The 45268-nt window shown below is 43.3% G+C and carries 46 protein-coding genes and 1 pseudogene (1 of these 47 running past the window's edge); 6 read left to right on the top strand and 41 right to left on the bottom strand.

Features of this window, described 5'->3' with window-relative positions:
- The 5 genes from DW720_RS11675 to DW720_RS11695 all read right to left on the bottom strand — a co-directional run.
- Window positions 1-661: the 5' portion of an electron transfer flavoprotein subunit beta/FixA family protein gene (locus DW720_RS11675; protein WP_118629344.1), read on the bottom strand. Its footprint begins 131 nt before the window's first position; the window shows 661 of its 792 coding nt (coding positions 1-661); its start codon is at window positions 659-661; its stop codon lies off the left edge, out of view.
- Between the two features lie 71 nt (window positions 662-732).
- A complete protein-coding gene (locus DW720_RS11680; protein WP_107001362.1) occupies window positions 733-1884 on the bottom strand; it encodes an acyl-CoA dehydrogenase in 1152 nt (383 codons plus the stop codon).
- 130 nt (window positions 1885-2014) lie between these two features.
- Window positions 2015-2851 carry a 3-hydroxyacyl-CoA dehydrogenase NAD-binding domain-containing protein gene (locus DW720_RS11685; protein WP_118638306.1) on the bottom strand — a complete coding sequence of 279 codons (837 nt, stop codon included), beginning with the start codon at window positions 2849-2851 and terminating at the stop codon, window positions 2015-2017.
- A gap of 40 nt (window positions 2852-2891) precedes the next feature.
- Window positions 2892-3668: an enoyl-CoA hydratase-related protein gene (locus DW720_RS11690; RefSeq protein WP_022358585.1), complete on the bottom strand. Its 777-nt coding sequence runs from the start codon at window positions 3666-3668 to the stop codon at window positions 2892-2894.
- A gap of 101 nt (window positions 3669-3769) precedes the next feature.
- The gene (locus tag DW720_RS11695; RefSeq protein WP_107001360.1) at window positions 3770-4951 is read right to left on the bottom strand and encodes an acetyl-CoA C-acetyltransferase; all 1182 of its coding nucleotides are present in this window, start codon (window positions 4949-4951) and stop codon (window positions 3770-3772) included.
- Between the two features lie 505 nt (window positions 4952-5456).
- Here DW720_RS11695 and DW720_RS11700 point away from each other — a divergent pair.
- Window positions 5457-6800: a butyryl-CoA:acetate CoA-transferase gene (locus tag DW720_RS11700; protein ID WP_118472575.1), complete on the top strand. Its 1344-nt coding sequence runs from the start codon at window positions 5457-5459 to the stop codon at window positions 6798-6800.
- A 219-nt stretch (window positions 6801-7019) separates the two neighbouring features.
- On the opposite strand, the gene DW720_RS11705 is transcribed toward DW720_RS11700, so the two are convergent.
- The 6 genes from DW720_RS11705 to DW720_RS11730 form a co-directional block, all read right to left on the bottom strand.
- Complete coding sequence (locus DW720_RS11705; RefSeq protein WP_118652093.1) at window positions 7020-8699, bottom strand: DUF5722 domain-containing protein; 1680 nt, start codon at window positions 8697-8699, stop codon at window positions 7020-7022.
- A gap of 288 nt (window positions 8700-8987) precedes the next feature.
- Window positions 8988-10991, bottom strand: a complete 2004-nt coding sequence (locus DW720_RS11710; protein WP_118743049.1) for a heavy metal translocating P-type ATPase — start codon at window positions 10989-10991, stop codon at window positions 8988-8990.
- A gap of 168 nt (window positions 10992-11159) precedes the next feature.
- Window positions 11160-11378, bottom strand: a complete 219-nt coding sequence (locus tag DW720_RS11715) for a cation transporter (protein WP_022358590.1) — start codon at window positions 11376-11378, stop codon at window positions 11160-11162.
- A 128-nt stretch (window positions 11379-11506) separates the two neighbouring features.
- Entirely contained in the window at window positions 11507-11866 is a 360-nt protein-coding gene (locus DW720_RS11720) for a metalloregulator ArsR/SmtB family transcription factor (RefSeq protein WP_022358591.1), read from the bottom strand.
- Window positions 11867-12353: 487 nt separating this feature from the next.
- Window positions 12354-12551, bottom strand: coding sequence for a tautomerase family protein (locus tag DW720_RS11725; RefSeq protein ID WP_118629350.1), 198 nt, complete (start codon window positions 12549-12551; stop codon window positions 12354-12356).
- 17 nt (window positions 12552-12568) lie between these two features.
- On the bottom strand, window positions 12569-13738 hold the full coding sequence (locus DW720_RS11730; protein ID WP_118743093.1) for an iron-containing alcohol dehydrogenase: 1170 nt from the start codon (window positions 13736-13738) through the stop codon (window positions 12569-12571).
- A gap of 716 nt (window positions 13739-14454) precedes the next feature.
- On the opposite strand from DW720_RS11730, the gene DW720_RS11735 reads away from it, so the two are divergent.
- Complete coding sequence (locus DW720_RS11735) at window positions 14455-14721, top strand: phosphopantetheine-binding protein (protein WP_107001355.1); 267 nt, start codon at window positions 14455-14457, stop codon at window positions 14719-14721.
- Here the strand turns inward: DW720_RS11735 and DW720_RS11740 are convergent.
- From DW720_RS11740 to DW720_RS11795, 11 genes and pseudogenes are all read right to left on the bottom strand, one after another.
- Window positions 14718-14942, bottom strand: a pseudogene (locus DW720_RS11740) (SAM-dependent methyltransferase); the annotation flags it as partial. The gene DW720_RS11735 and the pseudogene DW720_RS11740 overlap by 4 nt on opposite strands.
- 45 nt (window positions 14943-14987) lie before the next feature.
- Window positions 14988-15452, bottom strand: a complete 465-nt coding sequence (locus tag DW720_RS11745; RefSeq protein ID WP_118743048.1) for a low molecular weight protein-tyrosine-phosphatase — start codon at window positions 15450-15452, stop codon at window positions 14988-14990.
- 162 nt (window positions 15453-15614) lie between these two features.
- Window positions 15615-16814 carry a tyrosine-type recombinase/integrase gene (locus DW720_RS11750; protein WP_118749681.1) on the bottom strand — a complete coding sequence of 400 codons (1200 nt, stop codon included), beginning with the start codon at window positions 16812-16814 and terminating at the stop codon, window positions 15615-15617.
- Between the two features lie 86 nt (window positions 16815-16900).
- Entirely contained in the window at window positions 16901-17095 is a 195-nt protein-coding gene (locus tag DW720_RS11755) for an excisionase (protein ID WP_007870311.1), read from the bottom strand.
- 254 nt (window positions 17096-17349) lie between these two features.
- Window positions 17350-18702: a virulence-associated E family protein gene (locus DW720_RS11760; protein WP_182436549.1), complete on the bottom strand. Its 1353-nt coding sequence runs from the start codon at window positions 18700-18702 to the stop codon at window positions 17350-17352.
- Entirely contained in the window at window positions 18659-19303 is a 645-nt protein-coding gene (locus DW720_RS11765; RefSeq protein WP_118749683.1) for a CHC2 zinc finger domain-containing protein, read from the bottom strand. Before DW720_RS11765 ends, DW720_RS11760 begins: the two co-directional genes overlap by 44 nt.
- A gap of 76 nt (window positions 19304-19379) precedes the next feature.
- A complete protein-coding gene (gene mobQ, locus DW720_RS11770) occupies window positions 19380-20978 on the bottom strand; it encodes a MobQ family relaxase (protein WP_118749684.1) in 1599 nt (532 codons plus the stop codon).
- A gap of 138 nt (window positions 20979-21116) precedes the next feature.
- Entirely contained in the window at window positions 21117-22076 is a 960-nt protein-coding gene (locus tag DW720_RS11775; protein ID WP_118749685.1) for a hypothetical protein, read from the bottom strand.
- Window positions 22077-22498: 422 nt separating this feature from the next.
- Window positions 22499-22786 carry a DUF3847 domain-containing protein gene (locus tag DW720_RS11785; protein WP_118749687.1) on the bottom strand — a complete coding sequence of 96 codons (288 nt, stop codon included), beginning with the start codon at window positions 22784-22786 and terminating at the stop codon, window positions 22499-22501.
- Window positions 22779-23117: a DeoR family transcriptional regulator gene (locus DW720_RS11790; protein ID WP_118749688.1), complete on the bottom strand. Its 339-nt coding sequence runs from the start codon at window positions 23115-23117 to the stop codon at window positions 22779-22781. Before DW720_RS11790 ends, DW720_RS11785 begins: the two co-directional genes overlap by 8 nt.
- On the bottom strand, window positions 23118-23303 hold the full coding sequence (locus tag DW720_RS11795; protein WP_118749689.1) for a hypothetical protein: 186 nt from the start codon (window positions 23301-23303) through the stop codon (window positions 23118-23120).
- A gap of 528 nt (window positions 23304-23831) precedes the next feature.
- Between DW720_RS11795 and DW720_RS11805 the strand changes: the two genes are divergently transcribed.
- Window positions 23832-24641: a helix-turn-helix transcriptional regulator gene (locus DW720_RS11805; protein WP_118749691.1), complete on the top strand. Its 810-nt coding sequence runs from the start codon at window positions 23832-23834 to the stop codon at window positions 24639-24641.
- A gap of 42 nt (window positions 24642-24683) precedes the next feature.
- On the opposite strand, the gene DW720_RS11810 is transcribed toward DW720_RS11805, so the two are convergent.
- Window positions 24684-25505 (bottom strand): hypothetical protein, encoded by an 822-nt coding sequence (locus DW720_RS11810; protein ID WP_118749692.1) that lies wholly within the window; start codon window positions 25503-25505, stop codon window positions 24684-24686.
- A gap of 168 nt (window positions 25506-25673) precedes the next feature.
- Between DW720_RS11810 and DW720_RS11815 the strand changes: the two genes are divergently transcribed.
- Both DW720_RS11815 and DW720_RS11820 read left to right on the top strand, forming a co-directional pair.
- Window positions 25674-25862 (top strand): hypothetical protein, encoded by a 189-nt coding sequence (locus DW720_RS11815; protein ID WP_007870285.1) that lies wholly within the window; start codon window positions 25674-25676, stop codon window positions 25860-25862.
- Window positions 25863-25980: 118 nt separating this feature from the next.
- Window positions 25981-26166 (top strand): hypothetical protein, encoded by a 186-nt coding sequence (locus tag DW720_RS11820; protein WP_007870284.1) that lies wholly within the window; start codon window positions 25981-25983, stop codon window positions 26164-26166.
- A 373-nt stretch (window positions 26167-26539) separates the two neighbouring features.
- Here the strand turns inward: DW720_RS11820 and DW720_RS11825 are convergent, their stop codons facing one another.
- The 9 genes from DW720_RS11825 to DW720_RS11865 all read right to left on the bottom strand — a co-directional run bounded on the left by DW720_RS11825 (window position 26540) and on the right by DW720_RS11865 (window position 34350).
- Window positions 26540-28036 (bottom strand): hypothetical protein, encoded by a 1497-nt coding sequence (locus DW720_RS11825; RefSeq protein WP_118743047.1) that lies wholly within the window; start codon window positions 28034-28036, stop codon window positions 26540-26542.
- Between the two features lie 24 nt (window positions 28037-28060).
- Window positions 28061-28630 carry a hypothetical protein gene (locus DW720_RS11830; RefSeq protein ID WP_118743046.1) on the bottom strand — a complete coding sequence of 190 codons (570 nt, stop codon included), beginning with the start codon at window positions 28628-28630 and terminating at the stop codon, window positions 28061-28063.
- 119 nt (window positions 28631-28749) lie between these two features.
- Window positions 28750-30030: a site-specific integrase gene (locus DW720_RS11835; protein ID WP_118743045.1), complete on the bottom strand. Its 1281-nt coding sequence runs from the start codon at window positions 30028-30030 to the stop codon at window positions 28750-28752.
- Window positions 30030-30239 carry an excisionase gene (locus DW720_RS11840; RefSeq protein ID WP_118281025.1) on the bottom strand — a complete coding sequence of 70 codons (210 nt, stop codon included), beginning with the start codon at window positions 30237-30239 and terminating at the stop codon, window positions 30030-30032. The genes DW720_RS11835 and DW720_RS11840 overlap by 1 nt, the downstream gene beginning before the upstream one ends.
- 109 nt (window positions 30240-30348) lie before the next feature.
- Entirely contained in the window at window positions 30349-30549 is a 201-nt protein-coding gene (locus tag DW720_RS11845; RefSeq protein WP_347560721.1) for an excisionase, read from the bottom strand.
- Window positions 30550-30632: 83 nt separating this feature from the next.
- Window positions 30633-31553: a phage major capsid protein gene (locus DW720_RS11850; protein WP_118743043.1), complete on the bottom strand. Its 921-nt coding sequence runs from the start codon at window positions 31551-31553 to the stop codon at window positions 30633-30635.
- Between the two features lie 18 nt (window positions 31554-31571).
- Window positions 31572-31811 (bottom strand): hypothetical protein, encoded by a 240-nt coding sequence (locus DW720_RS11855; RefSeq protein WP_005612402.1) that lies wholly within the window; start codon window positions 31809-31811, stop codon window positions 31572-31574.
- Between the two features lie 16 nt (window positions 31812-31827).
- Entirely contained in the window at window positions 31828-34137 is a 2310-nt protein-coding gene (locus DW720_RS11860; protein ID WP_118743042.1) for a phage/plasmid primase, P4 family, read from the bottom strand.
- A 36-nt stretch (window positions 34138-34173) separates the two neighbouring features.
- Window positions 34174-34350 (bottom strand): excisionase family DNA-binding protein, encoded by a 177-nt coding sequence (locus DW720_RS11865; protein ID WP_015560864.1) that lies wholly within the window; start codon window positions 34348-34350, stop codon window positions 34174-34176.
- Window positions 34351-34492: 142 nt separating this feature from the next.
- Here DW720_RS11865 and DW720_RS11870 point away from each other — a divergent pair, with 142 nt between their 5' ends.
- Window positions 34493-35371 (top strand): hypothetical protein, encoded by an 879-nt coding sequence (locus tag DW720_RS11870; protein ID WP_118743041.1) that lies wholly within the window; start codon window positions 34493-34495, stop codon window positions 35369-35371.
- Between the two features lie 164 nt (window positions 35372-35535).
- Here DW720_RS11870 and DW720_RS11875 read toward each other — a convergent pair whose 3' ends face one another.
- The 9 genes from DW720_RS11875 to DW720_RS11920 form a co-directional block, all read right to left on the bottom strand.
- Complete coding sequence (locus tag DW720_RS11875) at window positions 35536-36201, bottom strand: hypothetical protein (protein WP_118743040.1); 666 nt, start codon at window positions 36199-36201, stop codon at window positions 35536-35538.
- A 318-nt stretch (window positions 36202-36519) separates the two neighbouring features.
- A complete protein-coding gene (locus DW720_RS11880; RefSeq protein WP_118743039.1) occupies window positions 36520-37740 on the bottom strand; it encodes a restriction endonuclease in 1221 nt (406 codons plus the stop codon).
- The gene (locus tag DW720_RS11885; RefSeq protein WP_118743038.1) at window positions 37730-40249 is read right to left on the bottom strand and encodes a DNA cytosine methyltransferase; all 2520 of its coding nucleotides are present in this window, start codon (window positions 40247-40249) and stop codon (window positions 37730-37732) included. The genes DW720_RS11880 and DW720_RS11885 overlap by 11 nt, the downstream gene beginning before the upstream one ends.
- 82 nt (window positions 40250-40331) lie before the next feature.
- Window positions 40332-40532 carry a helix-turn-helix transcriptional regulator gene (locus DW720_RS11890; protein WP_118743037.1) on the bottom strand — a complete coding sequence of 67 codons (201 nt, stop codon included), beginning with the start codon at window positions 40530-40532 and terminating at the stop codon, window positions 40332-40334.
- A gap of 583 nt (window positions 40533-41115) precedes the next feature.
- Complete coding sequence (locus DW720_RS11895) at window positions 41116-41625, bottom strand: hypothetical protein (protein ID WP_118743036.1); 510 nt, start codon at window positions 41623-41625, stop codon at window positions 41116-41118.
- Window positions 41626-41650: 25 nt separating this feature from the next.
- On the bottom strand, window positions 41651-42562 hold the full coding sequence (locus DW720_RS11900) for a hypothetical protein (protein ID WP_118743035.1): 912 nt from the start codon (window positions 42560-42562) through the stop codon (window positions 41651-41653).
- A 196-nt stretch (window positions 42563-42758) separates the two neighbouring features.
- Window positions 42759-43484, bottom strand: a complete 726-nt coding sequence (locus DW720_RS11905; protein WP_347560719.1) for a site-specific integrase — start codon at window positions 43482-43484, stop codon at window positions 42759-42761.
- A 141-nt stretch (window positions 43485-43625) separates the two neighbouring features.
- Entirely contained in the window at window positions 43626-43952 is a 327-nt protein-coding gene (locus DW720_RS11910; protein ID WP_118743034.1) for a hypothetical protein, read from the bottom strand.
- A 313-nt stretch (window positions 43953-44265) separates the two neighbouring features.
- Window positions 44266-44526: a hypothetical protein gene (locus DW720_RS11920; RefSeq protein ID WP_118743032.1), complete on the bottom strand. Its 261-nt coding sequence runs from the start codon at window positions 44524-44526 to the stop codon at window positions 44266-44268.
- Between the last annotated feature and the right edge of the window lie 742 nt (window positions 44527-45268).

Raw genomic sequence — 45268 nt, forward strand, 5'->3', positions numbered from 1 at the left:
TCAGACCGAGGTTGGAATCCTCAACCTCTTTCAGATCTTTTCTGCCCCAAACGGTGATCTCTTTTGCGTATGCATCGAAGATTCCGCCCGGAGTCATGTAACGCGGCTCGTTTAACTCTGCAAGAGCGGTTAAAAGACACGGAAGCTGTGCTTTTACTACGTGATATCTATCATCATACTGACGCTCAACTACGATGTATTTCTCAGCTTCGTTTACTTCACGGATGTTCTGAGCGTAGCTGATTACCGGAAGTCCAAGATGCTCGGAGATCTGCGGACCTACCTGAGCGGTATCGCCATCGATAGCCTGACGGCCAGTGATGATTAAGTCATAATCAAGGTTGCGAAGTGCACCTGCGATTGTCTGGGAAGTAGCCCAGGTATCTGCACCACCGAGTACACGGTCAGTTACAAGAACACCATTGTCTGCGCCCATAGCCATAGCCTCGCGAAGAACCTCTTCAGCCTTCGGAAGACCCATAGTAACTACGGTAACTTCTGCACCATACTGATCTTTTAAGCGAAGCGCTGCCTCCAGACCTGCTTTATCATCTGGGTTCATGATTGCCAGCATTGCGCTTCTGTCAAGAGTACCATCCGGGTTAAATTTAACTCCGCCTTTGGTATCCGGAACCTGTTTTACACAAACTACAATTTTCACGGTATTTTCACTCCTTATTTTTTTCTTTTTTCTCTAGGACTGAGATTGTTCTGATTTCTCTGCAGACTGAATTATTTTAACAGATCAGCGGAGATAACCATTCTCTGAACCTCAGATGTACCCTCGTAGATCTCAGTGATCTTAGCATCACGCATCATACGCTCTACATCGTACTCTCTCGTGTAGCCGTAACCACCGTGAAGCTGTACAGCCTTGGTTGTAACTTCCATAGCAACCTCTGCTGCATACAGTTTAGCCATAGCTGCTTCTACAGAATAGGTTTTCTGTGTCTTCTTAGCAACGGCTGCTCTGTAAACAAGGAGCTGAGCTGCTTTAACTTTGGTAGCCATATCTGCCAGCTGGAACTGAGTGTTCTGGAACTGACCGATAGCACGACCAAACTGTTTTCTCTCTTTTACGTAATCAACAGTTCTCTCAAGAGCGCCCTCTGCAAGACCAAGTGCCTGGGAAGCGATACCGATACGTCCGCCATCCAGGGTATGCATAGCGATGTGGAAACCTTTGCCCTTCTGGCCAAGCAGGTTCTCTTTCGGGATACGGCAATCTGTGAAGATCAGCTCGTATGTAGCAGATCCACGGATACCCATCTTCTTCTCTTTGGTACCGAAGGTAAAGCCCGGAGTTCCTTTCTCTACGATAAATGCAGAGATCTCTTTTTTCTTTCTGCCCTTTACTTCAACAACGCCTGTTACAGCGATGATAACGTAAATGTCAGCCTCTTTACCATTGGTAATGAAAACTTTGGAGCCGTTTAATACCCACTCGTCGCCGTCTAATACAGCCTTGGTCTGCTGACCCTGAGCATCTGTACCAGCACCCGGCTCAGTAAGACCGAAAGCACCAAGCTTCTCGCCCTTAGCAAGCGGAACCAGGTATTTCTGTTTCTGCTCTTCAGTACCGAAAGTCTGGATCGGATCGCAGCACAGAGATGTGTGTGCAGATACGATAACGCCGGTAGTACCACAAACTTTGGAAAGCTCCTCAACGCACATAGCGTATGTTAACGGATCACAGCCCTGTCCGCCATACTCCTTCGGAACCGGGATGCCCATGAAGCCAAGCTTCTGCATCTTTTTAACGGTTTCCTCCGGGAAGTGCTCTGTCTCGTCAACTTCCTGTGCCAAAGGTTTTACTTCGTTCTCGGCGAAGTCATGGAATAACTTTCTCGCCATTTCATGCTCTTTACTTAATGTAAAATCCATGTGTCTATTCCTCCATCATTTTCTTATATACGCTTAAGAGGCGGCTTTAAGCGCCGCCCCGTTGCGGTTCTTAAAAATCTGGTACTCTATTATGTTTTCATCTGGTCAAGAAGCCAGACTTATGTACATATTAGTTGTACTTGTAGAAGCCTTCGCCAGACTTACGGCCAAGCTTGCCGCCGCGAACCATCTTTCTAAGAAGCGGCTGCGGACGGTACTTCGGGTCACCAGTCTCAGACTGAAGTACTTCCATGATAGCCAGAACAACGTCCAGACCTACCAGGTCGCCCAGTTCAAGCGGTCCCATCGGATGGTTAGCACCCAGCTTCATAGCGGTATCGATACCCTCTACAGAAGCCTCGCCCTCAGCGTAGATACCGATAGCTTCGTTGATCATCGGGATGAGGATACGGTTTACTACGAAACCAGCGCCCTCTTCTACCTGTACCGGGATCTTGCCGATCTCTTCAGAGATCTTCTTAACTTTGTCAACAATCTCTGCCGGAGTGTTTAAGCCTGCGATAACCTCAACCAGCTTCATAACCGGAGCCGGGTTGAAGAAGTGCATACCGATAACCGGGCGGTCAAGACCTGCACCGATCTCTGTAATGGACAGAGAAGATGTATTGGTAGCAAATACGCAGTCTGCCTTGCAGATAGCGCCCAGCTCTTTGAAGGTCTGTTTTTTGATCTCCATGTTCTCGATTGCTGCCTCAACTACGAGATCGCAGTCGCTGCAGATAGTCTTAACGCCGGTATGGATTCTGGCAAGGATCTTGTCTGCATCCTCTTTTGCCATCTTTCCTTTTGCTACTCTCTTCTCAAAGTTCTTGGTAATTTTCAGTTTGCCGTTGGAAGCAAACTCTTCGTTAATATCACACAGGCATACTTCATATCCATCTACCTGGGCAAATGCCTGAGCGATTCCGGAACCCATGGTTCCTGCACCAATAATACCAACTTTCATGACAAATCCTCCTGAAATTATACAACTATAATTTAACTAACTATCTATTGTTAAACTGCTCCACTTTCCGTTTCTCAAGGAATGCCTGCATACCGTTCTTCTGATCTTCTGTCTCGAAGCATCCGCCAAACAGTTTTTCCTCGATCACGATAGCCTGATCCATATCAGTCTGAAGTCCGTCGTTCATCGCCTTCTTGCTGTTTCTGACAGCGATCGGAGCCATCTTTGCGATAGCGCCTGCCAGCTTCTTCGCAGCCGGCATCAGCTCTTCCTGTGTATAAACAGCATTTACAAGTCCAACACGGTATGCCTCGTCCGCTTTGATGTTGCGGGACGCAAATACCATCTCTTTTGCCTTGCCCGGTCCGATGAGACGTGCGAGTCTCTGTGTACCGCCGAAGCCTGGTGTAATACCAAGACCTACTTCAGGCTGTCCGAATAATGCATTGTCCGAGCAGATACGGATATCACAGCTCATGGCAAGCTCGTTGCCGCCGCCGAGTGCGAAACCGTTTACTGCCGCGATAACCGGAACCGGGAAGGTTTCGATCTTGCGGAAAATATCGTTGCCGAATTTACCGAAGTGCTCGCCCTGCTCCTTGGTCATCACGCTCATAGCAGCGATGTCAGCACCGGCTACGAAAGATTTCTCTCCTGCGCCGGTCAGGATAATTGCACGAATTTCGGAAAGGTCTACTGCATCAAATGCAGCTTCAATATCCTTCAGCACATCCTCGTTTAACGCGTTCAGTGCCTTCGGACGATTAATAGTTATGACTGCGACGTGTCCGTCTACCTCATAGTCTACAAATCCCACTTCCAGTTCCTCCTAAAAAGCTCTTGAATTGAAATACGTAAAACCAGAAACAGCCGGAGCGCCGGGGATAAGCCCCGACGACTCCGGTTCTGCGTCAGAAATTAGTCTCTCTCAACGATCGTTGCGCAGCCCATGCCGCCACCGATACACAGAGTAGCCAGACCCTTCTTAGCGTCACGTTTCTGCATCTCGTATAACAGAGTTGTCAGGATACGGCAGCCAGATGCTCCTACCGGATGTCCGATAGCGATTGCACCGCCGTTTACGTTCAGGATGTCTTTGTTGAAGCCAAGGTCACGAGCTACAGCGATAGACTGAGCTGCGAATGCCTCGTTTGCCTCGATCAGGTCGAAGTCTTCTACCTTCCAGCCTGTCTTCTTCAGAACTTTCTTGGTAGCTGCAACCGGTCCAATACCCATGATGCTCGGATCTACACCGCCCAGAGCGCCTGCTACCCATGTAGCCATCGGTTTGATACCCAGTTCTTTTGCTTTCTCTTCGCTCATAACAACTACAGCTGCTGCACCATCGTTGATGGAGGAAGCGTTACCAGCTGTTACACGTCCGTCTTTCTTGAATGCCGGACGAAGCTTGCCAAGAACCTCTACAGTGGAACCCGGACGCGGACCCTCATCGGTATCTACGATAACAGTCTCTTTTTTCTTCTTAACTTCGATCGGAACGATCTCGTCTTTGAAACGTCCAGCCTCGATAGCTGCGCAAGCCTTCTGCTGGCTAGCTGCTGCAAACTCATCGAGTTCTTCTCTTGTGATACCCCACTGATCGCAGATGTTCTCAGCGGTGATACCCATGTGGTAATCGTTGAATGCATCCCACAGAGCGTCATTTACCATGGTGTCGATCATGGTCGCATTGTTCATACGGTATCCGTAACGAGCCTTCATCAGAGCATACGGAGCTGCGGACATATTCTCTGCACCACCAGCTACTACGATGTCAGCATCGCCTGCAAGGATCATATCTGCTGCTGCGTTTACAGCATTCAGACCAGAACCGCAAACCACGTTCAGGGTAACTGCCGGAACTTCTACCGGAAGACCAGCTTTCAGAGACATCTGACGTGCTACGTTCTGACCAAGGCCAGCCTGGATAACACATCCCATGTATACGTGATCAACCTGCTCCGGAGCAACGCCTGCTCTCTTCAGAGCCTCCTTGATAACTACGGCACCCATCTCAGCTGCTGGAACAGTACTGAGCTGGCCACCCATAGAACCTACTGCGGTACGGCATGCACTTGCAATTACGACTTTCTTAGACATTGAAAAAATCCTCCTTGAAAATGATCCACCACGTAAATAACACAACTGCAGTAAATAGTAAAATAGTGATAAATATGATAGTGTATTTGTATCTTAACACCCCACGCGGCTCCTGTCAAATAATTATCAATGGATTTATAAAGATTTAAGATTCTCATTTTTCCGCGTACAATCCACTTATTTCTACATCGTTTTGATCGCCTTTAGGCGGAATGCACAATTTTTTTCTTCCGTTTTCTCAATAAAAGTGATCTTCTCTGGCATTATAACCAACATGGTATTTTGTTTGTGAATTAATAGACAAACTCATTTCTCTTCCATTTACATACACTTATATCTGTAATTCATAAATATGAATATGTCGTCATTTTCCCCTATTTTGTCCTCCGCCTCTTTCGTTGACAAGGGGTAGTGGAGATGATACACTGATAAACAACGGGGGATGTCCGAATCACGCATTTGTACGGACTTCTTCATATTATTAAAAAGGACAAGGTGAATAAGTATGGATTACAAGAAACTGTATGCAGAAAAGCTGGTTTCCGCTGAAAAAGCTGCTTCCGTCGTTAAATCTGGCGACTGGGTTGACTATGGCTGGACCACCGGCACTCCGGTAGCAGTCGATGCTGCTATCGCAAAACGTCTTCCGGAACTGGAGAATGTAAACTTCCGCGGCGGTATCCTGATGTGGGTACCGGAGATCTTCAAGATCGAAAACCCGGCAGCTCATATGACCTGGAACTCCTGGCACATGAGCGGTATCGAGAGAAAGGCAATCGCACAGGGATTCAGCTTCTATGCTCCGATCCGTTATTCCGAGCTTCCGAGATACTATCGTGAGTCCGCAACCAAACCGGATGTAGCTGTATTCCAGGTCGCTCCGATGGACGAGCACGGTTATTTCAACTTCGGACCAAATGCTTCCCATATGGCAGCCTGCTGCGAGACTTCCAAGGTTGTCATCGTAGAGGTCAATGAAAATATGCCGGTCTGCCTCGGCGGATTTGAGAACGGCGTTCATATCTCCAACGTAGACATGATCGTAGAGGGCAGCAACCCGACCATCGCAGAGATGGGAGGCGGCGCAGCAGCGACTGATGTCGATGAAGCAGTTGCAAAACTGATCGTAGACGAGATCCCGGATGGTGCCTGCTTACAGTTAGGTATCGGCGGTATGCCGAACGCAGTTGGTTCCCTGATTGCGAAATCTGACTTAAAGGATCTGGGTGTTCACACCGAGATGTACGTTGACGCATTCGTTGATATTGCCGCAGCCGGCAAGATCACAGGCGCTCACAAAGCACTGGACAAAGGCCGTCAGGTATACGCATTCGGCGCTGGTACCAAGAAACTGTATGACTACTTAAACAACAACCCGGCCTGCATGAGTGCTCCGGTTGATTACACCAACGACGTCCGCACCATCGCAGCCCTGGACAACTTCATGTCCATCAACAACGCGGTTGACCTCGACCTCTTCGGTCAGGTAAATGCAGAGTCCGCAGGAATCAAGCACATCAGCGGTGCAGGCGGACAGCTTGACTTCGTTCTGGGCGCTTACCTGTCCAAGGGCGGAAAGAGCTTCATCTGCTGCTCCTCCACCTTCAAGAACAAGGCTGGCGAGCTGCAGTCCCGTATTCTCCCGACCTTAAATCAGGGTTCCATCGTAACCGATACACGTGCAAACCTGCACTACCTGGTAACCGAGTACGGTAAAGTAAACTTAAAGGGTCTTGCAACCTGGCAGAAATGCGAGGCTATCATCTCCGTTGCACATCCGCAGTTCCGCGATCAGCTGATCAAGGAAGCTGAGAAGATGCATATCTGGAGACAGAGCAATAAGATCTGATAAGAACTCAAGATCTGATAAAATCGGCAGGATTCGGAGACAAAATCCAGCAAACCATCTATGGTATCTGAGACTCCCGGTTCTCCGATACATCAGATACGTTTATTTTCTAAAAAAAGTGCTTTTCCTCTCAAGAAATTTTCTTCGAGAAGAAAGGCACTTTTTTATTTATACTTTTTTCTTATAGTTTTTGTTCTACAAGTCTGTGTCTACCATCCGCTACTGTTCCAGAGACTTCCACCGGAAGTTCGGAATCACATCCGACCACTTATTAATTCCAATGATTGATTTTGCAAAATTCGAAGTTTCCAGCGTGTATCTCTTCTGATCAATGTCGTGGAAAACTCTCCAGAGCTTTCGATCCTTTACCGCTACAATCTCATTGCCCTGATTCATATCACAGGACCACAGACCGAAGCTTAAGCCTGCCCTTACCTCTGACGGCGCATCGACCTGACGACTCAGAATGTACGCGTCGATATACGGGTTGCTGTCTACGATATAGTAAGAATATGCAAATGCCGCCGCCTGGATATCCGACACATCGCCGCGCGTCAGACTCTGTGCAGTAAATCCTTCCTCCGTCAGAATGACATGGCGCACCTCGCCGGATGCTGTCTTCATCGAATCCTGATTCAGATAATCGGTCAGTACATGCAGGTTTGCAAAGTTGACAATCGGTGAATCTGCACTCTCGGTTACCAGCCCCGTTGCCGGATCATCCCAGAATTCCGGTTCCGTCATCGGGTACGGATACGGATGGTAGGCAATGCCCCAGTCCATCTGACCTTCCGTTACTGCCAGGGCGTTAAACGTATCAACAATGCCTTTGCCCGTATAATGCACCTGATCGTTCAGGTTCTCATACGGAGCTCCCCACCAGAAATCAAGTGAAAAATAAACCCGGTCATTCGCACTTGTGCTCTTGATCGCCGTGTAGAACGTGCGGAATGCCTGCTGATACGTGGATACATATGTATTCAAATCTGCCGGTCCCATGTAGTTCCAAATCTGGTTGTTGATCTCATTGCCCAGAATCCAGTTGGAAATCTTCGCATAATTTGAATTATGATTCTTGCCGCTGTAACGATCCGCCAAAAACGCGAAGATCGCACGCGTTGTCTCAAATCCTTCCTGTGTCTTCGTGTTAAACATATAATAATTGGCGCTCGAAGATTTCGCAGTTCCCGCATGAACCAGTTCCGGGTGCGCGTCATTCCAGTCATTTAAAACGATCGCCGTCACAGATATATCTTTTCCGATATATGTACTGATCACCTTGTCATAATTTTCAACCACCGACTTATTAAAATGATACGTTTTTCCATCGTACTCATAATCAATGCCACTTCCTAAAAACTGGGAAAATGCGATATTGACCGCCACATGTTTGACGCCCAGTGTAAATGCATCGTTGAGCATATTTAACTGGATATTCAAGCCCTTTTTCGTCAGCGGCGTCTTAAACGCATCCTGATTGGATGCAACCACCTCCGGATTTGTGATATAATGTGCCGCGCCAACTGCCGTAAATGCAGTTCCGTCAAACACTGCCGGAACAAACCGGCTGTAAAGGCGGTCCTGGGCAGTTCCCTTGTTTAAAGGAATCGAGACGGTCCTCGTCTCCCCTGCGCCTACGCTGCTGACATAATCAGTCCGACTTCCAATCTCCGACTCATACGGCCGCAATTCAAACAGATAAATCTTTCCGTCCGTCCCCGTTGTATCACCGTTGCTTGAAAGTGAAATATCCACTGTATTCTGCCCCGAACCAATCAGACAGGAGCCGATCGAAGCGGTTATCTGAAACGTCTGCGCCGCCAGTGCTGTGAACGCAGCCGCCACACTCAGGCAGACCGCTGCAGCCAGGACAAGCGCCGTTTTCATCCATTTTTTCATCCTGTTCCTTCCTTTCCGTCTAATATCCTATGGTATTTGATCATACTTCATTCTTCCGTCAGATTCAATTACTATTTTATTAAGGATTATTACAACTATTTTGGAAATTCTGTATGATTCCCAGCATTTTATCTTTTCCAAGCCTTGATTTCTTTCTTATTCCTATTCTTTTACCACTTGCAAATATTGGTTTTATATATATAAATCCCTTAAAAACGCAAGTTTAAAAAGCTACAGTTTCCGGAACCATCAAGTATTCCTTCTACCATAGCTTTTTGATATTACCGATTATTTAGTTCTTAATGCCCTCATCGCATTTAAAATTGCAATGACGGAAACACCGACGTCCGCAAACACGGCTTCCCACATATTCGCCACTCCAGCCGCGCCCATCAGAAGCACAACCGCCTTAACCGCCAGAGCAAACACGATATTCTGGTGCGCAATTGCCATTGTCTTGCGTCCGATTTTAACCACACCTGCAATCTTCGCCGGGTTATCATCCATCAGGACAATGTCCGCCGCCTCGATCGCCGCGTCACTTCCCATGCTTCCCATTGCAATACCGACATCTGCGCGGGAGAGAACCGGTGCATCGTTGATGCCGTCGCCGACAAATGCCAGCTTCCGCTTTCCGGTCATCTCCGCCAGCATCTCCTCGACCTTCTGCACCTTATCCGCCGGAAGCAGCTCCGTGTACGCCTGATCGATGCCAACCTTCGCAGCCACCGCCTCGCCGACCGCTTTCCGGTCGCCCGTCAGCATAACAGTACGGCGGATTCCAGCCACCTTCAGTCCACGGATCGCATCCTCCGTCTCCGGCTTGATCGTATCGGCAATCAGGATACTTCCGGCAAATTTTCCGTCCTTTGCCAGATAAATCACAGTGCCGATGCCGTCGCATTCCTGATACGGTATATTTTTACTCTTCATCAGGCGTCCATTACCCGCCAGAACTTTGTGACCGTCAATCGTTGTCTCGATACCATGACCGGAAATCTCGTTGGTTTCACCAATGCGGGTTAAGTCGATCAGGGGTTTGCGTACCACTCCCTGCACACCCTCTTTGGACTGCACCTCTTTTATTGTGTCATTGTCAGCATCCAGAACGATTTCTGCTGTTCCCGCATTCGCCTTTTGAGTTTCTGCTTCTGCCAAACTGCCTTTTCTCTCACGATACGCCTCCCGTATCGATTCCGCGATCGGATGCGTCGAATAATTCTCGGCATACGCCGCCAGCTCCAGAAGCTCATCCTCACTGATTCCCGCCGGATGCAGCTCCGTCACTTTAAACTCGCCCTTCGTCAGGGTGCCTGTCTTATCAAATACAACCGTATCCAGCTCCGAAACTGCCTCCAGATAATTGCTTCCCTTGACTAACACACCGATGCGGGATGCAGCACCAATGCCGCCAAAGAAGCTAAGCGGAACCGAAATCACCAGCGCACACGGGCAGGAAATTACCAGGAAAATACAAGCTCGCTGAATCCACTCGCCAAATTCTCCGCCCAGCACAATCGGCGGCACAAATGCCAAAGCAACCGCCGCGATCACGACCACCGGCGTATAATATCTGGCAAACCGAGTGATAAAGTTCTCCACCTTCGCCTTCTTGCTGCTGGCATTCTCCACCAGCTCCAGAATCCGTGCCACCGTCGAATCATCAAATTCTTTCGTCACGCGCACCCGCAGAAGCCCGCTGCCATTGACACATCCGCTGATGATTTCATCCCCGGCTGCCGCACCGCGCGGTACCGATTCACCAGTCAGCGCCGAGGTATCGATCATCGATTCACCCTCTACCACCACGCCATCCAGCGGAATCCGCTCTCCCGGCTGTACCACGATGATGTCATCCACTTCCACATCATCCGGATCGACCTGCTCTATCTGTCCATCTTTTTCAATATTGGCATATTCCGGGCAGATATTCATGAGATCGCTGATCGACTGGCGCGAACGGTTGACCGCATAACTCTGAAACAGCTCGCCAACCTGATAGAACAGCATAACCGCAACCGCCTCAGAAAACTCGCCCACACCGAACGCTCCGAACGTCGCTACTGTCATGAGGAAATTCTCATCAAATACCTGACCATTTTTAATCCCCCGGAACGCCTTGTATACAATATCCCATCCAATAATCAGATACGGAATTAAAAATACGACTAACTCTGTCCACGGCTGCGGCATTCCGGCAAATACATTCATTTTTTTCGCTGCTGCCGCCGCGATATATACGATTGCCGCCGCGACGATCCGCTTCAGCATCGTTTTCTGCTTCTGATTCATAAAGCCTCCCTTCATTCTGGAAACACATTCCCAGAAAAAAAGATATAGGAAAATGTGCCGGCACAGCTCATTTGCCTATATCTTTTTACTTTGCCCTTCTGTGCATTACACAATCTGATTTTATTCTTTTAAAAAGCAGCTTTTGATCCGATTATGCCTTTTCCAATTTTACATATTAATAATGCAGTCCGGTTCCACCTTCTTGCACACTTCTACAACCTCTTTCATGATCTCGTCGAAACGTGCGTCATCCGCATCGATCGTCATTTTCTGCATCATAAAGCTGACACTCGCATCATTAACTCCATCCAGCTTCTTGATCGCATCCTCCATCTTTGCTGCACAGTTTGCACAATCCAGATCAGTTAATTTAAATTTCTTCTTCATGATAATCCTCCTCTTTTTATTGAGTTATAAATTTTTAATGTTTGCTTTCCGAGACCTGCAATTTTTTTCTTTACAGATAGCACCGCTTTCACATTCATTCAATCCATTATCATCATTCAAGGAACTTGCTATTCTTTAATATGCTCAAAGCCCTGGTTGATAATCCGGTAAACATGGTCGTCTGCCAGCGAATAGAACACCGACTTTCCGTCCCGGCGGCTCTTGACAAGCTGCGACTGCTTGAGAATCCGAAGCTGATGCGAAATCGCCGACTGCGTCATATTAAGCAGCTGTGCAATGTCGCAGACACACATCTCCGACTCAAACAGCACAAACAAAATCCGGATCCGCGTCGAATCACCAAATACCTTAAACAGCTCCGCCAGATCATACAAATCATCGTCATCCGGCAGCATTCCCCGGACCGACTGCACAACCTCATCGTGAACAGCACACTCCTCACAGCACTCTACATCATGAATTGCCATCCGATTTCTCCCTTCATGCTACGCGTTTCTGCCCTGCTTCATTGCTTCTTTCGTGAAAGCAGTTTGCAGGATTTTATCAAGATTTCTTTGAAATATTTTTATTTATATGAATCATTGTTCATATGTTCATTATATGAATGTAACTGGGAAATGTCAAGAAATATTTGTGGGAATTTAAAAGGAGTAAATGAAATATTTTCTCAATTATAAAATGCTGCAAAAAAGACTGTTCATACAGACAAAATCCACTAAGTAATGCGCGTAAATGTGCTTCTTTCTGCCCGGTTTACAGATGATACTCTGTAAACCGGCACAGTTCAAATATCTATTCTCTACATCCTATGCTTTTTTGTCTATTTATGAACAGTCCGTTCTTTTTTATTCATTATTATATATCTTTTGCAGTTTATTTTTTCGACACTGCTTGAGCTATATTATCCATCGTCTGATGATCTTTTGCCTCTTTCTGCAACCCCGACTTAGACTTCTAATAGAATCTCTCCTCGCCCGGAATCGTATCCAAATGTTCCTGCCATTTCTCAGCCGGTACATCATGAACCGATACCGTCACAACCTTCGGATCCTTCTTTAATTCTTCTGATACCAGCGTTCTGACCTTCTCAGCCAGCGCTGCCTTCTCTTCCCGGCTCCGTCCCGGGTACATAGATATTGCAATGTGTGGCATGATTTTCCTCCTTTGTACTAATAGCACTCTTCCAAAATATCCAAGATTTCCGCGTGCGTCAGCTGCCGATACCCGCCGTCATTGCGGATACATGAATCAGCAATCGTTTTCAGCAGGCTCTGATCTGTGATTCCCAGTTCCCGCAGCGTCCCCGGCAAACCAATCTCATGAATAAACGCCTGCAATGCGTCAATTCCTCCAAATGCCAGTTCTTCCTCATCGCCGCCATCTGGTGACATTCCCCAGACATTTACGGCAAATTTCACAAATTTCTTGATGCCGTCCCGGCAAATTCGACGATAATACGCCGGATGGATCACGCCAAGTCCCATGCCGTGGTTGCAGTCCGTGTAAGCCCCCATCTGATGTTCAATCATATGCGCCTCAAAATCACACTGTTTTCCTAATTTGATAATGCCAATCTCCGCCATCGTGGACGCCCACATCAGGTTGCTGCGCGCCTCATAATTTTCCGGTTCCCGGATCGCCACCGGCAGGTTCTCAATAATACTCCGCATCAACGCCTCCGAGATCGCATCCGAAAGATTATCCTCATCCGGTGCACTGAAATATGTCTCCATCACATGGCTGAGCATATCAAAACCGCCCGCTGCCGTCTGGAGTGGAGAAACCGTGTAGGTATATTTCGGGTCCATCATCGCAAACACCGGATTGCAGCGCGGATAATTCCGGCTCGTCTTAATTTTCTGTTCCTCATGGGTGATTACACCCTCGCCGTTGACCTCGCTTCCAGTGCCGACCACGGTCACAATCACGCCCACCGGAACCGGCTCAAAATCAATCTCGCCCTTTTTGATCCAGTATTCCTCCCAGACGTCCTTGTCCGTCGCAGCCGCCATTGAGATCGCCTTGCTGCAGTCCATGACTGAACCGCCGCCCACGGCCAGGATCAGATCCACTTGATTTTCCTGTACGACTTTTTTCCCTTCCATCACCTTGCTGTAAGTCGGGTTCGGCATGATGCCAGAAAATTCTATCACCTGTTTTCCAGCCAGCTTTAAGACATCCATCACTTCCTGATAAATGCCATTCATCTTGATCGAGCCGCCGCCATACGCCAGCATCACCGTTTCCCCATACGGCTTCACCGCCTCCAGCAGGTGCTCCTTCACACAGCCTCCGCCAAAATAAATCTTTGTCGCATTTTCAAATGTAAACGCCCGCATCGTTCCCTGTCCTTTCTGAACCCGTTCCGGCAAATGCTTTTGCATCCGCCTGATGTTCTGCCTTCTTCTTCGTAGATATGTTTTTTTGAATCTTTATTTTGATTATTTTTCTCCTTTATCTCAGATTCATCAAATGTTCAGCTATAACTCACACTAGATTTGACAAGTTCTCTGTAAGTGTTCATATTATATCACGATTCGCATCTTCGATGCTTACCGCTGCTGACGCAGCTATCGTGATCGCCATTCGCCGTTCGCCATAAATCTGCAAGCAGCTCTCTGGCTCACTTGCGCTCATTATATCATATTACCTTTTTACATTCTATCTTTTTCAGAAATTTCACGCATATATTTTCATTTTTATGAATAAAATTGCACAAACTTATATCTGCGTGTCATTTTTATTCCCCCATCCACTTCCAAAATATTTTCCGAAATTTATGATTTCTTCACATTCCGAACATACTTTTATCACATTTTTTCGATATAGTAATACGCGTAAAGGCAAAAGACCTTTCATAATATACTTTTTCATACCTACGCCGACAGGAGTCCGTTCCTGTCGGCTCCTCCTATTTTAAGGGATATATCTACTCAAGCGGGCAGTTTCATGATAAAATAAACACACAGATAGAATCATCTCACAAACACAGATTCTATATTAAATTTACAATAAAAATAGCTGCATGAATCACATATATTAGGAGGAACTTCTCATGAAACACGAACTGACGCAGGAAGAAATCCTGGTTGAAATAAAAGACATTCTATCAGAATACGTAGAAATCACCCGCCCGCTGACATCGGCTGACCGCCTGATCGACGATCTGGGGCTGGATTCATTTTTGATCGTATACTTTATCACAGAAATCGAAGACTGCTTCGAGATCGATATTCCGGAAACGGATTTTATCGAGCTTGTCACGGTCAAGGATCTCTGCGAACGGATTCAGCTGGAAATAAAAAAGCACTCCACTTATTAATACCAGCGTGTCATCGGCAAGTCATTATTAATTCCTTTTGTAAATAAAATCTGGTGCAGACGCAGGTTTTCCACATCCAGGATATAAAATCCATCTGCTGAACCACAAGAAATCATTTCCCAGAGACTTAGAACCATTACGCCCGGGAAAATATATTTTTTAATCCACGAATCGCCCGGATGTTCCTCCAGCACACTGATAAATTGCAACAGAAACAGTCCGTTCCTTCCATCTTAACCTGAAATGGATACTCATCAAACTTTTGGTTATATCTGTCCCTGTTCTTTCAGATATGCCTGAAAACCCACACAGCCCTCCAGAACATCTTCATACGTCGCGTCAAAATCACCCGTATACCACGGATCCGCGATGTCACGGTCTGAACCTGCAAATGTGAGGAATTTGTATATTTTCCCCTCCGGATCGCCTTTCAGCATCCGGTTTAAATTTCGGATATTGGCACTGTCCATACCTATGATATAATCAAATTTCTCATAATCCGCCCACGTCACCTGCCGCGCCCGGTGCGGCACCAGAGGAATTCCAACCTTCCTCAGCTTATTCACCGTCCCCCGGTGCGGTGGATTGCCGATTTCTTCGGTGCTTGTGGCGGCGCTGTCGATAAGGAAGTGGGCGGAAAGCCCTTGGGATGCGACTTTATGGGTGAAGACACTTTGGGCTAGGGTGGAACGGCAGATGTTGCCGTGGCAAATAAATAGTATTTTTATCATCTTGATTATATCCCTTCATAAGCCTTCAAACCTTGATAAAACGGGCTGTCCGGCGCTTTTTTCATTTTTCATGTTTTGCCTAAAACCTACGCTATTCTTTATAAATCTACGCAAATTCACGGGCAAATGGTGTAGTAAGTGGTGTAGTAATTTTGTTCGTTTTCAACCTGATTTTCTCTGTTTTTCCTGCCTACCGGCGGCCTTAAAGTCTATGACTTTTACCATCTGCTCCGCAGCTCGGTCATAGCTTGCATGGGTATAGACGTTCAGCGTGACACCCACATCAGAATGTCCCATCACATATTGTAAGATTTTAATATCCATACCGGCATTTGCCATATTCGTACAGAACGTATGACGGAACACATGGGGCGTGATGTTCGGCAGCGGTTTGTGCGGGTGCAGCTTTCTGTATTTCTTCATCGCCCATCTGATTTCATTTTCGATATGCAACGCAACCTTGGGCTTATCGTCCTTATCCAGTAAAATGAAGCCGCTGTACCCGTCTACTATGATTTCCGTTTTTACTCTCTTGCGGCGGGCAAGGATATTTTTCAGACTTTGATAGACTTCCTCTGTCATAGGAATAAAGCGGCAGCCACATTCTGTCTTGGTTTTCTCCACATAATATTTGCCGCCCCGTTCTCGGACAAGCTGATGGTCTACCCGGATTCTCCGATTTTCAAAATCTAAATCGCTTTTTGTCAGGCCGCAAAACTCACTGACACGCATACCGGTTCCCAGCAAGGTGACAAATTCATCATAATATTTGGTATAGGTCTTGTCCTCCCGGATAAAGCCCAACCATAACTCCTGCTGTTCCTCGGTCATGGCAATCCGCTTTTGTGAATCGTTTGGAACAATATCTGTCAGTTTAAAATCAAAGGGATTTCTGCGAATAATATCCTCATTGTATGCCATCTGAAACGCCGGTTTGACAACTCCCCGGACGCTTGTAATGGTGCTATATCCTTTGCCGTCATTGTGGAGTTTCATAATCCACTGTTGGGCGTCCGATACTTTAATCTCTCTTATTTGCCGGTAGCCAAAATCTTCTTTCTTAATCAGATTCAGCACAAAGTTATAACCGACTTTAGTATTGTAGCGGACACCTTGCTTCAAACTGATATACCGTTCCAAAAGTGCAATCACGGTCACTTTTCCGGCGGCATAGTCAATCCCTTCATCAAGTTGCTTCTGGATTTCTTTTTCTCTCTCCCGAAGCTCTTTCAAATCAGACGAATAGATGGTCTGCCGCTTTCCGCGAATATCTGTGTATCGGTACTGATAAATCAGATCTTTTCTCTGGCTCTCTCCTGTTCTCAGGATTCGTCCTTTATTATCTTTGCGTTTCTCGGACATTGTCAAACTCCTTTCCGTAATGGAAAGAGCCTTGATATGACACATTTATTGTATCATATCAAGGCCGTCTTTTACATCACTAAATTTCAGATAGAATAAACCTGTTCAATATATTGGTCGAATAAGCGGCGTTTAATTAACCGTTTATTTCCCACCCATAAAACAAATTTGCAGTTCTGGTCACCGGTAAGATCACGCAATTTATTGATTCCGATTCCAGAATAAGCCGCAGCTTCTTCCAGGCTCAAATTACTCTTTTCCCAAATTGGGACGTCTTTCATAGGCAGTTATCCTCCATACATGAAAACAGCCAGACAAGGGACGGCGGCAACGAAGTCCGGCAACGGGCTTTGAAAGACCTCGCAAATCATCTCTGTCTGGCGGTTTGGTTACTATTTACTTTTTCTTTTATTTTTTTGTTGTTTTGGTTGTCAGAGGGTGGAAAAGCCCGCATTTATGGGATTTTGCCCGGCAACCGGGGCGGCAACGTGCTTGTAACGAAGTCCGCAACAGGCAGCATAGCCGGTGGCATTTTTCAAAAGGGAAGCTCCATCTGCTCCGGCACCGGCAGGAATCCGTCCGAAGTTTTTTCACCTCCGTTGCCATTGTCCGTTGCCGGGGTGTCACGTTCCCAGCCCTTTTGTCTGCCATACTCGGCAAACATACGGGGATTGGAGAAATACCTCCACCCCGTGATACAGTGGTTCATAATGTCGTTGACCTCCCTGATTTCCCATTGTTTCGGTTCGTCAAAGGGGTGGTTTAGGGCTTCTTTATAAAGCTGTTTGGAGCAGACGGCTTCGCCGGTAAAACGGTCAAGATACGCCTGTATCATTCCGACTTTTGTGTCCTCCGGCATAAACTCCCGCTGGTGTTCTTTAAGGTAACGCACCATTTCCGGGCTGAACGATAGCTTAAAGCCGCCGCTTCTGTAAATTGTCATGGCTTCCGCCCAGAGCTGCCCCATGTAGGCTCTGGAAGTTGCTTCATTCTCTAAAATGTGAACCTCGGCCTGTTCCGGGTAGACCATCACGGGGATAAAGCGCCGGTTGCCGGAGCGGTCAAGCGGAAGGAAGTCCAGTGCGTTTGAAGTGCCGCCAAACACACACTGGCGGGGACGGTCTGCCGGGTGGGTTTCATAGGGTATCTTGTAGACCTCCTTCTGGCGGCTTAGGAAAGACTTGATTTCCTCTATGCTCTTGGCGTTTGCGGTGGCAATCATTTCTGACATTTCAATAATCCAGTGGCCTTGCAGCTTACGGTACACGTTATCATCGTCCAGTTTCCGCAGATCGTCAGAGAACCACTCGTCCCGGACGGCCAGCAGCCGGAAGAAAGTAGACTTCCCGGCTCCCTGCCCGCCTACCAGACAGAGCATGATTTCAAATTTACAACCCGGCTGAAATGTTCGGTGAATGGCTCCCAGCAGAAACAGCTTCAAGGATTCGTAAGTGTAATCATCTGCGGCGGCTCCTAAGAAATGGCGCAGGGCGAAGCGGATTCGCTCTGTCCCGTCCCATGTCAGGCTGTTTAAGTAGTCCCGGACAGGGTGGTAGCTGTTCTCGTCTGCGGCAAGGGCGGCTGCGTCCGCTATCTTTTTTTCGCTTGTCAGGCCGTAAGTTTCTTCCAGATAGAGCCGGATATATTTCATGTCCGTGTCAGTCATGGCGCTCCCGGCTCTGCGCCGGTGTCCGATAGGCTTTATGATGTCGGTGCGGTCAGTCAGCAGGTTACAGGCGATTGCCCCAGAGAGAAGCGGGTCTTTCTGGAACACGGTCAGGCAGTTCTTAATACTGTTGCGGACGCCGCCTTTCTCGGTGCTTTCCAGTAACGCCTTTACTTCCTCAACGCTCTGGGGCGGCTCGGCCACGTCTGCCGTTTCCTTCACGGCCTGCCTTATCTGTGGCGGCAAGCTCTGCCATTCTTCGTTCAAGGTTCCTCACTTCCTTTCCGTACTCGATGATAAGGGAAGCCCTCTCATGGAGGGTTCCAAAAAGAAGGGTATCCAGCAGATACTCCACATGACTTTCCTTTTGCAGGGCTTCTTCAAATAAAGGGTTCCAGTCCTCGTCCGGCTGGCGGGGTGCGTACTGTGTCTTCCAGCGGCGCAGGAGATGGTAATAATCGGACAGCACTTTGAAACAGTGCCGTTCCAGCAGTTTAAACCGCTGTTCCTCGGTTTCCTGCCGGGGTTTATGGTCTATCCGGCGCTGTGTCCGCTTCCCGTCCTCGTAGGGAACGGAGAAGTCCTGCGCCAGCATGAGGGCGGCTTCCTTTGCCCCGATACCTTCCAGACGGGAGACAAAATCAATCACGTCCCCGTCCGCCTGACAGCCGAAACAATGGAAGCGGCGGTCAACCTTCATGCTGGGGGTCTTGTCACTGTGGAACGGACAGACCGCCATGCCGTTTCTCCCCACCCGGATTCCGTAACGCTCTGCCGCCTGTCTTGTGGTGACAGACTGCTTGACTGCTTCAAATACATTCAAATAAAATCCTCCTGAAATATCTCTGAAAATGAAAAAGGCACCTGCCTGTGATTTTTCATCACATACAAATGCCTGTTTAAAGTTCCATATCCTGTTTTCTTTTGGGCTTGGCTGGCTGCCTTGCCGTTTCCTGATTCTTTTGTATCTGCTTTTCGTGGAGCTTCTCCACAATGGATTCTTTTTTCTGTGGCTCTACCGGCGTGGTATGTCTGACCGGTTTCTGCTTCTCCGGTGCCAGCACTTTGTTTATCCAGTGTCGAACGTCCCGCAGAGTTTTTACATCTGCCTGAACTCCGGCAAGCGCCGCCTGACCTTTCTCATGTTCGGCTGAAAGCTGGCTTCGCTCGGCTTTCAGGGCTTTGGTGCTGTAAGGTTTCCCGTCCAGATGGATTTTCAAGTAACGGACGGCGGCGGAATAAGCGTCAAGTTCCGGCTTGTGGCTATCCTCAAATTTCTGTTTTTTCCCTTTCCAGAAGATTGCGGCGTATTCCTCCTGAACCGGCTTCCCGGCTTCATAGTTCCCGATATGGCGGAGCATAGTATCAATGGCTTTGATACGGTTTTCCTTTCCCTTCATATCCTGCCGGATTGCCGTCGCCTTTTGGCTGACCGCTTCCAGATGGGTGTCAAGGCTTTCTACAGTGGTGATTTCATGCTCCTTTAAAAAGTCAACGGCTTCCATAACCTTGTTGAAGTCGGCGACAGAGCCTTTCAGCCTGCTTTTCCCTGTCCAGCCGGTGCGTTCCTCCTGACGGAGTGACATATACCGGGATAGCAGCTCCGGTAAGGTCGGTTCCCGCATTTCTTCCAGCGCTTCAAGGACAGCCTGCTTTTTCTCTTTTAAGTCGGCAAGCCAGCCCTGCAAGCCCCGTATCATCTGCCGGATAGACTGCATAAGGCCGTTGGCGGCTTTAATGTCCCGGTTCAGGTTCCCGATGTTGGTCTGGATTCCCTGTTTCTCCATCTGGCTGACCGCTGGCCCCATGTGGACGGTGGGGAGCTTGTCAATGCCCTGACGCTCATAGGAACGGAGGTCAAGACGCTCCGGTCGGCCTACGGCTTCCAGATAGCGGTTTGCGGTGTCAGACCAGCCCTGCCGCCATAGTTCCGCCTTGCTCTGGTCATTCCAGTCCACGGTGTCCTCCTTGTGGCTTTTCCATCTGCCGGAAGGGAGCCGGATTCGTTCCCCGTTTTCGTCAAGGTCATAGACCTTCCGGCACTTGGGGAGCCATCTGCCGGTTTCGTCCATTGCCCGCATGGTCAAGAGGATATGGGCGTGAGGGTTTCCCTCCCCCTTGTCATGGATAGCAAAATCGGCAATCATACCTTTGGAAACAAAAAACTCCCGGCAGTAGTCCCGGAGAAGGTCGGCATACTGTGACCGGGGAAGTTCCCTCGGTATGGCAAGCACAATCCTCCGGGCAAGCTGGGAGTTCCATTGTTTTTCGACCGCTTCGGCGGCGTTCCATAGGGTGTTGCGGTCGGCATATTCCGGCGGGGCGTGAGGTGGAAGCAGGATTTCCTTATGGACGATTTCGCTCTTGTGGGAATAGTATTTCTGCTTCTGGTCGTACTCGGAAAACAGCCGGTCGCCGCTCTGGTAGGCAGCGGAAGCAACGGCGGACTGTCGGCTGCTCCGCTGTATGATTCTTACGTCAAAGTGCGGGCATGGCAAAGATGTGACCTCCTTTCTCCCGATTCCGGGCATGGAAAAAGCAGGGAATCTTTCAAAGATTTCCTGCTTTTTCGTGCCGCTGGTGGGCGGCGGTTATTTGGTTTTTAATATGCTATCAGCGTGGCAAACTGGGATTTATTAATCTATTTTTTTTACAATATTTCTGGAATCCATAACAAAACCTTGCCATCTTAAACTCTTGGCATCTAGAGAGTTTTTTCCTCCAACCACACATCCTGCAAATGCATCTATAACTGATATAGTACTACAAAATATTCCTGATGTTGTTTTCAATATAGTACTTCCAGTTGATCTAAAAAATGAATATCCACTATTATTCTCTAAATACTTTCTAAATATATTTTCTTTTACCTCTTCCATGTTTTGTTCAACAGCATCACATATTTCTTTGACTTCTGTCCTTTGTATATTACTATGTTTTTCTATAATCCAACGTCGAAAATCCTTTATATATCTGTTCTCCCTCAATTCTTCCATACACTCATGGTATGGTCCAGAAACGCTAATATAATTAGGAATCCCCGGAATAATAATTCTATCTATTAATTCAGCTTCAGCACCACCACTAAATGGTGCTAAAGCATACCTACTATTTGCAATCAATTCAATATCATCACTATACAGATTTTGCAATGCTTGAAATACAAATAGATCAAATAAAAAACGATTTTCATTTGAGTTTGCTGATACTTCTATATTCCCAAGTTTCAAAGTATGTGTATGTCCGTCTGCTCCCCAGCCTTCTACATTTAATGATTTCACTATATCAGAATAAGACAACTTCGTACTTACAGTTATGGAATTTTCCTCTTCATTTGCACATTCCCAAATCCCTTTGAAATCAAAGTCTACATAAATCTCATCAACAAATTTGACATATGGTAAATTACGCATATTATTGGGACAAACGCTTTTACATAAAAACAAGATTTCGTCATAAAAGATCATCAATCCTAATGGACTTTCAATAATAGGATTTGGTGAATCTGACAAATCGTTTGAACTCTTATCTGCTTGATGTCGATAATCATATAATAAAGGATATGAAATACCAATATATGCAGTTCTTTTTCTCATAACTATCTTCTCTCCTTAATATACTTTTTATCATTCCAATATTTCTAAATGTTTATCTTCTTGGACTTTTTAGGAATCCCTCCACCCACAAATTCCAAATTATCGCTGGATTCATTATACTTTGTTCTTTCAAATAAGTATAGAGGGATTTTGTAAAACTTGTTGACCGGGAACAGCTTGCAAAGCAAGGTGCTTCCGGGCAGTAAGTCCACAAAAGGGTAGCTGGCGTAAGCCAGAGCAGGGGAAGTGTAGCGTCCCCTGTGATGATTGGAGCGGCGTGGAAATCATCTTCTTTCCGCAGGAAGCCCCCGGCAGGGCGCAACGCACCACTTCATGTGGTGTATAGTTGCGCCCTCTTTCAGAGGGGGAAGCCCCGGCTTGCCGCTATGAAAGCAATCATAGCCGGTTCCGGCTTGGTTCTGTTACTCATTTTGTGGGGATTCTGCAAATACTTTTTCTATAAGCTGCCTGTTGTCGTCTCTGTGGAACAGCAGCTTTAAAAGCTGGCTGACCTGTTCATCAGTTGCCGCGTCCGGATTAGGGAGATAGCTTTCCAGCATAGCCCCTCTGGTACAGAGCCGGTGTGTCCGTTCCTTTCTGGTAAGCTGCTTCATCTGGTGTTGTAACATTTTTTCCTCATGTTGCGCCCTCCGCAGTTTTGCTTCGCTTCTTTTAATCTCCCGGTTGAGTTTTTCCAGCTTCTCATTCATAGTCGGCTTCCTCCTTCGGAAGCAGGATATAAAGATGGTTTGTTTCTCCAACACCCTGACGCACCCGCATAACCAGACCGGCGTTCTCCAATTCATTCAGGGCACGCTTGACGGTCATAGGGCTTCGGGAAAGATCTGCTGACAGCTCCATAATGGGGAAGCGGATAAACAGGATTCCGTTCGTGTCCTCCATGCCTGCCGTCAGGATAGCGTCCAGCAGGCGGGAATACATGACTTTTGCGGTGCTGCTGATCGGAAGCCGCAGCATGGCTCCCGGCAGCGGCATACAAGGCGGCAGGGGTGTGTCAATCGTCATAAATTCAGATTTCATTCAGCGGATTTCCTCCTTCTTTTTTGAGCGTTTTGACAGATAATGAGGGCAGTCCACTACAACCGCCCGGAAGCTCTGTTTGCAGGTATGCTGACATTTCCGGCAAAGTCCATTGTAGGCCATGCGCCCACGGTCGTTGAGAAAGAAAGCAAGCTCTTTCTTCCGTTTCTTGCTCATTCTTGGCATAATGCCTCCTTAAAAATAAATCCACCCATTTCAGCCGTAACAGCGGGAAACAGGCGGACAGCGTTTCTTGTGTTGTATTTCGGGGCGATTTTCAAATAAAATGCGGCCTTGGGGCCGTCTTTACCTTCCCCTTAGTAGTGCAGGCAGGGCAGACTATACCCTACCGGATTGTAGTGTTTCGGTATCGTTTTTGTGTCAGTTCTGCCGGGGTTCCCTGCTGTCGTTCCTGCCCCTGAATCTCACAGCGGCGTTTCGTTCCCGTTGGTACGCTCATCGCAGTCAGGATTCCTTTATCCTGCCGCAAGTCGTGGCGTTACATCACCGGGGAACATATCCCATACAGGCCGGTCATTCGATTGGAATAATCCATCGATGAACTGGCCTAATCATAGCCCATTTTTGAACCCTGTGCCGTATAGCCACAAAATAGGAAGGAAGCTCTGAAAATGAAAATTTCCACGATTGTGGAATGGTATGGTATAATGGCCTTGCGGTGCTGTTTCTGCCGCAGGGAAGGAGCGCAAGCCTATGAAATGTGGTATAACCATACAGGAGCGGCTAAAGGATTTAAGGACAGAGCGGCACTTAAAGCTGGGGGAGCTGGAAAAGCTGACCGGCATTTCAAGCTCTGCCCTAAGCAGCTATGAAAATAATGACTACAAGGAAATCAACCACGGCAACCTCATCACACTGGCAAAGTTTTATGGCGTGTCAACGGACTACCTCCTTTGCCTGACTGAAAACAGGAATCACCCAAACACAACCTTGTCGGAGCTGCATTTGAGTGATGAAATGATTGACTTATTAAAAAGCGGGCGCATGAACAACCGGCTGCTGTGTGAAATTGTTACCCACAAAGATTTTATATCATTAATCACAGACGCAGAAATCTATGTGGACGGGATTGCCTCCATGCGCTTTCAGGATTTAAACAACGTGTTGGAAGTGACACGGGCGGAGGTTCTGCGCCGGTATCAGCCGGTGGAAGAAGATACCCCTTTGAAAGCATTACAGGCTTCCCAGATACAGGAAGATGATTATTTCTGTCATGTGACACATAAAACATGGGATTCCATTCTGCACAGTATTCGGAAGGCTCACAAGAACGATGTGGAGAGTGCGCCGGATTCCTCCAACTCGTTAAAACTGATTAAGGATATGCAAAAAGCGCTGCGTGTCCCCGGCACCTATCTTGATGTATTTTGCCATGTGATGTGTGACAGCCTGAAAATTAAGTATGATAAACTTTCCGAAAAAGAGCGCTCCGACTTAAAAAGGGTTTTACAAAAATCTGAAATTTACAGGGATTCCCCTTTAGGTAATCGGAAACGGAGATAATAGAAAGCCGCTGCATAGAGATTTTTCCATGCAGCGGCAGTTTTAATTAGGGGTATATTCAATTTCTATTGTATAGTCCCCATTTTCATAAGCAATCTGTAAATTATAATCACCGATTTGTATCTCACCCTCTTCAACAGGGTAAAACCTTTTTTCCTTTATATCGCATATCACAATTTCCTCTACCAGACTTTTCTTAACTGTCTCCATAATTTCCCTGATACAATCATCACAAAAATGACTTTTCATCTTATGAACACTGACAATACACCGTTCCCGGTAGATTGTAGCTGTACCTGTTTTTTGGCTGGGACTTTTCATTATGTTAATACGGGTTCCGCTAATTTCATCATATCCGAAAGTCATTTTCGTACTATTTTGCTTTTCGTATTCTTCCGGCCTGTCACCAGCTTCAAATATATCTAATCCATAGAGTTCTCCTGTATTCGGGCAGACCAGATATAAGCGCGCCGGATAACTTTGCCGTTCCAGACAACAGTTTTCTGTTGTATTGGGTATATATTGAATAGCCGTTTCTATATCTTTTCCATATTCACTATATACTAAATCATGCCGGATCTCTTTAGCTATTTCATTATATTCATCATCTGTTGCCGTTGCCAGATAAAAAGCAACCATATTCATTACTTCCTCTACGTCCTCGCCATTTTCCCTATTGATGCGAATATTGTTGATTCCTGTAATAAATAGGCAGGCCGCTATAGTAATCATGCTTAGTAGAAATCCTCCATACCACAAAGAACGCTTGTCAGACTGACTAAGGTGAGTTTTGGAATCATCACCAACATCGTCCTCCCAATATTTCCACCATATTTCGTGAATCTTCTTCCATATTTTTATCATAACCAATACCACCCCTTCATTTAATATTTACTACGAGTTAAGGAATCAGAAGGTTTCATCTGACTATCTATTAAATATAAAGTGCTATTACTTAGCTGTCAAGTGACTGCATACTTTTCTTTGGAATTAAGGTAACATTTTCTTATATCCAAAATGGAGGGCAATGATATGGCTACTAACAAGCGTGTATTTACATTACGCCTATCAGAAGAGGTATTTAATAAAATTGGGACTTTGGCCACTGCTGAACGGCGTTCCATGACTAATTACATCGAATATGTTTTAATCAAGCATTTAAAGGAAGTCGAGCAAGAACATGGCGTAATTGATGTCAGACAGATAGATAAAGATATTTAAAGAAGTAAAATTTTTTTATTTTACAGGCAAAATGCTATCACTTACCTGTCTAGTGAATGTATAAAAAGTGGGCAATTTGGTTTACCATATGTTTGTACTCGAAATGGAGGATAAAACTATGGCAACTAACAAACGTGTTTTTACATTACGTCTGTCAGATGAAGTGTTTGATAAAATTGGTATTTTAGCAACTAATGAACATCGTTCTCTGACTAACTACATTGAATATGTATTGATTCACCATTTAGAGCAAATAGAAGAGGAACATGGTGAAATTCAACTGAAACAGACTGAAAAGGAATAGCTTTCCTAATTAGTAGAATAAGCAGTAAAACAGCCAGCCGTAACCGGCTGGCTTCTCTGTATTAAGGGTGTCATTTCAAGACTCTTTCAAAATGGTGTAGTAGTGGTGTAGTAAGCGCCTTTTAGTTTAGTAAAACCATTGATTTTACAGGCTTTTCCGGGACTTTTCAAGATGTTGCCGTGGCAGATGAAAAGTATTTTTATCATAGTTTTATTTCTCCTTGATTTGCCCCGGAATGCCCTGTTTTGCAAGGAATTTCGGGGATTTGTAAAATGTGTGTTTTGACTGGCATCTTGGCAAAATAGGGCAAGATTGAGCAAGTTGTTGCGGGCTGTTAGTAGTAAAGTTGGTAGTAAAATCAAACTTCCTACTACTAAGGCTTTTCATCAGTAGGAACATCCGAATTCACTTTCTTCTTTTCTTCAGCGTTTTCTATTAACCGAGCAGCCTCTAAATCCCCTGAGATTCTACTATATGTTTCTTCCATTTCGTCCGAAAATAATTTGCCATAAGAATTCAGCGTGTCTGCTGTTGCAGTCATACTTTCGATTGCAGGCATTTTACACATAGCTTTTATACTATTGGCTTGTGCCGCCATTTCGCTTGCTATTCTTGCTGCAGGGATATTAAGAGCATCCGTAGTCGCCATAATATTATTAATTCCTGTTATTTCGGGCATTGTCGGTAGTCGACTAGCCTGTGCTGCCATTTCACTTGCCATCTTCATTCCAGAACTATGATATAACGCCTTAGCCGCTGCCATTGCAGAGCTACCAATTTGCGGCACATTATATACGCTTTGAAAATGCTGAGACAATTCTGCGCCTAATGTTAATTGAGGCATTATATCTGGGATATTTATCTGTGGCATTGCAGCCTCAATAACAACTCTACCAAATGATGCTAATGCAGATTTCATACTTTCTACCCACTTTGGAACATAATCTCCAAGAATATTAGAAATTACATTTCCCAATGCTGAAACAACATCTACCAAGTGTGTTTCCGTATATATATCCTCTTCTAACACATTAATAGCATCTACCAAAAGTTTATTAACAGCTTTTAATGATTTTCTAACCTTTTCATATTCTTGTTGTGTTATCCTTTTATGGTGCATAACTGTATTTCTGTATGGTTGCAACTCTTCAATTTTTTCTTTGAAATTTTGAAATTTTTTATATTGCCCAAAGAACCTGTCCCACAAGGAAACACTTCGACATTTATCAATTATGCTTGTCATCTCTTCTTTTGACCAACTTTGAATATGTTCTTTCGCCAGTTCACTTTCTAATACCTCTGACAAATTTTGACTACTGAACGGCACAAAAAGATATTCTTTAAGTTGTTCATACGTCAATTCATTTAATGCACCTTCTACTAACTTTGTTTTATTCCCCTTACCCTTCAATGTATTTTGCAAACTTTCACTAAAGGATTTTTCATACCATCCCACTCCAAATATTTTTATAACGGTAATATAAACTAATTCTCGAGTTCTTCGTTCAAAAATTCCAAATAGCGGCATTAACTTACAACAATACAACTGTGAGACCTCATCATATGTAATTACAATATTCCAATCTTTTCTGTGCTCTCCCTGTATTAGTTTATTTATACAACAGTCCAAAACCCTTGCTGATTTAGCCGATGTATATTCGCATTCAAATTTTACAAATACCATATTAGCATTTTTTGTCGACAACTGATATTTTACATTTACACACTCTTCATTTAAATCAAACTCAAAATTTTCGTCTTGAAGATTATTATACAGTTTCTTAAATACATTTTTTACTGCCTGTTTCATTCCCATCTGTAATTTTTGCTTGCTTCCATCCTTAGGAAGAACAATTATATCCACTTCCATATTTTTCACTCCTATCCTATAATGCTAATCTTTATCTTTTTTATCTAATGGGGACCAAAACACAAAAAATCTATTAAGAATACCTATTGAACTTGAAAAAACAAATTCAACCCCACATGCAATAAATATACATATCCATAAATATTGAGAATAAATAGCCGTGTATTCATTTACAAAATTATTATCAAAAACATAACCCATCATTAGAAATATTAGAACATTTTCAAGGCTGCTTGAAAAACGGAATGATGCCCCTATCCTAAGCCTGTGAAAATAATCTATTCTTTCATTATTATTAGACACTTTATACATAATTTCATAAATAATTGCTGCAATAACAAATATTACGAATGCTATGATTACCAAACTTGTAAATAAATGTGCCCCAATTCTTGCAATATCTAAAATTATACTTTGTATTTTCTCGCTTATCAGACCTTTAATACACTTCTGCACATTCCAAACCCTACTGGTAAACAAAATCAAAATCAACCACAAAAAAGTTACGGATTTTAGATGAAATAACCTATATTGCCTTTTTTCTTTATTTTCTCCCAATAACAGCTCAAAAATTTTAATTAAAAATTCTCCCATGATATATCTCCTCAAGTGCATTTTTCTCATAGAACTTTCATTATATTATATCGTCATTTTCACTTCTTTTCCATAGAAAAAACGCCCCAGCCATACCGGAGCGTCATCCATCTTCTATATCAAATTACCTTAAACATCTTGTGCGACATAGGCTTCTCTTTTTTCTGTTCAACCTCTGTCTGTGCTTTCCTAAACTCTTCTATCCGTTTCAGTTCTTCCTCTGCATCATTGAATCCAATATGTGTGTACACATTCATTGTGACTGATATATCCGAATGCCCCATGAGGTACTGCAGTGTCTTGGGATTCATTCCCGATTTTGCCATATTCGAACAATAGGTGTGTCGGCATACATGAGGCGTGATATTTGGCATCTGCACCCGGTAAACGTCATTGTATCTGCCAACCATATGATTGAAGCGGTGCTGCCAATGCATTGCAACAAGTGGCATTCCATTATCATCGTAAAATAGGAATCCACTATATCCGTCTATGGATTTTTCCACTTTTGGTGCATTTCTATCCTCAATGATTGCCTGAAACATCTGTGCCACATCCTCTGTGATTGGCAATACTCTTGTTCCAGCATCCGTTTTTGTGGTTTCTATGATGTACCGCATATCTGATGTTCTCTGCAACTGGTGGTCAATATTTACAGTTCTGTTCACAAGATCAATGTCCTTCAGCGTCAAGCCACAAAATTCTGATATTCGCATTCCCGTATGAAAGAGTATGTACACCACTTCATAATATTTGCAATACACCACATCGTCATGCACAAACTTTAGGAACTTTCTCATCTGGTCTTTTGTGATTGCCTCTCTTGTAACTGCATCATTTACCAATACTCCGGCAAGCTGAAATCCGAAAGGATTCTTTACCAGAATGTCATCATCCACCGCCATCTGAAAGGCTGGTCGCAGCACTCCCCGGATGGTATGAATGGAACTGTAGCTTTTCCCATCTTCCTGTTGCAATTTTATAAGAAACAGCTTTGCATCGGATGTTTTCACACTTCGTATCATCTTTTTGCCAAATGCTTCCTTCGCAAGTAATCTCTGCACTGTTACATATCCCTGTTTCGTGCTTTGCCTTACTCCTGTCTTTGTTTTCAAATATCGGTCTACCAGTTCACAGACTGTCATCTGTCCGTCTACGATATTCACAAGCAAATCTAAATCTGTGTTTACCTGCTTTTCTAACTCCCTGAGAGAAAGACATGGTTTTTTGCCCTTGGGAAGTTTGTCCGTAGGTTCCAGTTTCCAACTGTATACAAAATGTGGTTTTCCATCAATATGATATTTATACTGATATTTTCCATCTGCTCTTACGCTCTCTCCCGGTCGCAGCACTCTGCGTTTGGAATCCCGTCTTGTCTCTCCTCTTCCTGCCTTTGCCATTAGCCTCGCCTCCTCAACTCTGGATGGTGCAGCAGATATTTTTCAAATGCAACACGGAGAATCAGCTTGCGCTCTCCGTAGTATGCCAAGAAATCCTCACCATCCGTATTTTTCAATAAATCATAAAACTTTCTTCGGCTCAGGACAAAATAGTCAATTGCCTCCGAAGGGTTCAATATATCCTTTTCTGCTAAATTTGGTCTTGCCATAATACACTTCCTTTCTGCCGAAAGTGGCTGTTTTCAAGGGTTTAATTGGTTCATCGTATATTCGCTCTACTCCCCAGAAATAGCAACTACTTTCGGCAGATAAAAGGAATTATATTTCTGATGAATTAAGGATAAATTCCTCAAACTTCGGACGGATAATCAAGAACCTGTTTCCACAATAAACTGCCACAGTTCCAAGGTTATCCTCTGCAATCCTTCTCATCTTTTTAATGCCAATATTAAAATAAGCTGCAGCCTCCTTGATTGTGAGCGTATACTTTTCCTTTACAGGGACAATTGTATTTTCCATACTGCCAGAAATATCATGTTTTTCTATTGCCATGTGCAATCCTCCTTCCATACGGGCTGCAGTATTTCCACAGACCCAACTGCTTAGTCTGCTGCCATCTGAAATACCTTGACTGCATCCTTACGGATCAGCTTTCCATCCAGATACTCACATCCCAGATATCCTACCTGTCCACGCATGGCAAACTTTTCTTTCAGTGTGCGGATAGTCAGCGGAAAACGCTGAACGAGCCAGTAATTGCTGAAATCTCCAAATGCGATTACTTTCTGCCCCTTTCCGATAGACGGCATGGAATCAACAATCTGCACAGGTTTTGAGAAAATCGTTTCATCACTTTCCTTCCACAGATAGTTTCCGGCTGAATCTTTGAGGGTACGGAGTGCCAGAGCCGTTTCGTCATTCATAAGCCATGTACCATGTTTACGGTATTTCTTATCCACGGACAGATACAGTTTGATGATTTCATCATAGCTGATAGCAGAATCACTCTCTGCCGTCACGCCCGTTTCTGCTCCGTCAGTGGCGTGCAGAATACCTGTCGGCTGATTTTCCCCTGTTCCGTTGATAAACGCCTGTTCCTCGCTTGTGCCAAAACAACGTGCCATTTTCCCGATTACATAATCCTCTATGGCAAAGGACTGGTCAGAAGCGAACTCCAATCCAAGTCTGACAAGCTCAGACAATCGGTATGCCTGTACTTCAAATCTCTGAAAATCGTCCTCGTTATCCATGCCCTCCAGATTGACCATATCGCCCCATTCAGCCTGACCTTCACAGTCAAATGTCCAAAGACGGCTGTCACTTCTGGTCGCATTCACAACGGTTGCCAGCTGACGGACTGCACTTTCTTTCCGTAGTACTGCCGTATATTTTTTATTTGATTCTCCGGGCAGATGGTACGCATTTGTCTTGCTTTCACGGTTGTTATAAAGGCTGTCCGTAACTGCCTGTTTTCCTCTCATTTCGTTCCAAAAATCGTTATAATAAGCTGTACTGTCAATCATAATAAACCTCCTGAAAAATTATTTTTGTGTCATATAACCACTCTGTCTGCAATAATCCACTGCTTCAGAATAGGACAGATAAAACATCTCCAATGACCCGTCAACCACACGGTAATAAGGCGGGTCACAGGATTCGCTTGCCATAATAATGACCGGGCATCTGTCCCTTAAATTGATGACATTCACACATCTGTACTTGTCTGTTGAAAAATCCGATGGTTCAAACCGCATCGGTGGTGCTGCTTTCTGTTTTCCCATGTATACCTCCTTTTTCTCAGCAGAGGAAATCTCTGCACAAGAGCCGATATCCTGTTAAAAGTGTGGTTTTTTCTCCACCATCCCTCGGACGCTTGCGGACTACCGTACCGATTGTACGAAGTGCCTGGTTAAAATTCCGGCTGTTCTCCGCAAAATATCCATTGTCATTGCACCAGTTTCGGTATGCCTGATACACTGCCGATGTCCGGCATTCCGCATCCTTCTCCTGTTCCAGGAATTCCTCCACAAAAAGTTCCATCTTATCGCTGTCATGCTGATAGGACATAGTGGCATCTTTTACTGCTTTTGGCTGAGCGAAACCTTCTTCTTTCAAGATGGTGTAGCCTTCAATCAGCCAGTTTAAGATGGCACTTGCTGCCTCCGGCCTGGAAAATTCTGCTTTCAGATTCTGTTCCTGCTCCCATTCCTCAAAATGTCTGTCAAAGGGAATGATTACGATACGTCCGCTCGAAAACAGTGTCATATCCGTAATAGCCGGAAGATAATTTGTATTTACATACAACTTGAACTGTGGTTTAAAATCAAAACTGTTTTCATGCAGGAATCTGGCATTCAGTGTATCATTTCCCGTCATGCTTTTGATCTGTGCTTCATTCAGCACCAATCCCCGCCTTGGCTCTGAGATATTGGCGAACCGCACTCCGGCAAGACGTGCAATATCCTCTGTCGGGTTCTGGCTGTTGGCAGACGGTTTTGCAGCAATCGTTTCCGGTCGGACAGTCAAACCGTAATCTCCCATCACATGAAGTGTGCTTTCCATCAGAGTCCCTTTCCCATTTCTGGTGGTTGCACCGTAGTAGAAAAACATACATTCATAGCGGGTATCACCTGTCAGACCATAACCAAGGCTTTTCTGCATGAACCTTGCTTTCTCCGTATCCCCACTCATCACCTCTGAAACAAATCTGGTAAAACGTGGATTCTTTGCATTCGGATCATAGGCCGCCCCTGCAATCTTGGTCAGCTTGTCCTGTGGTGTATGCGGATGGAACTCTCCCATCTGCAGATCCAGTGTTCCGTTCTGACAGTTCAGGTAATAAACATTGCGGTCAAACTCAGACATTGCAATCGGATACACGCTCTGGGCATCACTGATATACGTGTTACGGTAATTCCGGCTCTGCCATTTCGCAGAATATTCCAGATAGTCCTTTCTTATACGTTCATCGGTAATTGTCAGGGCATATCTGACCAGACTGTCCGCAAGGGATTTTGCAAGCTCCATTGTTTTCAGTCCGCCAATGTCCGGAATCCACCGGGTTCCGTCATACACATACCACTTTTTCCTTTCCGGCACATACCTTGCGATATCTTTATACACATCAGCAAACAATCTGCCTGAGCCGTTGTCATTCCACGGGTATCTGCTGTTATCCGACACATTCAGTTCTATCAGCTTCTGCAACATATCATCAAAATCACTCTCTGCTGATGTCCTTGCATAAGGTCGGTAGAAATCCAATGCCTGTGCCACTGCCTTTTCCATCGTCAATGCGCCGTAGGTTGAGCCACTCTGCACACGGTCCCACTTGCTCCGCATCAATCCCGATTTTCGGAACAGTCTGTCCATCTGCCCTGTGTCACCGCCACACCAGAATGCAAGGATACTTGCAAGCGACATATCCGCATCGCTGTGGGATTTTCCTTCCAGTATTTCTCCATTCCACAAGGCTTTGAACTTTTCGCCCTGTCTGGAATCCGATGCCAAGCGGACCACGGAATCATCGGACAGATAACTGCCGGGAATATCCTGTACATCGTTCTTTTTCTTAGAAATCGGACGGAGCATATAAGTTTCCAGTATTTCCCCAATTTCAGTGCTTCGCTCCTCAACACCACGGTTGCGGATCACATTTCCTGTCAGAGTACAGAATTTCTTTGTTACACCTGCTGTATAGATTTCCAGACCAAGTTTCTGATTATTGATGTAATATCTGCCCGTATCATAAGACAGGGAAGATGTCTTACATACTATGCGGACTCCCGTGCCGGAGGGGCTGAATTCTGTATAGGAGTCCATTCTCTCCACGATGTCTTCTACCATCTGCGTCATCTTTCCACCAAACACGCAATGGTCGATATCTACCATGCAGAAATCATCAAATGCACCCATACCGATTCCGTCATAACCATCCATTGCATTGACTGCCAATCGAAAATCCGAAAAGGTATTTTTATCGGCACTGCTCGCTTTTCTGCCATTTGTCTGATACGGCACTTTTGTCATGCGTCCGTTTCTTTCTTCATATTTCCACAGACAGAACCGTCCGTCTTTTTTCAACTGTTCCGGAAGTTTCTCATACATTCTGTGCTCCTCCTTCCCCGCTTATTTTCTGACGTATCATTTCTCCGTGGCTCTTGCCGATAACCACACCTTAAATTCGGAAACAGGAACCAATACCCGCTTGCCTACACGGACGATTGGAAAATCCGCTTCTCTGGTCAGTGCATACGCTTTGCTCAGGCTGATTCCCATCTGCATTGCCATTTCCTGTACGCTCATCGTGACTTTATCCATAGCCATCCTCCTCTCTGCATTCCAAACATGAATTGCTCTTGTTTTCTATCACAGTATACTTTATAATGTTACCAAAGACTATTTTCTATTGGTAAAAACTCGTACCGAAAGCAAGTTCTATCGGTAAGAATGGAGGTAGAATATGAACGAAGATTTCAGTTTGGGGAAAATGAGTGCGGATGCACGGCTGACCGCAACTTTCAAATACTATGAAAAGACAGAACAGAATGGAAAAATCGTAATCACCGCCTGTCTGGGCAAGGGCGATGTTCCGAAACTCAACCGTGGATACGGCTTGGACGGAAATGAGCTCTGGCTTTCTCTGAATAACCTGTACCAGAGTATCCGTGGAAAAGATGACTACACTGCTGCCGATGATATCATTTCTTGGTGTCAGCAGTACGCACACCCCTACTATGCCTCTGAGGACATCGAAGAATATCGTTGGGATATTGAAAAGGATACGGAATACTGGGATTTTTCCACTAACATTCTTGGTAATTTCACTTTTGATGTTCACACCATGCGGAAAGATCTCGAAAGCCTGTATCGGGATACCCTTGTCATCCTGATGTTCAAAAAATGTCTGGAACGGCTTGACGTTTCCACAGATCTTGCGCAGATCACATGGACGAATGAATTTGCAGATTTTAATTCGTTTCCTATGCAGAAACACCTCGGTAAAATATCAGCTTACCTAAATAAAATGAATGGCGTAACTATGAAGTTGGGACTGGATGAAAATGGAGAATTGAAGGTTATGCCGGATTTCCACTCTGTTTTTGACACTGCCCGTTTCGCCCTATCGCAATATGTATCTATCCCTACAGATTACCCCATTGCTTATGCCGACCGTGTGGGCGTTGCCACTTGTGAGTGCTGTGGCCGTCTGTTCATCAAAAACGGAAACCGCCAAAAATACTGTGACAATCCAGAATGCAAAAAGGAACGAAACCGCAGAAAATCCCGCACTGCTTATCGCAGAAAGATACAGGAAGAAAATGATAACCGCTGGGCGTGACCACGGCTGTTTTCACACTGGGGCAAGATGTGGCAAGTAATATAGGTTATTTTCTATATAGGCTCTATAAGAATAACCTAAATCATCTGCCACAAGTTGCCCCAACTGTTTTTTCCATAGAAAAAGGGCATCGGTCTGCACCGACACCCCATGTCATTTTATCCTTATTCTCCGCAGCGGAATGCTGAATTTCCCATAAGATTTCTAAGCAGAATCTTTCTCGCTGTCTTATACTCTTTTCCGATAAAGCCAAGTCTGAGCAGAAAACAGCGGAAAGCATATTTGTCATTGTCCGTTTCGGTCGGCTTTGATGATACCCTTTTTGCATCTCTTGCCATATCACACAGCCTTGAGATAAATTGCGTGTAGGCTGCAATATCATCTCCATCCACTGTGTATGGAAACCATGTGAAATTTATTTTTTCATCTGTAATTTCAATCTCTGTGCTGTCCGTCTGAAATGCGCGTTGAAAAAGCATCTGCTTATTTGCTATAATCTTCTGTAAATTTTCCAATGCCGTATCCGTAAGGCTCTCTTTCAGAATCGCTATTGTCAGCTTATCCTGTTGCACTGGCACTTCTTCCGTTATTTCCATATCGTCCTGAAACCCATGTTCCCATAACTGGCGAATTAAGTGTTCCACCATTTCTACCGCTACTCCCTCCGGGATGTGCAGCACGCCCTCTTTGTCCAGCCTGTATCCTGCAATATCGTATGCACAGCTTGGCACCCGCTCATAATGCGGTGCTGTTCCGAGTATTTTGCCAATCTCCTTCGCCAGTTTTGGTCTTTGCTTTGGTTCCAGTGTAAATCTGATTCCATTTTTCATAATATGTACCTGCCTTTCTTTTTTCGGTAGTACATATATCACTCTGACAACACAGAATAGCAAGACATTTCTGATTATATTTCTGTCAGAAAATATGCATAAAAACTGTGCTTTTTCCATCGTTTTACACACGGTTTTTATGCGTATTTCGGTATTATCCAGCAAAACAAAATCGGCTAAAGAAGCGGTATTCTGCGGAAATTTTCATATAATATGGATTCTGTGGGTATCCCCCCTGTTTAATTCTGCGAAAATTCGCACGAAGGGGGCCATCGGTCTTCAGGCAGAAAGGTTGTAGAGATTTGGATCCCCCTTCCTTTATGAATAGTTTGCTTCGATGCCTGCCAACACAGCATTAAAATCATTTTCTTCAAGTTGTTCAAAATAATCTGTTGAAAGTCCAACATCTAGCACAAACATAAAATCGCTAAAACTGTACTTAACTGGTATTCCTGCTTCTCCCTCAATATTCTTCTTTATACGATCCGCTTTACAAATCAAGCATGTATACTGAAAATCTTTATCAATTTTCCTTGTATTTCCTCCTGGATGCGCTTCCTGTAAATGCTGTGCACTAGTTAATGCTATAAGATTTTCAATATACATAGCAATACGAGGAAAACTACTCTTAGGAAAAATATGGTGTATAGCACTTTGTTTTTGTCCTATTGAATATCTATCAATAACTTCCGGTTCATTATTATAATATCTTTCAATGAAGTCACGAAGATTTCGCATCGCTCTTGTCACCATATAATCATATGTATTATCAGCAACCGTGCTTTCATCCATTTCACTGAAATCTCTTCTGGAAACATTCTTTTCTTTCCCAGTAAGATTGTCATACCAATTAGGCTTGTTATATGCTATCTTATCCAAAGTTATTATTGTTTTTGACATCTTACCACGCGCAGTGCCTTTTTTATGATAATTACACGCCAATTGATTCAATATTGTTGTAAAAATTCTATTAGCCTCTACCTCCGTACCTATTGGAGTATTTTCGATACAAAATTCTGAAAAACGTGCTTTTAAGTTATCATATTGTTCATTCGTTTGCTCATCAAAAAACGAAGCAAACGGATCCCATATTCCACTATCTTTCAAAACTTTTTCTATATATAGGCACATAAAATCAAAAGCATTTCTTTCTCTCAAAGCAATATGTTCAAGCATGTCCCTATTCTCTACAGAAAAATATATAGTAATACCTTTCTTTTCTTCTTTTAAAACTCCTGCTGCAGCTAACATCTTCATTGGTTGACGAAAAAATTTATTATATTCATCAATTACGGTATCTGTTGTAGGATCCGGTTTACCAAAAACATGCATGACATTTTTAATAGAATAATCTTGATGCCATATAAGTGGTGATGTAAATGGTTCTTTCCCGCCATTTAACAAATAGTCTACTATACAGTCAGACACAAAACATACTTCATCATAAATACACTTCTGGTCTATCCATCTTCCATTATGTGTTTTCCTCACATCATAATCATGTTCATCCAAAAATTGTTTTATCAGATTATTCGTCATCTTTCCTCACTCCGTAAAAAAATACACTTGTTTTATCTACATTAATAGATTGTGTAGACATATTTCGTGCAACAAAATAAAATTTTCTATACTCATCTGTTGCAAAAAAACTCAACTGTTCATCTGAAATATTTCTACCATCTTTAGGCCATAAAACTGCAACCGAGCCATCCGGAACAACATTCTTGACATTACGAATTACTCTCGGTTTATATGTCATATTAGGTGTTAAATAAATCGACATATCATTAACATACTGCATTGCTGTCAATCGCTGATTGTTCTTATAATTTATAAACATATCATATCCCGGTATATCAACTACTGTCCCATCATCCAAAATATTTCTTGCTTTTATTACTCTTATGCAATTTTCTTCATTTTTAGAAACAGTATTTTTCTTTGTGATCTGCCTATCTCTAAATACATCGAAAATGCCAAACTCCAATTTATCAGCAACTGCATCAAATTCATCATTCCTATATATAATGTAATATGGAAATTGTGAATCTGTAATATATTCTTGTTTTTGATTTAAGAAAATATTGTATTTCAGATTTTTTATAAAAGTCTTTCCCGGTTTTCTTTTGACATCAATCATTAATGCGATTGTTTCAATTGAAAGTTCACTGAAACCGTAACGTCCAAAATCAATAATCTTATCAATGCAGACCTTTTTCAAAAGTTCACGTGTTGGCTTATATTCACCACTGGACAATATAGTCTTGTTTAGAACCAAAGCGGTATAGTCAGCTATTCTTAAACATTTTTCCAAAAAAAATTCCGCTAAATTATTTGTTTCCGTATTTACATTTTCTGCCAACCTTTGCTGCATTTCCTTTGACTTATCTTTCAGATTTGCATAAGGTGGGTTTCCAACAGCCAAATCATACCTTTCATTTGCATCAAATTTCAAAAAGTCTTTGCATATAATGTTAATATGCACATTGTTAGGAATATACATTTTTGAAATTAAGACTTTTAAAATATCGATACTATCTTTATCAATGTCAATGACATCTATTAGCACATTAGGCACATACGCATATTTAGCAATTAATAAAGGCAAAAAGCTACCAGCTCCTACCGATGGTTCAATAATTCTAAGTGTCTCGTTCGAAAATTCCGGTAAGGCATCCATTATTTCACTAATCATAAATTTATTAGTATAAAACGCTGCATTTTCATTGCGTTTTGCATTACATAATTCTACCACTCTCTGTAGTCCTGATATTCCTAATTGCAATGGATCAGATAAAATAAACTTTTTTAATTCTTTCTTATCTGTTAGCTGATACTCCTTTATCACAGTACCTATTGCAACTGACTCATATCTCTTCTTAGAAAGTTCATTAGAAATATTATGAGCAATTTGTTTCACTACCGCAGTAGGAACAGCCTCACCCAAGCATTGCCTAATATTAACCTCGTGTTCTTTATATATCCTTCTCTTTTCAGTAATACTTAACTGATTTAATTCTTCCAATGACCTGTCCATCCATCTAAAGTTATGTGGAACTGTCATCATTTCCATTAATTCTCGTATAGAAAAAACTCTATCCTGATCTGGATGCACAGTATTTTGTGCCGCCAACTGATCATTTCTCGTATGCACACACTGAACAAATCTATCCCATTTTTGCCGTGTGTACTTATCCCTATTCTTTTTTACATTTTCTACAATTTTACCGTTAATAACTCTATGCGGTCGTTTCTTTATATCCTCATTGTCGAATGCAGATTCACCCTCTTTCAAGTCATGAATCCACGGACGCATTTTCTCATCATATGTTCGAAATGCATGATAGAAATCATCCTGTGAAATTTCCCCCCATTCAAGTCTTGGGAAACTACCAATAACTTCTCGTAATGTTTTTTCTTTTCTATATTGGGGGAATAAATCATATGGTGAAATATTATTTCTATACTTATTATGCACACCGATAACCAATGTTCTGGTTCTTGACGAATTTGAACCATAATTCATAAAATTCAAAATCCGGCTCGAAATGGTATATTCATCACCTAAACGTTTTCTGATATAATCTCCAATACGCATTACTTCATTTTTATCTGTAACACAAAATGTTTTTTCAAATGCCTGAACATTCTCTAAAATAAAAATCCTTGGTTTTATCTTCTCAATGATTTCTAACGATTCTATTACTAAGCTATTTCTTTGAATATCTTTATCATTTTTCTTATGATTTATTACACTGATTCCTTGGCAAGGAGGTGTAGCCATTACCACATCCACCTTGTCATTACCCATTTTTTTCCATCTATGTATTTCTGCATAAATCTTCTTTTTGGTGCTTTCAAGTGTAATATCTCCACTTATATATCCGGATTCAAATTCACACTTATTATTAGCTCTCTGTACTGCTAATCTTCTATCTACAAGTTCATTCGTTGCAATGCAATGGAAACCCTCTTGCTTAAAACCGTAGCATCCAACACCTGCACAACTAAACAACGAGATATACGTCAAGCTTTTGTCTTTTAGCATATAAATCACCTCTTTTTAGTCTTTCCAATAACATGTATATAATTTTACTCCGTTATTGGATCAATAAGCTGGACTCAGACAATCAATCTTTTATCTCCATGATATCATCCATGCTACAATTAAGCACTCCACATATTTTAACTAGCACTTCTACACGCACATCCTCATTTTTTCCTAAATGAGCCATTGCATTTGTGCTAATCTTAGCATCCTTTATAAGCTGTGTCTTACTCATATTCTTATCAATCAAAAGTTTCCAAAGCCTATTGTAACTTACTGACATAGTTTTTTCTCCTATACCGAAATAAAAAATTATTCTTTATTTTATCATATAGTCATTCAAATCTCAATCAGAATTTGAGTTCTTCAATATTTTACAAAAACTCTCTTTAACGTAAAAAAGCTGAGCACAAGTCTCAGCTTGGTCCCCAACGCCACAAGAGCATCGGGCAACTCTGTTGCATTTAGTATATCCAACCCTCAATAAACATGCAATACTTTTTATAATTTTTCCACATCTCCATCAATAAAAATCTACTACATTGCCTGTAAGTAGTCCCTTACTACTAAAAAATCCTCCCAACATCTTTGCCTTTATCCCACTTGCAGTCATGAGCCTTAGTAGTCTAAACCGTAGTAATCCCAAGGCTTTCTGCCATATTATGCCGTACTCTGCCCCAGTCTGCGAAGGTATGCATTATCATAAAACTGGAGTGCCGTGGCAGATGAAAAGTATTTTTATCATTGTTATCATTCTCCTCAATTTGCCCGGAAATGCCCTGTTTTGCAAGGAATTCCAGATGTTTGTAAAATGTGTTCTTAACCTGTCATCTTGGCAGAATACGGCAAGATGGAGCAAGTTGTGACTACCTGTTAGTAGTAGAAATAGTAGTAAAAGGAGAATTCTTACTACTAAGGATTTTTTCTTCTTTCCACACTTCCCTTCTAATATTACTTCCATCTGGATATTGCTCTAAACATTGATTTAGCGCTTGATAATAGTCTATATAATAACACTCTCTCGAAGCCATTAATTGTGTATCCCTGCAATAGTCTACATACTTGAACTCTATCGGTTCAAGCACACGTACTTCTATTCTTTTACACTTATCATTTAATGCTTCTATAATTTTATTATTCTTTAATTCACCTTTTCTCAGCTTAACAAAATGCGCTTCTTTACCGATTAAAAATCTTGAATAAATATTAACTGCTCTTCCAACATACGCACAATATTCAGTTCCTTTAATAATATCAATCGCAAAAATACCATAAATACCTCTGTTCTTCGAGCCATCAATAATTCCAGCATCAAATATAATCTTATTATCCTCAAGGCTGTTTATCCATTTTAATGTTTGATTTGAATTTGCCATAATTATCCTCGTTCCTACTCTCACTTTATTTATTCAACTCAGCCCAGAAAGTTGCTTTCATTTTATACGCTCTCACAGATATAAACTCACTAACTTTATTATTTTTCAAGAAGCCTACCTTAAAATTTTCGGCCGTCATACCCGAAAATTTTGCCACAAAATCCCAAAACTCCTCGGTACATATTCCCTTTCCTACACATGATGCTGCATAATCTTGAAATTCTTTATTAGTCATAACCAAACTGGATGAGCAAACCTCTCCAAATTGATTCTTATAAGATAACGAAAAGGCATAATCTGATTCTTTTCTAATGATTTTGTATATACATTGTTCTGGTATTATATTTTTTTCAGAACTCAATACAACAATATCTTTACATGGCGCAATATCTACTGAAAAAATTTCTGAACCAAATGTTCTATCTACATGTGCCGCATAATTATCATCCTTCAGCTGAATTCTATCATTTTTAAAATAAATATTTAATATGTATAATGCACCTAACGCTCGAACTAGTGTATACAATGTTGCCTTACTGATATTCTTCACTCGGTCATGCTTTATTGCATTATATGTAGAATAATAATCTTCTTCGGACTTATTCTTATAATCAAATGGAAAAAAGCTCTTCATCTCATCGAAGTGGAAAAATGGAGAAATAACAACCACCTTTTTCTTTGATATATTCCAGTTCTGTTCCATCCACTTAAAGCATTCACCCGGATTATCTGGTTCCACCTCATTTTCTATTCTATAAATATCCTTTGCAATAGATTCTATTTCTACTAGACATCTAACAATCAAATCTGCAATATCAAGCGAAAATACATTCTTTTGCTCATCACAAAAATATATAGCAGATGCTAATTCTTGTATCTCCTTTTCTATTTTTTTATATACCGGGAAATATATAGAAACATTATTTGTTACACCCATCCAAACAACACCTTCCTATTCTACATCATTCTAAATCTATCCTGTCATTTTTTACACAAGTACGATAAGCAACTCTTTCTCACAATACTACCACTAGTTACTTTTCGCTACTTAACATATTATATCGTCACCCTTATCATTTTTCCATAAAAAAAACGCCCCAGTATAACCGGAGCGTCTCTGCCGAGTAACAATGCTACACTACTTTAAACATTTTCTGCGATACCGCTTTAGTATCGTTTTTCTTCTCTATCTCTGCCTGTGCCTTTCTGAACTCTTCCATCCGTTTCAGTTCTTCCTCCGCATCATCGAAGCCAATATGCGTGTACACATTCATCGTAACCGATATATCTGAATGTCCCATGAGGTACTGCAGTGTCTTCGGGTTCATTCCTGATTTTGCCATATTGGAGCAGTAGGTATGCCTACAAACATGAGGAGTGATATTCGGCATCTGCACCCGGTAAATGTCATTGTACCTGCCGACCATGTGATTGAATCGGTGCTGCCAGTGCATTGCCACCAAAGGCATATCATTTTCATCGTAGAAAAGAAACCCGCTATAACCATCAATCACCTTTTCAACCTTTGGTGGTACTCTGTCCTCAATGATTGCCTGAAACATCTGTGCTACATCCTCTGTAATGGGAAGTTTCCTTGTTCCGGCATCCGTCTTTGTAGTTTCTATGATATACCGCATATCCGATGTTCTTTGTAACTGGTGGTCGATATTAACTATTCTCTTTCCAATCGCATTTTCATTAAAATCCCCTGCGCCTTCATAAACAGGAATTGTAGCACCTTCTGCTACGAACTCAGCTTTATCTTTACAGTCCTTCGCAAAGAGTTTATAGCCAGTCATATATGCACGGATAACTGTTGCAATCTTTCTGAAATCAGATTCTTTTTCAATCTCACTCATAACCTTCCCGGCTGCAACCGTTGGCATGCTATAAGTACCCGTACTGATATCCCGTCCTTTAGCAAGAATATCTCCTCTTACTTCCTTATTTCTCATTGCATTCCAGAATTCAATATCATATTCCTGTGATTTGTACGTTATCTACCATAACTCTTTTCCCCCTTTCTTTCTGTCACACACAGGGCACTTATAAAGTCCCAGCGTATTAAATGTCAACTGTCTCCCAATCTGTTTCAAATAATTTCCGCACTTCGGGCAATGGATTTCATAAGCAAATGCCATCTCCTCGCTGTGGTCTTTACTCGCATGAAGTCTGTAAGTTTTCCTTATTTTCCCGGTTTCATCCCGATTCAGTTCATCCGTCAGATATAAGTCGCACATTCGCTGTGCATACTCCTCTGAATAATATGAATTTGTCGGTTGTAATAAGGTTCCTTCCTTATTCATTTTTACTAATGGAAATACCATAATATAATCCTCCCTCTTTCTATCGTCTGCACCTGTCACAGGTGTACAGCCCAAGTTTATTTGTATCGTAGTTTTGAATCACCTGTCTTAATGTGTCTCCACACAACGGACAATGAATTATCATTTGATCCGTTTCCCTCCGGCTCTTTGATTCTTTCGAATAAAGTCTGTAATGATTAGGGATAATCTCCGACAGATACAGTTTGCTATTCTGCAGGATTGTCTCCCCGTCCGTTGAAAAAAACAACGGAACTTTCTCCCTTCCATCTGTGTCTCCATCAATTAACGGATGATATCTTATCGTCTGCATTTTCTACACCGCCTTTCCATCTATTCTTGTGAATCTCCCTCTGCAAAAGTCCATTGCATCTTCATAAGTCGGAAATACCAGACACGAAAATCCATACTGCACTTTCCATATTGGAAAATCCTTGTCCATTTTCTGTGATACTGCCACTGGCATTCCAGACTTCCCCTGCAATAAAGCCTTACATTCATATCCATCTCTTGAAAACATCTTTTTATCGGAATCATTTAATTTGAAATCCGAACCATAAAAAATCCTGTGTTTCATGTTTTTCACTCCTCCTGCGTAATTTATTGTTTTTCTCTGTAATCCTCTCCAAGGCTCTTACACAATGCCCGGATTGCTGTGTCCCTTCTTGACATCCACTTCTCTCCCTTCTTCATCTGCGGGTAGCAGTAATTAACTTTGGGTAGCAGTTCTCACAAAATAATAATCACAATTCTTCTTTTTCATATACCGATATATTTCTGCATTAAAGTTTAATTTTTCGGCTTAGAAGTTGAAAAGTCTGCTACCTTCTGCTACCAATATCCAAAAACCCTTGTATTTACTGGCTTTGATTGGGCAGCAGTTGTGAAAATTACTGCTACCTGTACTGCTACCTCTGCCCCCATACTGCTACCCAGCTAAGAAATCAGTCTCCTCATAACCATATTCTTTTGCATACAACTCTTTTGTCTCCTGCGTAATTGTAAGGTCTTTATAATAGGTGTTACCCTTCTGTCTAGTCGTAATATCAGCAAATGTGCCTCCGATATGTGCAACAAGCTGTTCCCGGAACTCTTTGGCCGTCCTTGCATAACCATTATTATTCTCCCTGCACCAAGCCTGGTAACGATGTCAACCCTTGTATAAAAAGGAAGGACGCAAAGGATTCTATCTCCTCTGCGCCCTAATGTTTTTCGGATTCAGTTCGTCAAACTGGAATTTGGTGTGTGCTTTATAAATTTTTTCCAATCCACTCAAGTTCGTTCATGGAATCCTTATTTTTTTCAAGTTCATCTCTGGC

This window comes from Clostridium sp. AM27-28 (genome assembly GCF_003480955.1).
GTDB classification, from domain to species: domain Bacteria; phylum Bacillota; class Clostridia; order Lachnospirales; family Lachnospiraceae; genus Otoolea; species Otoolea fessa.

Excerpts from the sequence above, each read along its gene's own strand:
- DW720_RS11680 (WP_107001362.1), bottom strand. The coding sequence starts at position 1,884 with ATGGATTTTACATTAAGTAAAGAGCATGAAATGGCGAGAAAGTTATTC.
- DW720_RS11685 (WP_118638306.1), bottom strand. The coding sequence starts at position 2,851 with ATGAAAGTTGGTATTATTGGTGCAGGAACCATGGGTTCCGGAATCGCT.
- DW720_RS11695 (WP_107001360.1), bottom strand. The coding sequence starts at position 4,951 with ATGTCTAAGAAAGTCGTAATTGCAAGTGCATGCCGTACCGCAGTAGGT.
- DW720_RS11700 (WP_118472575.1), top strand. The coding sequence starts at position 5,457 with ATGGATTACAAGAAACTGTATGCAGAAAAGCTGGTTTCCGCTGAAAAA.
- DW720_RS11705 (WP_118652093.1), bottom strand. The coding sequence starts at position 8,699 with ATGAAAAAATGGATGAAAACGGCGCTTGTCCTGGCTGCAGCGGTCTGC.
- DW720_RS11710 (WP_118743049.1), bottom strand. The coding sequence starts at position 10,991 with ATGAATCAGAAGCAGAAAACGATGCTGAAGCGGATCGTCGCGGCGGCA.
- DW720_RS11715 (WP_022358590.1), bottom strand. The coding sequence starts at position 11,378 with ATGAAGAAGAAATTTAAATTAACTGATCTGGATTGTGCAAACTGTGCA.
- DW720_RS11720 (WP_022358591.1), bottom strand. The coding sequence starts at position 11,866 with ATGGCAATTCATGATGTAGAGTGCTGTGAGGAGTGTGCTGTTCACGAT.
- DW720_RS11725 (WP_118629350.1), bottom strand. The coding sequence starts at position 12,551 with ATGCCACACATTGCAATATCTATGTACCCGGGACGGAGCCGGGAAGAG.
- DW720_RS11730 (WP_118743093.1), bottom strand. The coding sequence starts at position 13,738 with ATGCGGGCGTTTACATTTGAAAATGCGACAAAGATTTATTTTGGCGGA.
- DW720_RS11735 (WP_107001355.1), top strand. The coding sequence starts at position 14,455 with ATGAAACACGAACTGACGCAGGAAGAAATCCTGGTTGAAATAAAAGAC.
- DW720_RS11745 (WP_118743048.1), bottom strand. The coding sequence starts at position 15,452 with ATGATAAAAATACTATTTATTTGCCACGGCAACATCTGCCGTTCCACC.
- DW720_RS11750 (WP_118749681.1), bottom strand. The coding sequence starts at position 16,814 with ATGTCCGAGAAACGCAAAGATAATAAAGGACGAATCCTGAGAACAGGA.
- DW720_RS11755 (WP_007870311.1), bottom strand. The coding sequence starts at position 17,095 with ATGAAAGACGTCCCAATTTGGGAAAAGAGTAATTTGAGCCTGGAAGAA.
- DW720_RS11775 (WP_118749685.1), bottom strand. The coding sequence starts at position 22,076 with ATGAGAAAAAGAACTGCATATATTGGTATTTCATATCCTTTATTATAT.
- DW720_RS11785 (WP_118749687.1), bottom strand. The coding sequence starts at position 22,786 with ATGAATGAGAAGCTGGAAAAACTCAACCGGGAGATTAAAAGAAGCGAA.
- DW720_RS11790 (WP_118749688.1), bottom strand. The coding sequence starts at position 23,117 with ATGAAATCTGAATTTATGACGATTGACACACCCCTGCCGCCTTGTATG.
- DW720_RS11795 (WP_118749689.1), bottom strand. The coding sequence starts at position 23,303 with ATGCCAAGAATGAGCAAGAAACGGAAGAAAGAGCTTGCTTTCTTTCTC.
- DW720_RS11805 (WP_118749691.1), top strand. The coding sequence starts at position 23,832 with ATGAAATGTGGTATAACCATACAGGAGCGGCTAAAGGATTTAAGGACA.
- DW720_RS11810 (WP_118749692.1), bottom strand. The coding sequence starts at position 25,505 with ATGATAAAAATATGGAAGAAGATTCACGAAATATGGTGGAAATATTGG.
- DW720_RS11815 (WP_007870285.1), top strand. The coding sequence starts at position 25,674 with ATGGCTACTAACAAGCGTGTATTTACATTACGCCTATCAGAAGAGGTA.
- DW720_RS11820 (WP_007870284.1), top strand. The coding sequence starts at position 25,981 with ATGGCAACTAACAAACGTGTTTTTACATTACGTCTGTCAGATGAAGTG.
- DW720_RS11825 (WP_118743047.1), bottom strand. The coding sequence starts at position 28,036 with ATGGAAGTGGATATAATTGTTCTTCCTAAGGATGGAAGCAAGCAAAAA.
- DW720_RS11830 (WP_118743046.1), bottom strand. The coding sequence starts at position 28,630 with ATGGGAGAATTTTTAATTAAAATTTTTGAGCTGTTATTGGGAGAAAAT.
- DW720_RS11835 (WP_118743045.1), bottom strand. The coding sequence starts at position 30,030 with ATGGCAAAGGCAGGAAGAGGAGAGACAAGACGGGATTCCAAACGCAGA.
- DW720_RS11840 (WP_118281025.1), bottom strand. The coding sequence starts at position 30,239 with ATGGCAAGACCAAATTTAGCAGAAAAGGATATATTGAACCCTTCGGAG.
- DW720_RS11845 (WP_347560721.1), bottom strand. The coding sequence starts at position 30,549 with ATGGAAAATACAATTGTCCCTGTAAAGGAAAAGTATACGCTCACAATC.
- DW720_RS11850 (WP_118743043.1), bottom strand. The coding sequence starts at position 31,553 with ATGATTGACAGTACAGCTTATTATAACGATTTTTGGAACGAAATGAGA.
- DW720_RS11855 (WP_005612402.1), bottom strand. The coding sequence starts at position 31,811 with ATGGGAAAACAGAAAGCAGCACCACCGATGCGGTTTGAACCATCGGAT.
- DW720_RS11860 (WP_118743042.1), bottom strand. The coding sequence starts at position 34,137 with ATGTATGAGAAACTTCCGGAACAGTTGAAAAAAGACGGACGGTTCTGT.
- DW720_RS11865 (WP_015560864.1), bottom strand. The coding sequence starts at position 34,350 with ATGGATAAAGTCACGATGAGCGTACAGGAAATGGCAATGCAGATGGGA.
- DW720_RS11870 (WP_118743041.1), top strand. The coding sequence starts at position 34,493 with ATGAACGAAGATTTCAGTTTGGGGAAAATGAGTGCGGATGCACGGCTG.
- DW720_RS11875 (WP_118743040.1), bottom strand. The coding sequence starts at position 36,201 with ATGAAAAATGGAATCAGATTTACACTGGAACCAAAGCAAAGACCAAAA.
- DW720_RS11880 (WP_118743039.1), bottom strand. The coding sequence starts at position 37,740 with ATGACGAATAATCTGATAAAACAATTTTTGGATGAACATGATTATGAT.
- DW720_RS11885 (WP_118743038.1), bottom strand. The coding sequence starts at position 40,249 with ATGCTAAAAGACAAAAGCTTGACGTATATCTCGTTGTTTAGTTGTGCA.
- DW720_RS11890 (WP_118743037.1), bottom strand. The coding sequence starts at position 40,532 with ATGTCAGTAAGTTACAATAGGCTTTGGAAACTTTTGATTGATAAGAAT.
- DW720_RS11895 (WP_118743036.1), bottom strand. The coding sequence starts at position 41,625 with ATGGCAAATTCAAATCAAACATTAAAATGGATAAACAGCCTTGAGGAT.
- DW720_RS11900 (WP_118743035.1), bottom strand. The coding sequence starts at position 42,562 with ATGGGTGTAACAAATAATGTTTCTATATATTTCCCGGTATATAAAAAA.
- DW720_RS11905 (WP_347560719.1), bottom strand. The coding sequence starts at position 43,484 with ATGAGTGAGATTGAAAAAGAATCTGATTTCAGAAAGATTGCAACAGTT.
- DW720_RS11910 (WP_118743034.1), bottom strand. The coding sequence starts at position 43,952 with ATGGTATTTCCATTAGTAAAAATGAATAAGGAAGGAACCTTATTACAA.
- DW720_RS11920 (WP_118743032.1), bottom strand. The coding sequence starts at position 44,526 with ATGAAACACAGGATTTTTTATGGTTCGGATTTCAAATTAAATGATTCC.